This is a genomic window from Paenibacillus sp. RRE4 (assembly GCF_031844205.1).
Lineage (GTDB): Bacteria > Bacillota > Bacilli > Paenibacillales > Paenibacillaceae > Paenibacillus > Paenibacillus xylanexedens_B.
This window is the reverse complement of sequence record NZ_JAUZUT010000001.1, coordinates 461,373-519,043: the sequence shown is the minus strand read 5'-3', so window position 1 is coordinate 519,043 and position 57,671 is coordinate 461,373. Positions and strand designations below refer to the sequence as shown.

At 46.3% G+C, this 57,671-nt stretch carries 50 protein-coding genes and 2 tRNA genes (1 of these 52 only partly in view); 17 read left to right on the top strand and 35 right to left on the bottom strand.

Features of this window, described 5'->3' with window-relative positions:
• The first annotated feature begins 279 nt into the window (after positions 1 to 279).
• Together Q9R46_RS02270 and Q9R46_RS02265 are read left to right on the top strand one after the other, a co-directional pair.
• Entirely contained in the window at positions 280 to 1,056 is a 777-nt protein-coding gene (locus Q9R46_RS02270; protein WP_145333412.1) for a DeoR/GlpR family DNA-binding transcription regulator, read from the top strand.
• Between the two features lie 4 nt (positions 1,057 to 1,060).
• Positions 1,061 to 1,954: a Cof-type HAD-IIB family hydrolase gene (locus Q9R46_RS02265; RefSeq protein ID WP_145412026.1), complete on the top strand. Its 894-nt coding sequence runs from the start codon at positions 1,061 to 1,063 to the stop codon at positions 1,952 to 1,954.
• A 166-nt stretch (positions 1,955 to 2,120) separates the two neighbouring features.
• On the opposite strand, the gene Q9R46_RS02260 is transcribed toward Q9R46_RS02265, so the two are convergent.
• Positions 2,121 to 2,765, bottom strand: coding sequence for a flavin reductase family protein (locus tag Q9R46_RS02260; RefSeq protein WP_311280929.1), 645 nt, complete (start codon positions 2,763 to 2,765; stop codon positions 2,121 to 2,123).
• An 85-nt stretch (positions 2,766 to 2,850) separates the two neighbouring features.
• Between Q9R46_RS02260 and Q9R46_RS02255 the strand changes: the two genes are divergently transcribed.
• Entirely contained in the window at positions 2,851 to 3,549 is a 699-nt protein-coding gene (locus Q9R46_RS02255; protein ID WP_311278797.1) for an ArsR/SmtB family transcription factor, read from the top strand.
• 86 nt (positions 3,550 to 3,635) lie between these two features.
• Here the strand turns inward: Q9R46_RS02255 and Q9R46_RS02250 are convergent.
• From Q9R46_RS02250 to Q9R46_RS02240, 3 genes are all read right to left on the bottom strand, one after another.
• Positions 3,636 to 3,724, bottom strand: a tRNA-Ser gene (locus Q9R46_RS02250).
• 6 nt (positions 3,725 to 3,730) lie between these two features.
• Positions 3,731 to 3,806 (bottom strand) — tRNA-Asn (locus Q9R46_RS02245).
• 94 nt (positions 3,807 to 3,900) lie between these two features.
• The gene (locus tag Q9R46_RS02240; RefSeq protein ID WP_154958617.1) at positions 3,901 to 4,362 is read right to left on the bottom strand and encodes a SprT family protein; all 462 of its coding nucleotides are present in this window, start codon (positions 4,360 to 4,362) and stop codon (positions 3,901 to 3,903) included.
• 119 nt (positions 4,363 to 4,481) lie between these two features.
• On the opposite strand from Q9R46_RS02240, the gene Q9R46_RS02235 reads away from it, so the two are divergent.
• Both Q9R46_RS02235 and cmpA read left to right on the top strand, forming a co-directional pair.
• Entirely contained in the window at positions 4,482 to 4,838 is a 357-nt protein-coding gene (locus tag Q9R46_RS02235) for a hydrolase/acyltransferase (protein ID WP_090918133.1), read from the top strand.
• 276 nt (positions 4,839 to 5,114) lie between these two features.
• The gene (gene cmpA, locus Q9R46_RS02230) at positions 5,115 to 5,258 is read left to right on the top strand and encodes a cortex morphogenetic protein CmpA (protein WP_123063289.1); all 144 of its coding nucleotides are present in this window, start codon (positions 5,115 to 5,117) and stop codon (positions 5,256 to 5,258) included.
• 172 nt (positions 5,259 to 5,430) lie between these two features.
• Here cmpA and Q9R46_RS02225 read toward each other — a convergent pair whose 3' ends face one another.
• The 6 genes from Q9R46_RS02225 to Q9R46_RS02200 form a co-directional block, all read right to left on the bottom strand.
• Complete coding sequence (locus Q9R46_RS02225) at positions 5,431 to 7,644, bottom strand: Tex family protein (protein WP_145333409.1); 2,214 nt, start codon at positions 7,642 to 7,644, stop codon at positions 5,431 to 5,433.
• A 395-nt stretch (positions 7,645 to 8,039) separates the two neighbouring features.
• Positions 8,040 to 10,229, bottom strand: coding sequence for an alpha-galactosidase (locus Q9R46_RS02220; RefSeq protein ID WP_311278796.1), 2,190 nt, complete (start codon positions 10,227 to 10,229; stop codon positions 8,040 to 8,042).
• Between the two features lie 236 nt (positions 10,230 to 10,465).
• Positions 10,466 to 10,816, bottom strand: a complete 351-nt coding sequence (locus Q9R46_RS02215; protein WP_024630714.1) for a type II toxin-antitoxin system PemK/MazF family toxin — start codon at positions 10,814 to 10,816, stop codon at positions 10,466 to 10,468.
• 3 nt (positions 10,817 to 10,819) lie between these two features.
• Positions 10,820 to 11,101: a CopG family ribbon-helix-helix protein gene (locus tag Q9R46_RS02210; protein ID WP_024630715.1), complete on the bottom strand. Its 282-nt coding sequence runs from the start codon at positions 11,099 to 11,101 to the stop codon at positions 10,820 to 10,822.
• A gap of 259 nt (positions 11,102 to 11,360) precedes the next feature.
• Entirely contained in the window at positions 11,361 to 12,548 is a 1,188-nt protein-coding gene (alr, locus tag Q9R46_RS02205; RefSeq protein ID WP_311278795.1) for an alanine racemase, read from the bottom strand.
• Positions 12,549 to 12,927: 379 nt separating this feature from the next.
• On the bottom strand, positions 12,928 to 14,142 hold the full coding sequence (locus Q9R46_RS02200; RefSeq protein WP_311278794.1) for a DUF4367 domain-containing protein: 1,215 nt from the start codon (positions 14,140 to 14,142) through the stop codon (positions 12,928 to 12,930).
• Positions 14,143 to 14,451: 309 nt separating this feature from the next.
• Here Q9R46_RS02200 and Q9R46_RS02195 point away from each other — a divergent pair, with 309 nt between their 5' ends.
• Genes Q9R46_RS02195 through Q9R46_RS02185 form a run of 3 tightly spaced genes read left to right on the top strand, consistent with a single transcriptional unit; the run spans position 14,452 to position 17,714 of the window.
• Positions 14,452 to 14,679 (top strand): helix-turn-helix transcriptional regulator, encoded by a 228-nt coding sequence (locus Q9R46_RS02195; RefSeq protein WP_311278793.1) that lies wholly within the window; start codon positions 14,452 to 14,454, stop codon positions 14,677 to 14,679.
• Entirely contained in the window at positions 14,663 to 15,439 is a 777-nt protein-coding gene (locus Q9R46_RS02190; protein ID WP_311278792.1) for a DUF3169 family protein, read from the top strand. The genes Q9R46_RS02195 and Q9R46_RS02190 overlap by 17 nt, the downstream gene beginning before the upstream one ends.
• Before the next feature lie 49 nt (positions 15,440 to 15,488).
• Positions 15,489 to 17,714, top strand: coding sequence for a serine hydrolase domain-containing protein (locus Q9R46_RS02185; RefSeq protein WP_311278791.1), 2,226 nt, complete (start codon positions 15,489 to 15,491; stop codon positions 17,712 to 17,714).
• A 72-nt stretch (positions 17,715 to 17,786) separates the two neighbouring features.
• Here the strand turns inward: Q9R46_RS02185 and Q9R46_RS02180 are convergent, their stop codons facing one another.
• Together Q9R46_RS02180 and Q9R46_RS02175 are read right to left on the bottom strand one after the other, a co-directional pair.
• Positions 17,787 to 18,842 carry a hypothetical protein gene (locus tag Q9R46_RS02180; RefSeq protein WP_311278790.1) on the bottom strand — a complete coding sequence of 352 codons (1,056 nt, stop codon included), beginning with the start codon at positions 18,840 to 18,842 and terminating at the stop codon, positions 17,787 to 17,789.
• Entirely contained in the window at positions 18,842 to 20,677 is a 1,836-nt protein-coding gene (locus tag Q9R46_RS02175) for an HSP90 family protein (protein ID WP_311278789.1), read from the bottom strand. Before Q9R46_RS02175 ends, Q9R46_RS02180 begins: the two co-directional genes overlap by 1 nt.
• Positions 20,678 to 21,038: 361 nt before the next feature.
• Here Q9R46_RS02175 and Q9R46_RS02170 point away from each other — a divergent pair, with 361 nt between their 5' ends.
• The 3 genes from Q9R46_RS02170 to Q9R46_RS02160 all read left to right on the top strand — a co-directional run bounded on the left by Q9R46_RS02170 (position 21,039) and on the right by Q9R46_RS02160 (position 23,642).
• Positions 21,039 to 21,941, top strand: a complete 903-nt coding sequence (locus tag Q9R46_RS02170) for an ABC transporter ATP-binding protein (RefSeq protein WP_311278788.1) — start codon at positions 21,039 to 21,041, stop codon at positions 21,939 to 21,941.
• Positions 21,934 to 22,767, top strand: a complete 834-nt coding sequence (locus Q9R46_RS02165) for an ABC transporter permease subunit (RefSeq protein WP_311278787.1) — start codon at positions 21,934 to 21,936, stop codon at positions 22,765 to 22,767. The genes Q9R46_RS02170 and Q9R46_RS02165 overlap by 8 nt, the downstream gene beginning before the upstream one ends.
• A gap of 77 nt (positions 22,768 to 22,844) precedes the next feature.
• Positions 22,845 to 23,642 (top strand): MurR/RpiR family transcriptional regulator, encoded by a 798-nt coding sequence (locus Q9R46_RS02160; protein ID WP_311278786.1) that lies wholly within the window; start codon positions 22,845 to 22,847, stop codon positions 23,640 to 23,642.
• Between the two features lie 13 nt (positions 23,643 to 23,655).
• Here Q9R46_RS02160 and Q9R46_RS02155 read toward each other — a convergent pair whose 3' ends face one another.
• Positions 23,656 to 24,645: a Gfo/Idh/MocA family protein gene (locus Q9R46_RS02155; RefSeq protein WP_311280927.1), complete on the bottom strand. Its 990-nt coding sequence runs from the start codon at positions 24,643 to 24,645 to the stop codon at positions 23,656 to 23,658.
• Positions 24,646 to 24,952: 307 nt separating this feature from the next.
• Here Q9R46_RS02155 and Q9R46_RS02150 point away from each other — a divergent pair, with 307 nt between their 5' ends.
• On the top strand, positions 24,953 to 26,239 hold the full coding sequence (locus tag Q9R46_RS02150; RefSeq protein WP_311278785.1) for a DUF5050 domain-containing protein: 1,287 nt from the start codon (positions 24,953 to 24,955) through the stop codon (positions 26,237 to 26,239).
• Between the two features lie 237 nt (positions 26,240 to 26,476).
• Entirely contained in the window at positions 26,477 to 27,874 is a 1,398-nt protein-coding gene (locus tag Q9R46_RS02145; protein ID WP_311278784.1) for a helix-turn-helix domain-containing protein, read from the top strand.
• Between the two features lie 46 nt (positions 27,875 to 27,920).
• On the opposite strand, the gene Q9R46_RS02140 is transcribed toward Q9R46_RS02145, so the two are convergent.
• Positions 27,921 to 28,508: a GbsR/MarR family transcriptional regulator gene (locus Q9R46_RS02140; RefSeq protein ID WP_090918165.1), complete on the bottom strand. Its 588-nt coding sequence runs from the start codon at positions 28,506 to 28,508 to the stop codon at positions 27,921 to 27,923.
• Positions 28,509 to 29,001: 493 nt separating this feature from the next.
• On the opposite strand from Q9R46_RS02140, the gene Q9R46_RS02135 reads away from it, so the two are divergent.
• Both Q9R46_RS02135 and Q9R46_RS02130 read left to right on the top strand, forming a co-directional pair.
• Positions 29,002 to 30,231, top strand: a complete 1,230-nt coding sequence (locus Q9R46_RS02135; RefSeq protein ID WP_311278783.1) for a quaternary amine ABC transporter ATP-binding protein — start codon at positions 29,002 to 29,004, stop codon at positions 30,229 to 30,231.
• Positions 30,197 to 32,797: a glycine betaine ABC transporter substrate-binding protein gene (locus Q9R46_RS02130; RefSeq protein WP_311278782.1), complete on the top strand. Its 2,601-nt coding sequence runs from the start codon at positions 30,197 to 30,199 to the stop codon at positions 32,795 to 32,797. The genes Q9R46_RS02135 and Q9R46_RS02130 overlap by 35 nt, the downstream gene beginning before the upstream one ends.
• 221 nt (positions 32,798 to 33,018) lie before the next feature.
• Here the strand turns inward: Q9R46_RS02130 and Q9R46_RS02125 are convergent, their stop codons facing one another.
• The 10 genes from Q9R46_RS02125 to Q9R46_RS02080 form a co-directional block, all read right to left on the bottom strand.
• Positions 33,019 to 33,990 carry an ABC transporter substrate-binding protein gene (locus tag Q9R46_RS02125; protein WP_311278781.1) on the bottom strand — a complete coding sequence of 324 codons (972 nt, stop codon included), beginning with the start codon at positions 33,988 to 33,990 and terminating at the stop codon, positions 33,019 to 33,021.
• Between the two features lie 297 nt (positions 33,991 to 34,287).
• Positions 34,288 to 35,379 (bottom strand): copper amine oxidase N-terminal domain-containing protein, encoded by a 1,092-nt coding sequence (locus Q9R46_RS02120; protein ID WP_311278780.1) that lies wholly within the window; start codon positions 35,377 to 35,379, stop codon positions 34,288 to 34,290.
• A 464-nt stretch (positions 35,380 to 35,843) separates the two neighbouring features.
• On the bottom strand, positions 35,844 to 37,661 hold the full coding sequence (locus tag Q9R46_RS02115; RefSeq protein WP_311278779.1) for an APC family permease: 1,818 nt from the start codon (positions 37,659 to 37,661) through the stop codon (positions 35,844 to 35,846).
• Positions 37,662 to 37,999: 338 nt separating this feature from the next.
• Positions 38,000 to 38,851, bottom strand: a complete 852-nt coding sequence (gene rhaD / locus Q9R46_RS02110; RefSeq protein ID WP_311278778.1) for a rhamnulose-1-phosphate aldolase — start codon at positions 38,849 to 38,851, stop codon at positions 38,000 to 38,002.
• A gap of 343 nt (positions 38,852 to 39,194) precedes the next feature.
• Positions 39,195 to 39,737 (bottom strand): GNAT family N-acetyltransferase, encoded by a 543-nt coding sequence (locus Q9R46_RS02105; RefSeq protein ID WP_311278777.1) that lies wholly within the window; start codon positions 39,735 to 39,737, stop codon positions 39,195 to 39,197.
• 83 nt (positions 39,738 to 39,820) lie between these two features.
• Positions 39,821 to 40,510 (bottom strand): MORN repeat-containing protein, encoded by a 690-nt coding sequence (locus Q9R46_RS02100; RefSeq protein ID WP_145333387.1) that lies wholly within the window; start codon positions 40,508 to 40,510, stop codon positions 39,821 to 39,823.
• 156 nt (positions 40,511 to 40,666) lie between these two features.
• Positions 40,667 to 40,948 carry a hypothetical protein gene (locus tag Q9R46_RS02095; protein ID WP_311278776.1) on the bottom strand — a complete coding sequence of 94 codons (282 nt, stop codon included), beginning with the start codon at positions 40,946 to 40,948 and terminating at the stop codon, positions 40,667 to 40,669.
• Between the two features lie 188 nt (positions 40,949 to 41,136).
• Positions 41,137 to 41,625, bottom strand: a complete 489-nt coding sequence (locus Q9R46_RS02090; protein WP_311278775.1) for a DinB family protein — start codon at positions 41,623 to 41,625, stop codon at positions 41,137 to 41,139.
• Positions 41,626 to 41,657: 32 nt separating this feature from the next.
• The gene (locus Q9R46_RS02085; protein ID WP_311278774.1) at positions 41,658 to 42,620 is read right to left on the bottom strand and encodes a helix-turn-helix domain-containing protein; all 963 of its coding nucleotides are present in this window, start codon (positions 42,618 to 42,620) and stop codon (positions 41,658 to 41,660) included.
• Positions 42,621 to 42,982: 362 nt separating this feature from the next.
• Positions 42,983 to 43,822: an AraC family ligand binding domain-containing protein gene (locus tag Q9R46_RS02080; RefSeq protein WP_311278773.1), complete on the bottom strand. Its 840-nt coding sequence runs from the start codon at positions 43,820 to 43,822 to the stop codon at positions 42,983 to 42,985.
• 128 nt (positions 43,823 to 43,950) lie between these two features.
• Here Q9R46_RS02080 and lacZ point away from each other — a divergent pair, with 128 nt between their 5' ends.
• Entirely contained in the window at positions 43,951 to 47,091 is a 3,141-nt protein-coding gene (gene lacZ, locus Q9R46_RS02075) for a beta-galactosidase, LacZ type (protein WP_311278772.1), read from the top strand.
• A gap of 106 nt (positions 47,092 to 47,197) precedes the next feature.
• Here the strand turns inward: lacZ and Q9R46_RS02070 are convergent, their stop codons facing one another.
• The 10 genes from Q9R46_RS02070 to Q9R46_RS02025 form a co-directional block, all read right to left on the bottom strand.
• Entirely contained in the window at positions 47,198 to 47,548 is a 351-nt protein-coding gene (locus tag Q9R46_RS02070) for a hypothetical protein (protein WP_311278771.1), read from the bottom strand.
• Positions 47,549 to 47,618: 70 nt separating this feature from the next.
• Positions 47,619 to 47,855: a hypothetical protein gene (locus tag Q9R46_RS02065; protein ID WP_145333380.1), complete on the bottom strand. Its 237-nt coding sequence runs from the start codon at positions 47,853 to 47,855 to the stop codon at positions 47,619 to 47,621.
• A 159-nt stretch (positions 47,856 to 48,014) separates the two neighbouring features.
• Positions 48,015 to 49,646 carry a chaperonin GroEL gene (gene groL, locus Q9R46_RS02060; RefSeq protein WP_090918203.1) on the bottom strand — a complete coding sequence of 544 codons (1,632 nt, stop codon included), beginning with the start codon at positions 49,644 to 49,646 and terminating at the stop codon, positions 48,015 to 48,017.
• Positions 49,647 to 49,720: 74 nt separating this feature from the next.
• Positions 49,721 to 50,002, bottom strand: coding sequence for a co-chaperone GroES (gene groES / locus Q9R46_RS02055; protein ID WP_090918205.1), 282 nt, complete (start codon positions 50,000 to 50,002; stop codon positions 49,721 to 49,723).
• Between the two features lie 206 nt (positions 50,003 to 50,208).
• Entirely contained in the window at positions 50,209 to 50,439 is a 231-nt protein-coding gene (locus Q9R46_RS02050) for a hypothetical protein (protein ID WP_311278770.1), read from the bottom strand.
• A gap of 62 nt (positions 50,440 to 50,501) precedes the next feature.
• Entirely contained in the window at positions 50,502 to 51,284 is a 783-nt protein-coding gene (gene tatC, locus Q9R46_RS02045; protein WP_311278769.1) for a twin-arginine translocase subunit TatC, read from the bottom strand.
• Positions 51,285 to 51,362: 78 nt separating this feature from the next.
• Entirely contained in the window at positions 51,363 to 51,611 is a 249-nt protein-coding gene (gene tatA / locus Q9R46_RS02040) for a twin-arginine translocase TatA/TatE family subunit (RefSeq protein WP_090918211.1), read from the bottom strand.
• Positions 51,612 to 51,762: 151 nt separating this feature from the next.
• Entirely contained in the window at positions 51,763 to 52,248 is a 486-nt protein-coding gene (locus Q9R46_RS02035) for a MogA/MoaB family molybdenum cofactor biosynthesis protein (RefSeq protein ID WP_017690080.1), read from the bottom strand.
• 37 nt (positions 52,249 to 52,285) lie between these two features.
• Positions 52,286 to 52,789 (bottom strand): cyclic pyranopterin monophosphate synthase MoaC, encoded by a 504-nt coding sequence (gene moaC, locus Q9R46_RS02030; protein WP_311278768.1) that lies wholly within the window; start codon positions 52,787 to 52,789, stop codon positions 52,286 to 52,288.
• Positions 52,790 to 52,804: 15 nt separating this feature from the next.
• On the bottom strand, positions 52,805 to 53,443 hold the full coding sequence (locus Q9R46_RS02025) for a 5-formyltetrahydrofolate cyclo-ligase (RefSeq protein ID WP_311278767.1): 639 nt from the start codon (positions 53,441 to 53,443) through the stop codon (positions 52,805 to 52,807).
• A gap of 278 nt (positions 53,444 to 53,721) precedes the next feature.
• Here Q9R46_RS02025 and Q9R46_RS02020 point away from each other — a divergent pair, with 278 nt between their 5' ends.
• Positions 53,722 to 55,686 carry an ABC-F family ATP-binding cassette domain-containing protein gene (locus tag Q9R46_RS02020; protein WP_311278766.1) on the top strand — a complete coding sequence of 655 codons (1,965 nt, stop codon included), beginning with the start codon at positions 53,722 to 53,724 and terminating at the stop codon, positions 55,684 to 55,686.
• Positions 55,687 to 56,475: 789 nt separating this feature from the next.
• Here the strand turns inward: Q9R46_RS02020 and Q9R46_RS02015 are convergent.
• Positions 56,476 to 57,671, bottom strand: the 3' portion of a protein-coding gene (locus Q9R46_RS02015) for a 2-isopropylmalate synthase (RefSeq protein ID WP_145333288.1). It continues 364 nt past the right edge of the window; only the last 1,196 of its 1,560 coding nucleotides appear in the window; its start codon lies beyond the right edge, outside the window; it ends in the stop codon at positions 56,476 to 56,478.

Here is a 57,671-nt window from a genome sequence, read left to right as displayed (position 1 = left end):
GACAAGAATGAGTATATCACAGGTAAATAGAATAATGCAACACTTTTTTATATTCTTTTAAAATCCAATTTTTTACTCACATTCAAAAGCCACTTCCCTTATCTCCTTAATATCTGAAATCACATTCTTGTCATAGCTGTACTATAATTATGTAAATTAATGATTAAAAACTTATAAAAACTTATTTTTACTTACAACATTGCAGATCACATTATAATTACTTATAATTAAACTATAGTACAACGCACGGTCATCCAGAAATATAAGGAGGCTTTACGTTTGTTTCAAGAAGAACGCATGCAACTCATCATTGAGCACCTGCGCAAGCATCATCGTATCTCGGCAGAAGAGATTGTATCTTTATTCGATGTCTCACGAGATACGGCACGCCGGGATCTGATTAAACTCGAAGAGCAGGAAGCCATTATTCGCACACGCGGTGGTGCAATCCTCCCCTCTCCCCCACAAGAATTCAAGTCCTATCAAGACCGGCTGAAGTATGTTTCTGAGGAAAAACGGGCCATTGGCAAACTGGCTGCGGCTCTGGTTCGTTCAGGAGAGACGATCATCTTGGATTCCTCCACAACCGTTCAATCCTGCGCTGAGAATTTGAATGGTAAATCTTGTACGGTCATTACTAATTCGATACACTCAGCTGATCTTTTATCTAATCACACCGCAGTTCAGATTCGTCTCCTTGGCGGCCGCTTAGATAAGGAACAGCGTTATGTGTATGGAACACCCGTTATTGAGACACTCTCCCACTACTACGTGGATAAAGCCTTTATTGGCATTGGCGGTTTCACGATGGATGGATTCAGTGCTTCCGAAGAGGAAGGCAAGATCAAACATCAAATGATGAAATCCGCCAAAAAAGTAATTGTGCTAGCCGATCATTCCAAGACGGGCAAACGTTACGGTTATCGTTTTGCAGATTGGTCACTGGTAGACGTATTAATTACAGATCAATGGCCGGATCAGGAATGGCTGGATTTTTTAAACGAACAAAAGGTTGAGATTCTAATCCCCGAACCTACACAAGATAAGGAGTTGTAAAGATATGAAGTTATTTGCTACCGATTTAGATGGAACTTTGTTGAATCGAGACAGCCAGATTAGCCGCGAGAACGCCGATGCCATCCAGAAGGCGCAACAGTCTGGCATGAAAGTAACCATCGCGACCGGACGCGTATATTCAGATGTTGTGGCGATTAGCCGCCAAGGCGGAATCAAAACACCGATTATCGGTTCCAACGGCGCTACCATTCATGATGAGAATGGAGAACGCTTATTCCACCTTCCTCTGGAACGTGAAACGGCCGCTTCTGTCATGCAATGGCTGGAAGATGAGCACATTTATTATGAAGCTTCAACTCAGATGGGCATATACGCTGCAATCAGTACTCATGAGACGATGCTTGCCGAATTGGAACGTGTCCTGGGATCAAAACCCGGTGAAGATATCGAGCGCATGATCCATTCGATTAAGAAACACTACAACAAAAAAGACTATCATCGTGTGAACAGCCATCTTGAAATTCCGGCAGAAGCATGCATTTACAACATTATGGCTTTCTCGATGAATCCTGAAAAAGTGCAACTTGGACGAGAATACTTCTCTTCCAGAACCGATGTTGCCATGGTTGTCTCCTTTGAGCATAATTTTGAAATGCAACATCCGGATGTATCTAAAGGAAATGCCCTCTCCAAACTGGCGGAGCACTTGAACATTTCGATGAAAGACACAGCCGCTATCGGGGATAACTTTAATGATGTTTCCATGTTACAAATGGCTGGGTTAGGTATAGCAATGGGCAATGCCGAACCCGAAATTCGCGCCTTGGCTAAAACGATTACACTGACCAATGTGGAGCATGGCGTCGCTCATGCGATTCATAGCCTGTTAGAAGGCAAACCGATTGCGCCTGAGGAAACCATTGTCTCGGAAGGCTGATAAAGTACCATTGAAAGGTTAGTAACATTAGTAAAATCAAGAAACAAGCACGGCAGTCTCGTTAACCGAGCCAGCCTGTGCTTATTTTTTGATTTCTGCAACGTGCTAAGAAGTGTAACTCTCACTTGGTCTCTTACTTGGTCTCTTCATCGATCTCATCCTCCACTCATTTATCTGCCCGGAAATTCTCCCCTTGTCTCTCCCCAAGTCCGTAATAATGCCTGAAATTATAAATCAACGGATGCCATTGCTTCGGATCAATCTTATTGACGTCTGAAACCAAATGGGAATGTGCATGCACCTTCACTGCTTTCACTTCTACAATCGCCATATTCGGCGTATGCTCCGGGATACGAATATGTTGTACAAGCGCTTCAATCTGAAGCGGACATTCGGCTATTTTATCTGGCGCCACTTGAACTGATCTTTGAGATGTCAGGCCAACCGTCCTAAATTTATCTTGGCAAAACGTGTATCCCATCTTCTCTTTAACTTCTGGCACGGGAAAGCTTCCCGTCAACCGCCCCAGCGCTTCAACTTTTCCCCACATCGAGTCATCCGGCAGATTAATAACACATTCAGGATGATGACAGAGATTCTCATAAGCTTTGCCCTGTGTACCTATCCCCAGCACCAGACAATCCCCCAGCGCCCAAGAAGACGATAATGGTGAAAGATTCGTGGACCCATTTTCGTTTAAAGTACTAAGGATGATAACAGGGGTGCCATAGTATAAAATACTGGGATTAATCGTCTCGTGCTGATTCGTCCGAGCCGATTTGGTCGTTTGTTCTGTGCTATACTGCTGCATAACGTTACTCACCTTATACCTCTCCTGTTCAAATCATCAATTGAAACCAATTGTAATACAGCATTATTTCAACTATCATCGAAGTATGAATGCATATCCGAACATCACTGTTATTGCCTCACTTATTGCTGATACAAGCCGTTCTATCTTTCTCTCCGCTTTGCTGGATGGAAGGTCGTTACCTGCCGGTGAGCTGGCCTATATGGCCTCAGTCAGTCCACAGACCGCAAGTAATCACCTTGCTAAACTTGTAACGGGAGGACTATTGGAAGTAGAACAGCAAGGTCGTCATCGATATTATCGTCTCGCGAACGAGGAAATTGCCGATCTGATTGAGAAGATGGCCAGTATTGCCCCAGCGGTACAGGTTCGCTCATTGAAGCAATCCAATCAATTGCAACAATTAAGTTATGCTCGCACCTGTTACGGTCATCTGGCTGGAAAACTCGGGGTTTTACTCTGCGAAGCATTGCTCAAGAGAGGTTATCTGGTTGAACCTGAAGAAGCGCATGGTAAGGATTTTCTAATTACGGAGGAAGGATCGCAGTGGTTTAACTCATTTGGAATGAAGCTGCAATTGAAGCCAGGATCACGCAGGGCCATCGCTCGTAAATGCCTGGACTGGAGCGAACGCCGTCATCACCTGTCCGGCTTGCTCGGTGAAGAGCTCGTTCAGCGGTTACTTGAACTGGATTGGATTCGTCAAAAAACAGGAAGTCGCTCTGTTGAAGTGACCGAGGCTGGAAAATCAGGTTTGTACGAGCTTTTGGGTATTTCCCTGTGAACGGCTCAGATGCTAAAACCAAAAAATCCTCTTTACATGAAAAATTACTCATTCATGTAAAGAGGATTAAAAGTGTATAATCAGAACGGAGAGAGAGGGATTCGAACCCTCGCACCGCTTACGCAGTCTAACCCCTTAGCAGAGGGTCCCCTTATAGCCACTTGGGTATCTCTCCAAGAAATGGCTCCCCGAACAGGACTCGAACCTGTGACAACTCGATTAACAGTCGAGTGCTCTACCAACTGAGCTATCAGGGAAAATTAACTTGAATAACATTAATTTATCATGATTAATAATTCAAGTCAACCTGCCTTTTACTCCCTTTTTACAACAAACTATTCCTAGTGTTCGTCAGATGGTTTGAAGCGTCAGTTTGCCTGAACATCGACCGCAGCGATAACGCTTGGGATCTATTTTCCGTTTACGCAAATATTCCATCCCGCAGCTCTTGCATACCAGCTTGTACCGATACGGCAGCGGTTTTCTGCCCTTGTCTCCAGGAAGAGACTGACAGAACCGTGAACCGCCCACTTTCTGCAAAAGTGCCTTGAATTCCGGATCTCTATGCTGGTATCCCCGCCCTCGAATATGCAGATGATAGTGGCATAGTTCATGTTTGATAATTTTCTCAACCTCGTCTTTTCCGTAGACTTCAAGCTGATGTGGATTTATCTCGATCCGATGGCTTTTGAGCATATACCTTCCACCTGTTGTCGTCAGACGACGGTTAAATATCGCTTCATGAGTAAACGGAACTCCGAAATGTTCAAGAGAAATCTGCTCAATCCATTGTTGTAATTCCTTATTTTCCATCATTCTCCTCTCTCTCCACCCGTTCGAGCACACTGTTTTTCCCGTACAATACTTGAATTTTAACCGTTTCGTAGGCTACACTGTCAAGTAGAATGTATGAGGGGAGATTAATACTCGTTATGCCTACAATGCGCTATGTCATCCTGCAGCAGGAGCAACAATTGCAGTTTGTTGAAATGCCCGCGGACTATGCTTATCAACTCAGTGCGCTTAATCTGCGTCTGCACAAGGAAATCGACAAACTCACGGCAACAGATGTACCCGTTCTACCCTGGGCTATTGCCGAATGTGATCATCTCGATCTGTTAAACGAAAACTTGTCCATCATCGGCGGGCTTGATTATATCAATGCCCTTGAAGAGCGTTTTGCTGCCCTGCGTGAAAGCAATTATCCTTTGATTTCCCTGCTTACCGAGATCCGGGCACTACAAGCCCAATTGGAACAATGGTATGAAGAAGAGATGGAGTCGTTCTGATTCATTCTATAGGGAAATTACTTCTGTTTAAAACCTGATGTATGACCATCAACTTTCCGAAATATTGTATTCCATCTCGTTTGATAGACAAAATTCAATAAAATACGAAAGGCGCATTTCCCGAACCGGGGAATGTGCTTTTTTCATTCTTGTTTTTTTCGTTCTGGTTCAACAGGTTCTGATCATTTTCAATTGACATGGAGTTATCCCGCACAGTCCAGGCTATTGCCACATATGCTAACGTACAGATGAATTATGCAAAAGGAGGAGATTCCTTTGCCTCAATGGCTCTGCAACCAACTCATGCGGGCGTTCCACAAAAAGGACAGTCGTCAAATCAAGTTACTGAACGAATGCTGGTATTTCTATCGTAACAAACCTGCCAGCGGTTCACAGCGCAACATGGAGAACGAGATCTAAGCCTTTAAACCAAACCCTTCCCATCCATACCATTGCACTACAAAGGATAATACTTAACAGCAAACAGCCTTCCCCATGCGGGAAGGCTGTCCCCTTATACGTTTACACGTATATACTCTACAGACGTTTAATCTGACATCACATCATGATGCCAAAACGCGATAATTAATCTTTAATTGGCAGATGCAGGTTTTTTCATTGTCAGGCCAACACGACCTTTTTTCGTATCCACATTCATCACCCAAACCGTCACGTTGTCTCCAACGGAAACAACATCCATCGGATGTTTAACGTACCCGTTACTCAGTTGAGAGATATGGACAAGCCCATCACTTTTGATGCCGATGTCAACGAAGGCACCAAAGTCAATGACGTTTCGAACGGTACCTTGCAATTCCATCCCTTCCACCAGATCTTCAATCTTGAGTACATCGGTGCGGAAAATCGGCAACGGCATCTCTTCACGGGGGTCACGACCCGGGCGCTGTAAACTGTCCAGAATGTCACGGAGTGTAGGCACACCGACATTCAGTTTAACGGCCAACTGTTCTGTCTCCTGTTCGGACAAAAGCACAGACAGTTCTTTGCTTCCGAGTTTGTCCAGCTCGACCTGAAGCTCTTTGAAGAGCTGATCAACCACCTTATACGATTCAGGGTGAATTGGCGTGCGATCCAGTGGATTCTCTCCTTCAGATATACGCATGAAGCCCACGCATTGTTCGTATGTTTTTGCGCCCAAACGGGGCACTTTCTGCAACTGGCGACGACTTGTGAAACGGCCGTTCTCTTCACGATATTTGACAATGTTTTTGGCAATAGTTGCATTAACACCGGCAACATAAGACAACAAGGAAGGTGAAGCCGTATTAACATCTACGCCAACATGGTTAACTGCAGACTCTACGACAGCCTTCAAGCTCTCTTCCAGAACCTTCTGGGATACATCATGCTGGTATTGACCGACACCAATCGCTTTTGGATCAATTTTAACGAGTTCGGCCAGCGGGTCTTGTACCCGACGGGCAATAGAAGCCGCGCTACGCTCGGCAACATCCAGATCCGGGAATTCCTCTTGGGCAAGCTTGGATGCAGAGTACACACTTGCACCAGCCTCGTTCACAATCAGGTAAACCAGGCTGTCATCGCCATTCTCCTGAATAATTTCGGCTACGAACTGCTCTGTCTCACGCGAACCTGTCCCGTTACCAATAACGATCAATCCAATATCGTACTGCTTGATCATCCGGTGGAACACTTCAGCCGCTTCACGCTTCTTGTTATGCGGAGGTGTCGGGTAAGTTACAGCTACTTCGAGCAATTTCCCTGTATCATCGACAACTGCCAGTTTACAGCCTGTCCGGTATGCCGGATCGACACCCAGTACACGTTTGCCATGAATTGGTGGCTGTAACAGCAGGTTACGGAGATTCGCGGAGAATACCGAAATCGCCTGATTTTCCCCTTTTTCCGTCAACTCGGCACGCACTTCACGTTCAATGGACGGTGCGATCAGACGTTTATACGCATCTTCAACGACGGAACGCAAAATCTCCTGCACCACAGAAGCACCCCGGATAATCTGCCCTTCCATATGACGGTGAGCCGGTTCAGCTTGCACGTCCAGTCCAACCTTGAGAATGCCTTCACGCTCCCCGCGGTTAATCGCAAGAATACGGTGCGGCGGCATCTTTTTGGCTAATTCGCGGTAACTATAGTAGTTCTCGTATACGGACTCTTGCTCCGTATCCTTGGCTTCTGAAGTCAGCATGCCGTGATCCAGCGTATATCTGCGAATCCAGGCGCGAATAGCTGCATCATCGGCAATATTCTCAGCGAGAATATCCTTTGCTCCTTGAAGAGCCGACTCTGCATCCTCTACCCCGAGTTCCGCATTAATATAACGCGCAGCCTCCTGATGTGCATCTCCCTGTTTCGGCTGTTCCCATATCCATACGGCGAGCGGCTCCAGACCTTTTTCCTTGGCTACACTGGCACGCGTTTTCCGTTTCTGACGGTAAGGACGGTACAGATCCTCTACTTCCTGCAGCTTGACAGCTTGCGTAATGGATTTCTCAAGCTCTTTGGTCAGCTTGCCCTGTTCCTCTATAATACGGATAACTTCCAGTTTACGGTCTTCCAGATTGCGCAAATACACCAGGCGTTCTTCAATCTGCCGCAGCTGGTTCTCATCCAGTTCTCCAGTCATTTCTTTACGGTAGCGGGCGATAAATGGAATCGTATTGCCTTCGTCCAGAAGCTCCGATGTGGTGCGAATCTGCTTCAAGGACAGTGACAGTTCCTTGGCTACCTGTTTGATGATTCGTTCTTGGCGTTCGGCCTTTAATGTTTCTTCATTGGGTTCCAGAACCGTTTCCTGTTCAGACAAATAAATCCCTCTTTCCTTCCTGAATCGTTCATAATACTCATTTCAGGGCAGCTGTGCTGCATAATAACAGTATAGTCGATCATCCGAAGTTGATCTCAAGCTTTTTCAAGCTCTAAATAACACTCTTCTCTATATTATCACAAAATCACGTTGATATTTCTACCATTCCTATGGCACGTCTGTTACTTGCTTTTATTGCCTCCTAAACATCCTTCCCTGTTGAACGAAAAAAAGACCGAGAATGTCATCATGACATCCTCGGGTCTTCTTCAAACATAATTTACTCCAATTCGCCTAAATAAGTTGAGAGTTTCTTTTACACGTTAACAGAAACAGCGAATGGAAGGTTCTTCTGTCATCGGAGTGGACTGTGTAAAATCTCTAGTTCAACTTATTTAGACCCGCTCAAACCGGAACATTTCGCTCAGATAGTCTCCAGACTCACTACCCACAGCAATACCGCCATACATCAAAGCATCGCCCGTAAACGTCTCTGAGCTGCCTTTCAGGCGGTAATCCGCGTTTGGATCAAGCCCTTTCAGCTTCAGGCGTTGAAGCGGGGCATTCGGTTCAGAGAGTACACGGAAGTAGAATACAATCACTTCACCGCCATCCGGTGCAATGAACATCCATGCCGTTTCATTGCCTTCAAACGGACTGAGCAGACGACGGAACGTACCGTATTGTACCGTACTGCGAATTTCCTTGTATAGTTCGACCTGTGCTGTAACAATCGCATTCTCTTCGTCTGTAAACTTCGTCAGATCCAGCTCGTATCCGAAGTTGCCCGACATCGCAACATGACCGCGAATCTCCAGAGAAGTGATACGATTCACCTGATGGTTCGGCACAGCCGAAATATGTGAACCCATGGAACTTACAGGATATACAAGGCTTGTACCGTATTGAATCCGCAAACGGGAAATCGCATCCGTGTTATCGCTGGTCCATGCCTGAGGCATGTAATACAGCATTCCCGGGTCAAAACGTCCGCCGCCACCAGAGCAGCTTTCGAACAAAATATGCGGGAAGGAGGTAACGATACGCTCCATCACTTCGTACAGTCCGAGCATATAACGGTGCGCCGTTTCACGCTGTCTGTCCGCCGGGAGCAATGCAGAGCCAACCTCTGTCATGTTCCGGTTCATGTCCCACTTCACATAACTGATCGGTGCTGAGCCCAGAACATCGGACAACATCCGGACGATCTCGTCACGCACATCCTGACGGGAGAAGTCCAGCACAAGCTGTTGTCTTCCTTCGGTACGACGGCGATCCGGTACATGCAGACACCAGTCCGGATGCTTACGATAGAGTTCACTGTCCGGGGAGATCATCTCTGGCTCGAACCACAGCCCGAACTGCATGTCCAGACCTGTGACACGGTTAGCCAAGTCATCCAGTCCTTGCGGCAACTTGTTCTTGTCCACAATCCAGTCGCCCAAGGATGAATTATCGCTGTCCCGGTGACCAAACCAGCCGTCATCAAGCACAAACAACTCAATGCCCAGCTTCTGCCCCGCACGTGCGATCTGCTCAATCTTATCGGCATTAAAGCCGAAATACGTTGCTTCCCAGTTGTTCACCAGCACAGGACGCTCAGCATTGCGGAATTGTCCACGTGCCAGACGTTCCCGGTATAGCTCATGGTAGGATTGGGACATGCCATCAAGACCCGTAGCCGAGTAAACCATGACGGTCTCAGGTGTCTGGAACGACTCCTGCGGTTCAAGCTTCCAGCTGAACTCAAAGGGATTGATACCAACAGATACACGAGTGGTATAGAACTGATCCACTTCTGCCTGTGCAGTAAAGCTACCGCTATATACCAAACTGAATCCATACACTTCGCCTTGGTCTTCATCCGTTCCCGGTGTCATCAGGGCAATGAACGGGTTTTGCTGGTGACTGCTGGAGCCACGGCGGCTCTCGATCCCCTGCAATCCTGAAGCGAGTGGACGACGAACGATGTCACGTTCACGAGTCCAGGCACCCGAGAGCTGCAGCAATTCGTAATCTGCATGTGACAGGTCTACAGAAGAGCTGAGTGCTCGCAGCACATTCACCACGTTAGCGCTCTCATTCACGATACGCATCGAGCGTGTAATGGCATTAAAGGCAGTAAACGCGGTATACGTTAACTCAATTTTTACGCCTGACACCTGATCTTGCATTTCAATAATGAGCGTATCCGCTTCATCTTCGGATTCTACATACGTTGCCGGAAGTCCCGTTAACGCCTCTTTTCCCTTGACCAAACGATGGCCTGTATACGTAAACTCGGATACCGTTGAACCATTCTCCAGTTCCAGCTGGATCGCCGGGTTGCGGAAATCGCTCGTTCCATAGACCGGCAGTTCCACTGGCAGGGTGTCAAACGAAATCGTACGATCCTCCGGCACCGGATTCGGACTAAAGGATGCTCTTTCCGTCCGGACATGAAGCCAGCTCAGGTCGGTATCACGCAGTTTTTTGCCATAATACAAATGCACCAAATATCCCGAAGGCAATACCTGAAATACGTAGCTCGCCTCGCGGGTCTGTAAATGAAACTGAAGTTTCTCCTGATTGATGTAAATGCTCATATGTCTCCTCCATCTATCTATATAGGTCTTTCGGGTAAACGGTTTCTCAGGTTCCATTATAACGAAAAGATCATCAATGTTCTACGCTTTCACCAAGACTTAACCAAAAGAGCGCACAACACCCATAAAGGTATCGTACGCTCTTAAGGTAACATTCTGAAATTGTGTGTTCCCTCACAGGAACATCCGTTGTCAACAGACAGATGCGCAAGCACATCAAGTACTAAGCTTCACCCTTAAAAATCGATTAAGCCCAGGCTGATCTGCAAGGCTTCGTTAACCAGTTTCATGGTCTCCTCGTCCAAATGCGTAATCTTGTCAGTCAGCCTTTGCTTATCAATCGTCCGAATCTGTTCGAGCAAAATCACCGAGTCCCGGTCAAAGCCATGCGCCGCTGCATCAATTTCGACATGCGTCGGCAGCTTTGCCTTCTGAATCTGGGCGGTAATGGCCGCCACGATACAGGTTGGACTGAACCGGTTGCCGATATCGTTCTGGATAACCAGAACCGGCCTGACTCCACCTTGCTCAGAACCGACAACGGGAGAAAGATCCGCAAAAAAAACGTCACCACGTTTTACGATCACTGTCTACACCCCGCTAACTAAGCGGTCCAGAGTGCTGTCCGCATCTTCCTCCGCGTGAAAGGCTTCGGATGCCATGGTCAGGTTAATCTTCGCCATCTCCATGTACCCTCGCTGCATTGATTCACGGATGTAACGTTTCTTCCGCTCCGTCAAGTACAGCTTCATTGCTTGCCTAATCAATTCGCTGCGGTTGGAATTCTCCAGCGCTACGATGCCATCCACTTCCTGCAAAAGATAATCAGGTAAACTGATCATAATCCGCTTGGTGTTCTGCAAGTTGGCCACCTTTCTTCCACCCCCACAAACCTTTCGCCATTGTGAACCAGTATTACGCTTTTCCAGAACTTTTATACAAAGGAATATATATGCCCCGCGTATATCAAGTATGCTGTACTCCATTATAAACACGGGAATCATTATTCGTACAGACTAAACATCGCATTTCAGGATTAAATTCCTGACATCGTACATATTTCGAGATGCTGCGACAGTATTCCTTCTGTTCTGAAAAAAATGTTGCTGGTAATCGTGTCCAATTTGCGAATTACGTTGTCAAAAGGGGATTGATTCTAGCGACTACCTCTCCTCCCCGGGTATAGACCCGGGGAATGCGATGAGCCATCATGCAGATCACTTCATAGTGAATCGTACCGAGCTGGTCTGCCACCTCACTAGCGGTAATTACACCGCCGGACTGGTGGCCGATGAGAACAACCTCTTCGCCGGCTTGAATTGCTTCCGCTTCTTCCGCGAAAGATTGTAGCGACACCATGCACTGATCCATGCAGATCGTACCGACGACAGGAACGCGGCGGCCACGCACAAGCACCTGTGCTTTGCCTGTCAGCATTCTTGAAAATCCGTCTGCATAGCCGATAGGCAAGGTCGCTATTCGTTCATTTTCCTGTGTAAAATAACGGGTTCCATAACTGACTCCCCAATGGGACGGCAGTGTTTTGACCAGAACCGCTTTTGTCTTCAGTGTCATTACCGGGAGCAGCTTCACTACCTGGTGATTCACCTCTACCGAAGGATAAAGTCCATACAGACTTATGCCCACACGTACCATATCATAGGATAATTCAGGTGTATCAATGGCAGCGGCACTGTTGGCCGTATGTATAATCGGGATGACACATCCCTGATTCCGAAGCGTCTCTGTAACGCTCTGAAACCGTCGATACTGATCCAGTGTATAGGTCTTGTCTTCTTCATCTGCTTTGGCATAGTGAGTAAACATGCCTTCCAGCATTACCTGATCAAGTGAGGAAACCTCTTGTATAAAGTCAATAGCCTCATTGCCAGGTAGCAGACCCAATCTGCCCATGCCACTGTCGATCTTGATGTGAACTTTCAACTGATTTGCGAATGTGCCTGGTTTCACCTGTTTGATCGCCTCAAGCACGTCTCTGCTAAACAAAGTAATCGTCACATCATGTTGCCACGCTACAGCGACTCCTTCAGGCGGCGTATACCCCAATACCAGAATCGGGCTTGTAATACCGTGCAGACGCAGTTCGAGAGCTTCGTCAAGAAACGCTACACTTAAATAATCCACGCCCACTCGTTCCAATTCTCTGGCTGTCTCTACTGCTCCATGCCCGTAAGCGTTGGCCTTTACACAAGCGAGAAATCTCGTACCCTGAGGCAATACCTCACGAAAAGCGGTTACGTTGCCTCGCAGATGGTCCAGATTAATCTCCGCCTGGGTCGGCCTATATTGTCCTTGCACGTTAAGTCACCTTCTCTAATCTTCTTAATCCGGCTCACGTCAGACTCCATCGTAATGCTCCAGCATGTCACTGTCAAATGTACAGAAATTTCACTTCTCACATCATATGCTGTAGGAGCCTGCAGAGAACCACAATCAAGTGCAAAAGACGGCCAATAAGCACAGTTATTCCAGTCCGCTTGGGTCTCAATATACAGCTGGATATAACTTGCTTACATCAGCTTATTACCCGGTTCTCTCCGCATAGAAGCGTATTTCGTATTTTTAGAGTGAACTCGGCATGTTCTTGGGCACTGTGAAAATAAATAAAGCACCGGAGAAATGAAATCTCCGATGCTCTATAGCATTCCTTGGGATAGAACGGCTATGCGTTCTCGTTTTATTTACCTGACTCTTCCTGCATGGAGGTCGCTATACGTACCATTTCATTCTCAGGCAGGTCCGCGCTTGTAATTCGGTATTCCACGCCATCAGAAGTCCAGGTCAGCGTCTGTAAAGCATCTCCGCTAATCATACCCGCTGTAAATCCAAGATCAACCAGACGGGAAGGGGCAAGGGATACGGCACGATCCTGAGGTCTTGCTTCAAATATCGTGTAATTATAGGTTCCCTCATACCGGAGCAGAACGGAATAATCCCCGGATTCTTCCAGAATCTGATCATCCTTCAGCTTAACACCTTCCGGCGCATATGTCGGTTGAATGACACCAAAGCTGTCTGCTTCCTGCGGTTCAGCCACAGTAGGTTCTTCGGTACCCTGCCCACTTGATGCCCCCTCTGAACCTTCTGTTCCTTGTTGATTCGTACCCTCACTTACACCTGTCTGCCCATCAACAGCTCCTTCGGTTCCCTTGGAGCCTGGCGTAGCCTGAGGATTAGCGGGTTGCTGGGCTCCTGCATCATCCGTTTTCTCGGCTGGAGCCACTCCAGCATCAGTGCCTGTCTTATTCCCCTCTTCCGTTGCAGCCGTCATGTTCCGCTGCATGTCAAAGGCATCTTTTCCAAATTCGGCTCCGAATTTGAAGCTGTCAAACTTCACGTCCACCACCACATTGGCATTGGAGTCGGATACCTCCACTTGTTTCGGTGCGTAATCACTCTTGTTCAGCCAGATTTTCTGTCTTACAAGAGCATGTGTATTGTAGTTGGCAGCAACATCAAATACATAGCTTTCCTTTTCATCTGCAAACTGACGAGTCGTATCCCCTGTAATGCTTCGGATCAACGTTTCATACAAGTAAACCTGACCCTGGTTATCTGGCCAGTCACTTTGGAAGCGGAAGCTTTTATTCTGACTCGGCGTTAGTACAAACACACCTTCATCGTTACGAAGAACGATTTGCGTAACATCCTTCTTGGCATTGGTTAACGCAATGCGGTAATACGAAGGCTTCTGATGCCATACCTCGACCTTGTACTGCTGCGGCGTCTCTCCGGTATGTAGCGTCATGACGCCTGCTCCCTGGTAACTTTCCATTTCTCCAACAACTTCGTTCAGATCTTTGACCACAGCTGCCGCATCCTTCTTCCCGCAGGCGGCAAGTAAGGCCGATAAGACCAATACCATGGCAAGCATCCATGATATTCGGCGCATGACATCATCCCCTTTAGCACATGTTTTCACTTCAGGATTGTGCGTACAGCAGAACCCCTACTTGATTAGTACATGTTATGAGGGACTTGTTCGATATATGCGGACTAGTTTGACAAGCATGGCATGAAACGTTGTGCACATCAGGCAGAGAAACATATCCGTCTTGAAAAAAGAGCTTTTCGAGGCTCTTTTTTCACGTTTATTCGAATTCATTCATCATCCTAAAAAGTAAATAATAATATTCATTTTGTATATTATACTTTACATTTAGTCGATTATCATATACATTTTATTCATGGAGGTGAGTACGTGGAAGAATTACACAATCACGTTCGGGAGTTACGAGCGAGAGATCGATTGTCTCAGGCAGAACTGGCGAAGCTCATTGGCGCATCAAGGCAAACCATTGCTCTGATTGAACGCGGAGATTATTCTCCCTCGGTCGTTCTGGCGTTGAAAATAGCCCATGTTTTCGGTGAATCTGTTGAAAAAATATTTGAATTGAAAGGTGGAAATATAGATGAATTCAACCGCTAATACCTCATCTAAAAAAAGAAAAATGCGTCTTCCGCTCTACGCAGCTGGCGGTGCCACTTTCGGATTTTTAACCGCAACTTTGTTTAAGAAACTACCTTCCGATCTGAACTGGACTCCGTCCGTCTATTACGACTATGACTTGCTCTTCGCACTTGTCGCCTTAATGTTACTCGTAACGGTGATCTGGAACAGCATTAGCCTATCTCGTACACCACACGTTCCCCCTGAAGAACCAGATGATTACGCAGACGATCTCCCTGCTCTGATTACGCCTGCGGAGCGCTCGCTGGGAAGAGCCATGATGCTTAGCAGCTTTGCTGTAATTACAGCGTTTGCTTGGGTTGCATTAGCTTTATCTTTTTATGAAGCTAACAGTCACTCCTCCTCTTCACCAAGCCTTTTCATCCTTGGGAATCTTGTTGCGGCATGCATATCGATCATTATCGTGGTTGTGCTTCAAACGCTCACGATCAAACGTTACAATCGCTACTTCCCTGATCGCGCATTGGACTTGAATTCTCACAACATGAAAAAAGATCACTTCGACAAGCTGGACGAAGGCGAGAAATGGATTGTGTATCGCGCCGCCTATCGCTCCTTTCAGACGATGAACCTCTTGCTTGGCATTGGAATGGCCGCTTCGGTATTATATTCCATCTTGTATAGCTTCGCTGCCTTCCCCATTGTTATGCTGGCTGTCATATGGATGATAAACCTTGGTGTTTATTTTCGTGAAACTTATCGAGCCCAGAAGCAGTAATACACAGTGAACTGCCTACTTTGGTAAAAATGACTAAAGGAGTGATGATGTGTATTTATTCAATCGAAATACCCGGTCCAAATGGAGCGCCCTGACCAGCGCTTGTATGGCACTTGTTCTTTCTCTCAGCCTGTGGGCTCCCCAAGTTCAGGCTCAGACAGGGGCAACAGCCCCTGACTCTGACGGTTCGAAACAGCCTGTAACTTTGAATGCGGAGAATGCCACCTCTTTTTTGGATGACTTCTTCGCATCACCTGAAACTAAACCACATTACGTCGGTGCATCTGTCGTTGTTGTGAAGGATGGTCAAGTTATTGCTGAAAAAGGATACGGTCATGCCGATCTGGACAAAAAAACACCTGTCGATCCGAAAAACACCGCTTTTCGTGTCGCCTCAGTCTCCAAAACCTTCACAGCCGCTGCGGTCATGCAGCTTGTGGAGCAAGGCAAGGTTGACCTGAAGGCTGATTTTCAGACCTATGTGAAGGGTCTGCACTTCGAGAATCCATTCGATGCGGAAGTAACCGTAGAACATCTGTTGACACACACCACCGGGTTTGAAATCCGTGATCCACAACCGGAAGACATCCACACAGACCAAGGCAAGTACATAACGATGGAGGAGTACGCGGAGAAGCACATGCCTCCTGTTGTACGAAAGCCTGGTAGCGCCTACATGTACGATAACTTCTCGTTTTTGCTACTCGGGTTGATCGTCGAAAATGTCAGCGGCGAGCCATTTGAAACGTACATGCAAGAGCACATCTTCAAACCACTAGGCATGAACAACAGCAGTTTTATGCTAGATGAAAAATTCCAGAAACAGCTGGCCACTGGTTATGATGCAGCTCACAAGCCGGTTGAAATGTACTTCATTGATCCAAATCCATTGCCTCAAGGCGGCATGCTGTCTACCGCAGATGACATCGGTAAGTTTATGATTGCCTTTCTGAATGACGGCAAGAAAGATAACCAGCAGATTTTGAAGCCAGCAACCGTGAAAAGTATGGAGCAGTATCGCTCTTCCATTCACCCGTTGCTGCCGGATACCACGTACGGATTCGAAGCGCCGTTTCAACTCCCCGGGGCGGGAAGCAGTTCCAAAGTAATCACCAAAGCAGGCGACCTGTCAGGTTACAGCTCTTATCTATTTTTTATTCCTGAGCAGAACACAGGCGTCTTCCTTACCTATAATCAGAATGGAGCTCTTCGTAATCTGCTCTACCAAGCTTTTATTCAGAACTTCTTCCCGCAGTACGCTAAACCGGTACAATTTAAGGAATACACGCCACAATCTGCGGAAGAGTTGAAACGTCTCAACGGTTTTTATGCCGACCTTCGGATCAGTGCACTTATCAGCAAACTGCAAACTGGCGGTGAAACGTCAAGTCAATTAAGCATTAATGATCCGTATCTGGGTGAACGTAAGCTGATTCAAGTGGAAGACAATCTGTTCACGGATGAATTAACTGGACAGTTCACAGCCTTCAAAACCTATGAAGATGGAACAACCTACATGAGAGAGCCGTATCTCAACCCATTCGGATATGCCAAAAAAGGGCAAAAAGCGGCGGGCTTCCTGGATGTTAAGAAGAGCAATCCTTATGCTCAAGCAATCCATAGCTTGCAATCGCTTGGATATTTCGAAAATGAAGTTAACCAGTCTTTCAAGCCTAAAACAACTGTAACTCGTGCGGAGTTTACCGAGGATATTCTTAAATTAAGTGGACTCAAGCCTAGCAAAACATCACCGCCTACTGACACAGACTGGGCTGGCCATGCTGCAGCTGGCTATATCCAGCTTGCTTATGAAATGGGTATGATCACAGGTGCAGACGAGAAACAGTTTAAACCCGATCAAGCCATTGTTCGGCAAGAAGCCGCAGTTATGATATGGAGAGTATTTCAGCTACAGTATCCAACCGAACTGTTTAAGGACGTTAAACTTGCAGGCCACACAGATGCTTGGGCCGTGCCTGCAGTGCAAATGATGGTGAAGCTGGGTATCTACGGCCCTGAGGTCAAAATGCTCGAGGACAATGCTGCAGATTACCTCTCACGCAAACCTCTCATTCGTCAGGAACACGCTGCTATCATGTATGCGTTAATCACACAGCCTACCGATCGCATCGTAGCTGAATTGATGGCTGCACAGCAACCAAAGCAGGCAGGATCTGAGAAGATTACTAAAGAAGCCGCGACGCCAGAGAGCAAAGCTGAGATTGCACCTAATCAAGCGACAGAAAGCGCTCCTCCAGCAACATCCGTTCAATAATTATGCTATAAAAGTAAACAACAAAAAGGCTTGTTCGGAAAGGATTTCTCCCTCACGAACAAGCCTTTTAAGTTATGCAATTAACGAGGATACATGTGTGTTTCCGTTACGCTGATCAAACTTGACTGCGGTAGCCTTGGCATACTCCTCAAAATAATCTGCAAGTTTGAGTAGATCTCCCGGGTCTCCCTCATACGGGAAGGAAGCCGGCAGACGCAGACGATACCCTTCCGAGTCTTTTTCTTCAGTCCAGCGCCGCAATAACGTAGCGGCCTTGGCATAATACATCATTTTGGCATACGCATCTTCATGATCGGCTGCGAGCACCAGTGTTTCTTCAAGGATATCAATCCCTTTGGCAGGATTCGTAAGTGTAAGATACTCCATCTGCTCGGAAAAACTCTGCACGAAATCATTTTCACCTTTGATTAAACGATATCCTTTAACCTGATGTTTATCTGCCTCATCCTTCCGTCCAAGACGATACAGCGGCATCAGAACTTCGGACAAGGTCAGATGTGGGATCTCCGCACAGCTCATACGTCCTTTGAGAATCGGCTTGGCCACTTCCAGCACCTTCTCGTCGTCTCCTTTTAACATAAAATAACGCAGAATCTCATCCTGCTCACAGGCCTCGCAGTCACTCATGAAGTCGCGGTCTAAGGCTCTGAACTTGTCATAACTGCGCCCTGCTTCCTCCAGCTCTCCGAAATCCATAAAGATGCGGAAGCGGTAATACCAATAAGAACGCTCGCTGTACCCATAAGACTTAAACCGTGCCCCGAAGTCTTCTAACAGCTCCATAATCTTCTCGCGTGAAATTTCAGGGAAATCGGGCATTTTGCCGAGAATCCATTTATAAGACCACAATAACGTTTCTTCATCATACAGCTCTGGCTGCTGATCGAACTTGCCCAGCTGCCAAGAGAAAGCGATCAAAGCTTTCATCGGATACCCACAGAAGGTAGCTACATCCACAATCTCTGAACGTGCTTCATATGCTTCTTCAACCATGCCATTGACATCGGCTACTCTCGCTGCTTCCTCTAATAGACCAAGCTTCGCCGCACCGTTAGGCAGCTGATAGGCCTCTTCCATCAAATCTTCGAAATCCATCTCTGTCTTCATCAGGCATCTCCCTCATGATTATTATTTGCGCGTAAACCCCAATCAATAAACCGTACGATTCCCTGGTTCAACACTTCAAGCTCCTGTTTGTTCATGGCATAATGCCCCATCATCAGGGCGTTAACATACAACATTTCTATAGCAATCGGTGTCATCTGATTATCTGGCGAAGTCAACACCCGTTTAATGATCGGATTGTTCACATTCAGATACAACGTCGAGTATCCTGCCGAATTAATGCCTGCTGACAACGAACCAAGAACAGACGAGAATAAGTCTGTACTCTCTTCGCTCGCTTTTTCCAGCGCACGCAGCGTGGATGATTCCTGCGAAAGGGTGAACAACACCGGCAAGTCAGCGGGTTTGAAGCCCTTCACCTCTGCGCGGCAGCGGAAACGTTGTAATGCCGAATCTGCCAGGCGTAGCGCATCATAATACTGGTTACGTTCAGCCGGTGCAACATCCGTGAATGTCATCGATACTTCATCTGGTTCAATGCGCTCGGTCTCTACGTTATTCAGTATGACAGGCAACATCCCCATCAGTTCTTTATCGTAGATGTAACCTGCGTTAACCACCAGCATGGACTGTGCGGAAGCCACATGGTGAATCTGGCGGTATTCATCAATGGTGCTGGTATAGTACAGTGTCTCTCCTTCATCAATCAGTTCACCCAGTTCCCGGTGTCCACGCGTTGTTTCGAAAGGCAACCAGCGATGAATCATCGCGTAAAATTGCTGATCCTGGACAGCCAGCGCCTTCATCGAGAGCGCATGGAGACGAATGAGCTTCTGCAGACGTTCAGTCTGCTGTTCAGCCATCTCGGTCAGACCCAACCGCAGCGCGTCTCCGAGCTCGGAGCGCACTTCTTCCAGCTTTTCATTTTCATAAAAATGCTCCCTTGAAGCGGTCGGCTGTAGTTCGTCGGTCCAAATCAGGCATTTCACAAAGAACGCCCACTCTGGCAAAATGTTCTCGGCTTTCTCCGAAATCAGCATACGCTTCAGATAAACCCGGTGGGAACGCTTGGCATTCAGATTCACGGCGTGCGGCAACACATAGGCAATGCCTCCCGTGCGCCCCGAAGCCGTTGTCAGCGGGATGAAATCCTGGAACTTCTCCCCCAGCAGACGTTCTCCAAAAGCAAGTACTTCCGCGCGGCAGGAACGAGCAAGCTCTGGACGTGTTAGCCAGATTGGAGAATCCTGATTAACAACAGTCTGCTTCCCGTCATGAATCAACGTGACCGGATAAGGCAGGAGCGCGCCATAATAAAATAAAGCTTCTTTCACATACTCCGCTTCAAAGTAGTGTGCCGCTTCCGGCGTACAACGCAGATATACTCTCGTTCCGGGAGACAATTGCGTGTCCAGCTGCCTGATCGTATATGTACCATCCGGCTTGCCGCGCCACTCCATGGAAGGGCCGCCCTTCACCGATTGAGTCAGCATGACGATCTCATGACTGACCATGAAACAGCTCAGCAGACCAATACCGAAACGCCCGATAAACGATGTCTCGCCATCCAGCAATTCCTGTTGTCCCCGCTTCGAGGATTGTCCAATCATCGCTAGAAACTCATGGATGTCCGCTTCGGTCAAACCAACTCCGTTGTCCTCCACCATCATCGTCAATTGATCTCCGGTTCCTGTTAGCTCAATACGGGCTTCTCCCTGATATCCCGGTTCCACTTCCTTGCGTGCCGTAATTGCATCTGTTGCATTCTGCATAAGCTCACGCAGAAAAACTTTTGGACTGCTGTATAAATGATTCGATAAAATTTGGATCATTCCGCTCAGGTTCACCTGAAAGCGATATTCATTGGGTGTACTCATGAACCACTTCACCTTTCCTTTGGGTCTAACACAGCACTTAGCCGGCTTTAACATCTCCACACTGAATAAATGGATGTGTTAGACGAACTCATTATGTATATATCGGCCTATACTCTATTACTCCATTATCTATAGCAATGAAACAGCAAACAAACGGCCTTCATACCTTCTTTTCAAGGATACATTGTACAGCCTGCCAAAAAAACAAACCTTAGACCCGATTTGGTGAAATTTCCCGGGGAATTATGCACTAGGATTTCAGGACTATTGAAGCAATAATATATTTCTTTAGTCTTAGTTGAACGATCTGACAACGCTGGACGTATAATCATCAAATTTGGAAAACGGACGGTGATTATACATGATTAAGGTTCTCAATATAAACAAATATTTCGGGGAGCATCAAGCGCTGCAAGATGTCAGCTTCACGATTCAACAGGGCAGTATAACCGGGCTTATTGGCCCAAACGGCTCCGGTAAAACAACCCTCATTCGGATCATGAACGGAGTTCTGGGTGCAAACAGCGGCCAGGTGACCATTCAAGGCATAGATACTTCGCGCGAGACGGAAAAGGTGCTGGCGATGTGCGGCACACTCACCGAACAAAGCGGTTTGTATGAAAATATGAGCGGGCGGGATAATCTGCTATTTTTTGCGGATGCGTTCGGGCTAAATGGTGCGACTGAACGCATTGACGAGTTAGTGCATCTCCTTGAGATTCAGGATTACCAGCATCGTAAAGTCGGTACCTACAGCACGGGTATGAAAAAACGTTTGGGTCTGGCACGGGTGCTGTTGCACCGTCCTTCTATTCTGTTTCTCGATGAGCCAACCAACGGTCTCGATCCTGACGGAATCCAGATGGTGCTTCGCATCATTCGTCAGTTAAATACGGAGCTGAACCTGACGATTCTCATCTCCTCACACGTGCTTTCCCAGCTTTCCGCGGTGTGTGATCACTATATTTTTATGGAAAAAGGTCGTGTTGTTGAGAAAGGGACTGAACAGGAGATCATTCAGCGTTATCCATCCGCACCGCGGCTAGAGGTCGAAGCAGATATGCCAAACGGTTGGAAGATAGGAAAGTATTCGCCCGAGACGGTTACAGCGCATACAGCAACGTTTCAATTATCATCTCGTGAGCATATTCCGTTGTTGCTTCGGGAGCTGACCGAGCATGGTCAGGTTTATCAGGCACGTATGGAAGGCAATGATCTGGAAAGCATCTATTTTGCGATAAGGGAGGCGAATGCACATGAATAATCGTCAAGCGATACGTGCACTCATTCGTAAAGATATTCGTTCTGTCACATCCAGCGTGCAGCTATGGCTGCCCATGCTGATTGTACCGCTAATTATCGGAATCATTGTTCCCTCTGCTATGTTGTGGGTTGCATCCCGGGTGGATCTACACTCGATAAGTAACTTAAATGTTGTATTGGACACATTAGACAAGCTCATTCAGAGTGGACAGATGCCCTCCCTTGCTGCCATGAGCACAGACAATCAACGCATTGTTTATTTTCTTGGCTTGTATATGTTCGCCCCCTTGTTTCTCATCATTCCAGTGATGGCTTCCAGCATCCTGACTGCCAACAGTTTCGCCGGCGAGAAGGAACGCAAGACACTGGAAGGTTTGCTATTTACACCAATGAGCATGAATACGCTGTTTAGAGGTAAAGTTCTGGCTGCTTTCATTCCGTCAGTGTTGTTGTCCTGGGTGACCTTCATCATCTATGGGGTCATTGCCAACATCCTGATGTACCCGATCTTCGGCACACTGATGTTTCCGAACTGGAACTGGATCATTCTGATCCTTTGGGTGGTCCCTACGTGCAGTTTAGCCGTTATTCTCCTCAATGTGCTGATCTCGGCTAAAGTACGGGGATTCCAGGAAGCCTACCAGCTTGGCGGACTTGTTGTCTTGCCCCTGATTGCCCTGATTGCTGGTCAGGCCACCGGTATGTTAATGATTGGACCATGGATGTTGCTGGGCACCGGTGCAGTGATGCTGCTCACGAGTTTTATTTTACTCCGTCTCGTAACCATGTGGAACCGCCGTCAGCAACTTGCGGAGAGTCAGATCTGATTGAGAAATAAACAGACGCGAGTTATGATGTGGAGACATGTACTCGGGATGATTATAGAGAGGAATGGAACAACAGCATGGAATACAACCTACTCCAGAAATTAAAATATGCTTCACCATTAACAGCACAGGAGAAGCATATTGTGGACTATATCCTGAACGACCCCGAAGTTGTATTCCATTCTACAGCCCATGAACTGGCTCAGCAGACTTATACAAGCGCGTCCACCATTGTTCGCCTATGCAAAAAGCTGGGTACCAAAGGGTACCCAGACTTTCAGTTGAAGCTTGCGCTAGAATATCAGCAACAACCTTCTTCCCCATTACGGACGCCGGATCATACAATCACAGAACAAGGCAATGTACTGGCTGCGATCGACTCGGTTCCCTACCTATATCACCAGGCGCTGGATGAGACACGCCGTATGGTAAACGCTCCTGTTTTAGTACGAATCGCGAATTGGGTCAAAGAATCCGCACGTATCGATATCTACGGTAGTGACATGAATTATTATTTGGCACAGCAGGCTTGCGCCAAATGGAACGAGCTTGGCATTGGGGCGGTTGCGCACAATGGTCCCAACATGCATTATTTGAACACGATGAATTCCAGCCAATTCATCCTGTCTTTTGTCATTTCCCATACGGGAGAAAACTCATCCATGATTGAAGTCGCCAAAGTATTGAACCATAAGCAACGGAACGTCATCGCGGTGACCGGAAACAATCTCTCAACGCTGTCCAGACATTGTGATGAAACACTGCTAACCTATGGTTATAACGAACAATTGAGGTTGTCCAAAATGTCTTCCATGATCTCGGTACTCTATCTGTTTGATATGCTGTATATGGCGAGCATCAGCGACAACTACTGAGATTTATCATTAATCATTTATCCGCGTCCGCGGCAAAAACAATTCCCGCATTTTTGCGAGCTTCCGCCAGTACGTTCATTACGGAACGGCTGTGTTGAAGCAGTTCATAGCACCGGTTGTAATCCTTAGCCAGATAAATGTCTCTGAACGCTTCCCACTCATAGTACAGCCAATTGGCTTTGCTCTGTGCATTATACTCCGCAGCAGGCTCATTCCCGATCTGAATCTTAATCTCCCGGCAACCGTTCGCGCCTCCTACAACCTGAAGATAACCTTTCTCTCCCTGAATGAGCACAAAGTTCATGCCGCTCGTGTCTTTGGCCCCAACACATTCAGCAATAAATTCCGGGTATTTGAGAACCGCAACTCCTGACGTATCAATGCCGTTCGCATGCTGGTTCGCCGTGTACGACACGGTGTTCGGACTGCCAAACAAACTCATAACCAGATGCAGATTGTAAATGTTGATATCCATCAGCGCTCCACCAGAGAACTCGGGATTAAATACGTTCGGCGTCTGCCCCGCGAGAAGATCATTGTATTTACGCGAGAATTGACTGTAGTTACACTGAATCAGTTTAATCGGGCCAAGCTTCGGTAGTTGCTCCTGTATCACTTTAATGTTCGGCAAATGAATGTTGGAGATGGCCTCAAACAGCAACAGGTTCTTTTCTTTTGCAAGTGCAATCAGCGTTTCTGCTTCCTGAAGCGTGGACGTGAACGGTTTTTCACATACAACATGTTTACCATGTTGAAGGGCCTGATAAGCCTGCTCGTAGTGCATACTATTGGGCGAAGCAATGTAAACGAGATCTACATTTTGATCCGAAAATAAGGATTCCAGGTCGGTATAGATTGTACTTATCCCATATTTATCTGCAAGCTCTTGCGCAGTCTCTCTCTTGCGGGAGTACATCGCAGTTACGTTGACATCCTCCAGTTCATTGATCGCGGATAAAATGGCATCTACAATGGTACCTGTGCCAATCGTTGCTATATTCATCATCTCACTTAGCTCCTGTCGTTGATTATGTAGTCGCCTTTCTTCGCAGCTTGATCGCTCACTCCTCTCTGGTTGGCTGTAATGTTATCACGACCAAGTAAGATGGAGAATGCTTTGTAATGAGAATGGCAGCATCATGCGCAATTTGATTTCAGGTTGAACTATGTATGAAATTCAATTTCATTCTCTAGCTTTTTCTCCTTCTATCCCCGTTCTCATCCCCATTCTAGATCTAACATAAATTCCATAGTTTACCGATATAACATAAGAAATTGACCACATATATATCCAAGGGGAGGAATAAAGAATGAAGACAGGGTATACATACGTACAACGCACCCTCTGTGCATTGCTGTTATTTACACTCATTACAGCAGTTACATTAACAGGCGGAACCGCTGCCCAAGCAGCTTCGCTAAGCCAGTCAACCGTCTATTATGAATCGGATGGCGTACTTTACAAAGTATCCGGAGATGGTAGCAATCCAGCGGAAGTATTAATTGATTTTGAAGGCGTAGATTTGACTGCAGCGGGATCATATCTCTACTACACTCAGTCCTCTACTTCCACAACATTGCTTCGCGTTCCAAATGACGGTTCCAGCGATGCACCCGAGACATTCGCTTCCGATATCATCAATTATTATGCGGATAACGGATTTATCTACTACATAGACTCCAAGGGAAGCATATATCGTGCCAATGGCGACGAAGGTATATCATCTGCAATCAAAATTGCGGACAACGTTAATACAGACCATCCACTTCTAATCGTGACCAAAGGGCGTGTGTACTATAATGCCTTGGTTGGCGGGAATACGTGGGTGGCTTCCAAAGCATCCAACGGTACTGGAAACGTACAGAAGCTGGCCCAAGGTGCTGTAGAGAGTCGTTATTTTGTGAACTTTGCCAAAAATGAATTACAACTCATGGTCAACACCAATCCTGACGAGCAATATTACTCTACAAAAGCAATTGTGATGTACAAGGCCAACTACAACACAGGTAAAGGCACGGCCGTGAACGCAAAAGCCAAGCTTGATGTAAACGCCGTTTATTCCGGTGGCTGGAGCAACAATCTATATGTGTACAATAGCGGTATCAAGCTGGACAGCAACAAGGATTATAACTATGCCCTGGGCAAAGCTTATGCATTAACAACATCCGGTAAAACATTTCAGCTTCACTCCAAAAGCGTGCGAGAAGTCAGTACAGTTGGAACAGACAAAGTGGTAATCATTGATGCGGATCAAAAAGCGTACGCCAAAACGGTTACTCCGAGCAAGGTGAGTAAAACGTCTAATCTCAACTTGAGCAACGTAACGTACGTTACGAATCAATGGATGAATGATAAACCGGAGGTTGTCTACATTTCTGGAAAAAATGGTCTATACGCGGTCAATCCGTCTCTAAAAGTAAGCAAAATAGCTGCTGACGAATGGGAAACGTTCCACTTGAGAGATGATGTTCCTGGAATCTTCTACATCCATGCGAAAGATGAATTCCGTTTATATCATGCAGCGGCCAATGGAACAGGACAACAAGCATTAAGTGATATTTTCCTGGACAACATTCTTTTGATTACACTGAATTAAGTCCGTTCCAGATTCGTTCATTTCAGGTCAGAACAAGGATGACTCTACAGCTTTGGTGCTGAGTGTCATCTTTTTTTTGTGATGCTCACATTTTGACGTATATGTTACATTCGACGTATACAATTTGCATTTTTCTTTCCACGTTTTCTATTTTGTCGAAATTATTTTTCCAAAACGCCTTCCATTTGAGAATGATAATTGTTATCATTAAGAAAATAAGACAAAAGGATGGTCCGTATGAATGAATCGTTTCCCGTATTAACCGAAACCTCTTCTTTACCGCTACTCTCTTCCATGTGCCGAGTACGTCGCGGGAAAAATTTCCGTATACAAGGCATCACGGTAAGCCGGCCCATACTTTGTCTTATTTTAAAAGGCAACGGCCTTCTGGTTCTGGACGACATCGTTTACGAAGCACAGGCTGGTGAACTGTTTCTGATCCAACCCGGCTTGACCATTGATGCAGTGGCTCATTCAGGAATCACTGAATTCCTTATGTTAAGTATGGAACAAGTCAATATGCTGCGAGTACGAGGCGAGTGGAAAATGACCGCTTCTTCCTCTCTTCCGTTTGAATGGCAGACGGGCAAAATACGTATCCGGCATGAACAGCAGGCAGCAGAACGAATGGCCAAGTTGTATGATTCCTATCGAGGGGAACTTGCAGATCATTTTGTCAGCATACATAGTCAGTTACATGAACTTCTACAATTCCTGTCAGAGCATCGACTGGAAGAAAACCTTGAAAAGGTAGATCCCGCACTGGAGCGTAGCATTTCATATATGCGTCGTTTCATGAGTGAAGGCATTAGCATGGATCATCTGGCCAAAATCGCCGGACTGACCCCAAGCTCATATTCCCGCAGCTTCAAAAAAGCAAAAGGCATGTCACCTACCGATTATCTCAATCGGCTACGGATTGAAGAAGCCAAAAAACAACTGATAGAGGAAAACTGTGTTCTCAAAGAGGTTGCAGAATCCGTTGGATATTGCAATGAATATTATTTTAGTCGTAAATTCAAGCAGATGACTGGCATTTCGCCAAGTATATATATGAAGAAACATCGGTTACGTGTAGCCACAATATCCAGCGCTGGCTTTGATGAGCACCTGCGCTCCTTGGGACTACAGCCAGTCGAATCACTGAGTTGGGGCTATAATCAGAATAAGAAAACCGCTGAGCAAGAACGTAACCTGACGAACCCATTTGAACAACTTCGCAAGGCTAAACCCGATCTGATTATTGGTGACGGTTCCTGCCAACCTTATTATGATCAACTGAAAGGTATTGCTCCTGTGGTTATTGTTGAAGTGACCGATGATTGGAAAGAAACTCATATTCGGTTGGCAGAGCTTACCGGGCGTGAGAAGCAAGCAAAGCAATACTTCAAGGAACTTGCACTTTATCGGTTAGAAGTCGCTCCATCCTCTGCATTCACATCGAATCGCGACCGGAAGCATGTCGTTTGGACAGACCGAAAGAATTCTCCGCTTAGTCATTCACAAGCCAAAGGCTCCACATTGCGGATTCCCTCAGAACATATACAACGGAAAAAGAAAAACCTGTTGAAGCCCGTCGTCATGCATCCTTCTACGGCATTGGCACACGAAAACTTGAGTGTCATCGGGCGATAAAAAGCAAAGGGACCCTTCCTGACGGAATGGGTCCTTTGTTTCGGGCTTATAACTGTTCTTTCATTTCTTCTTTAATCTCTTCTTTTGGAACAAGCTTATAGATTTCTTCATCTTCCATCGTATCAATAAGCCTGTCGAGCCATCGGTAGTATGCTTCCGCTTGCAATACTTTACGCTTGTCCTCATGCAGTACTTGCAGAAGCTCAGCGTCAGTCTGCTCATCAAGCTGATCCATCAACCGATTCATCTCGTCAACGGATTTGCGAAGAATCTGAAGGTTGCTCTCCACCGCTTTTCTCCATTTAATGGCGAAATAATCCGTAAACGTCTGATGCCAGTCATACTCCACTTCATATAGATCTTTTCTGGAGCCTTTGCTCCACACCTTATTTACCATTTTTAGATCCAGCAGAGTTCGTACTCCGGTGCTCATGCTTGTTTTGCTCATTTCCATTTCCCGGCCCATATCATCAAGGGTCATCGGTTTTTCTGCGAAAAATAGCAATCCATATAAATGTCCCGTGGACAACGTTACGCCGTATAGATCCATATTTCGTCCAATGGCTTCGATAACGCGTTTACGGATCTTCAGCACCGCTGTCTGCTGATCCTCTTGCAAATGGTCCAAGCTCATGCTTGCAACCTCCATTCTGACATTCCAGTCTTGGCAAAAAATCAGCATGTTCAAGCTCTGCTTACATGGGAAAGCATGTAACTGGATATTCTATAAGCTAGAAAACACCTCACACCCAATGGATTATCTTGGGAACTTTACCATGCTTCAATTTGCCTACGATGATCATTTAACCAAAAAAATAAGCTTTAATTCAGCTCATTTTCTATTGTAGGAAAAGCAATAATAAATGTAAAGATGTCTGATTAGCCATAATAAGGAGATAAACAGAGCATTTCGAAGGAAAACTTTGTACAGTTTTTACTGTATAAACATTATGTACTGTTTATTCGGTTGCTATACTGGTTAACTATTGTTAGAATACAAACCGTTACCCAGAAAGACGGGAAGCGAAGCAAAAATTACCGGATTTCGTGGCTGGGCGCACAAGTGTATGGGCTTGTGGTTGCTAAAGGCCGTTCGAAGTGCACAACACATCAGAAGGGGTGAAAACATGACCATACTTGAAGTAAAAAACGTAAGTAAACTGTTTGGCCCCCAAACCGAGCAAGGTCTTGAATTACTGGAGCAAGGTTGGGGCAAAGAAAAGTTGGCCAAAGAAAAACAAATAACGGTTGGTGTCAATCGGGTCAACATGGAAATTAAAGAAGGTGAAATCTTCGTTATTATGGGGCTGTCCGGTAGTGGTAAGTCCACACTGGTTCGGATGTTCAATCGCCTGATTGAACCAACATCCGGAGAAATTCTGGTTCATGGCAAAGATTTGCGAAAAATGAACAAAGAACAATTGCGAGAAGTACGCCGGAAAACGATCAGTATGGTGTTCCAGAAGTTTGCGTTGTTTCCGCACCGCACTGTTCTTGATAATGTGGAATACGGTTTGGAAATTCAAAAGGTAGATAAGGAAGTTCGCCGTGAGAAAGCCAAGACCTCACTCGAACTGGTTGGCCTTAAAGGCTGGGAAGACAAAATGCCGGATGAACTGAGCGGCGGGATGCAGCAACGTGTCGGCCTCGCTCGGGCACTTGCGAATGATCCGGAAGTACTGCTGATGGATGAAGCTTTCAGCGCACTTGATCCATTAATTCGTCGTGATATGCAGGATGAGTTGATTGAGCTTCAGGATAAGATGAAAAAGACGATTATTTTCATTACCCATGACTTGGACGAAGCGCTGCGCATCGGCGATCGGATTGCTCTTATGAAGGACGGCGCCGTTGTGCAGATCGGTACACCGGAGGAAATTATGATTCAACCGGCCAACTCATACGTGGCCCGCTTCGTCGAAGACGTGGACTTGTCCAAGGTCCTCACAGCATCACACGTTATGCGTCGTCCTGAAACAATTACAACCGATCGTGGTCCTCGTGTTGCTCTCGAGTTAATGCGTGAGCGAGGCATCTCGAACCTGTTTGTCATTGATCGCTCCAAAAAACTGCTGGGTGTCATTACAGCAGAAGACGCAACCCGTGCAATGCGCGAAAATAAAGTTTTAAACGACATTCTGATTACAGATGGGCCGACCGTGTCGCCTGATACCCTAATTCATGAATTGTTTGAGATCGTAAGTTCAGCCCATGTGCCTCTCGCCGTTGTAAGCGAAACTGGCCGTCTGCAAGGTGTTATCGTTCGCGGTGCCCTGCTCGGTGCACTAAGCGGTGAAGTTGCAGAAAAGGAGGAAGCTCTGAATGATACCCAAAATACCACTAGCATCGTGGATTGAATCCATCGTTGACTGGATGAGCTCCTCGCTCTCCGGATTGTTTAAAGTAATCTCTGTCGTTATTCAGGAAGTGGTTGGATTTTTCTCGGGGCTGTTTATGTTGCCTCATCCGCTTCTGTTCATTGCCATACTAGGTGTACTGGCCTTTCTGCTAGGAAGGCTGCCATTAACCTTGTTTACGGTTATTGGATTCCTGCTTGTCGATAACCTGGGCTACTGGTCCCAATCGATGGACACGCTCGGTCTTGTTATTACGTCAGGATTGATCTCTATACTGCTCGGTGTGCCCGTCGGTATCTGGCTGGCTTACAGCAAAACAGCTGCGCGAATTATCACACCGCTGCTGGACTTCATGCAGACGATGCCAGCATTCGTGTATTTGCTGCCAGCCGTTACATTCTTCAGTCTAGGTGTGGTTCCGGGTGTTATTGCATCGGTAATCTTCGCCATTCCACCTACCATTCGTCTGACTCACCTGGGGATCAAACAGGTTTCGAGCGAACTGGTGGAGGCAGCGGATGCTTTCGGCTCCACTTCGGCTCAGAAATTGTTCAAGGTACAGCTTCCACTCGCCTTGCCTACGGTGATGTCCGGTATTAACCAGACGATCATGTTGTCCCTGTCCATGGTTGTTATTGCATCTATGATCGGTGCACAGGGTATCGGTGCAGAAGTGTACCGTGCTGTAACGCAGCTTCAGATTGGTAAAGGTTTTGAAGCCGGTCTTGCTGTCGTGGTACTTGCCATCGTGCTTGACCGCTTTACCCAAAATCTGTTTATGCCTGGCCGTAAAAAAACTTCCCGTGTCTCTACGAAACAAAAGGCATGGATTACTGCAGCGGCAACACTACTTGTACTTGTTGCTGGCTTCTCTCAATACTTCACGGGCAGCACAACTTCCGCTGGTGGCAACAATGGGGCAGCCAATGCTGTAGGTAAGGAAGTGAACTATCAGATTATTGGTATCGATCCAGGTGCAGGCATTATGAAATCAACCGCCAAAGCCATCAAGGATTATAAATTGTCGGACTGGAACCTGATTGAAGGTTCGGGTGCCGCGATGACCGCTACACTCGACAAAGCCATCAAAAACGAACAACCAATTATCATTACTGGCTGGACTCCTCACTGGATGTTCAACAAGTATGATCTGAAATATTTGGAAGACCCCAAAAAATCGTTTGGTGATGCTGAAGAAATCCATACCATCGCTCGTAAAGGTCTGAAAGAAGATCATCCGGTTGCTTATGAATTCCTGAAGCGCTTTAAATGGACGTCGGATGAGATGGGTGAGATGATGATTGCCATTCAGGACGGTACATCCCCTGAACAGGCTGCCAAAGATTATGCAGAGAAACATGCGGATCAGATTGACGAATGGACAAAAGGTCTGACACCGGTGAACGGTGATGCGTTCAAACTGAGTTATGTTGCATGGGATTCCGAGATTGCAAGTACTAACTTGCTGAAATATGTCATGGAGAACAAACTCGGATACAAAGTCAACGCACTTCAAGTTGAAGCTGGACCTATGTGGACGGGTGTTGCCTCAGGTGACGTAGATGCTTCTCCAGCAGCCTGGTTGCCACTTACACATGCAGACTACTGGGCACGTTACAAAGATCAGGTTGAGGATCTTGGAGCCAATATGACAGGTGTACGCACAGGTCTGGTTGTTCCTAAATATATGACGGACGTTAACTCGATTGAAGATCTGGAAACGGGCGCATCCTCTTCCGCTTCCTCGTCTACACCTGCGGCAAATGCCAACGTTGGAGATGAAGTCAACCACCGGATTATCGGTATTGACCCAGGTGCCGGTATTATGAAATCCACCGCCAGTGCCATTGAAAAATATGGCCTGACTAACTGGAATTTGGTAGAAGGGTCCGGCGCAGCCATGACGGCTACGCTGGACAAAGCTTACAAGAATAAAGAACCAATTATTATTACAGGTTGGACTCCGCATTGGATGTTCAATCAATATGACCTGAAATATTTGGAAGATCCCGATAAAGTCTATGGAGATGCCGAAGAAATTCATACGATCGCTCGTAAAGGTCTGAAAGAAGATCATCCGGTAGCTTATGAATTCCTGTCTCGCTTCAAATGGACTTCGGATGAGATGGGCGAGATGATGATTGCCATTCAGGACGGTACGTCACCTGAACAGGCTGCCAAAGACTATGCTGAGAAACACAAAGATCAGATTGATGAATGGACGAAAGGTCTGACACCCGTGAACGGTGATACGTTCCGTCTCGGTTATGTTGCCTGGGACTCCGAGATTGCAAGTACGAACCTACTGAAATATGTAATGGAAAACAATCTCGGTTATAAAGTCAATGCATTACAAGTTGAAGCTGGACCAATGTGGACGGGTGTTGCGTCAGGCGACGTGGATGCTTCTCCGGCGGCATGGCTTCCCCTGACACATGCTGATTATTGGGCTAAGTACAAGGATCAATTGGATGACCTTGGTGCCAATATGACAGGTGTAAAAACGGGGCTTGTTGTTCCAGCCTATATGGATGTCAAATCCATCGCAGACTTAAAGGATAAATAAATCTTTTCTCTTGTTCAGACATTCTTTGCTGCAGTAAGTTGATTTTGTTCTTATAGCATTGTTTCTTTTAACGGAAACGGCCTATCTCGAATGTACGAGATAGGCCGTTTTCGTTTAACTAACAAAGAGACGAAAAGGGCCTTTGTGCCCTCTCGTCTCTTCTCTTATAGCATTTATTATGAAAGGTTTACTCGGAATCCATTCAGGTATTAATCGCTTGATTATTTCCCTGTACCAAGAAATCCTTCTTTGAAAATATTCAATACGTAGTCGAGCGTAATCGGGTCACTGTACGTCACCGCTTTAGTATCTAACTCAATAACCTGTTTGTTCTGAACGGCCGGGATTTTACTCCAGATTCCCGACTTCATAATCTCGTTATCCCGAGTCATGTCTCTACTGAGCACGATGAAATCACCCATGTACTCCGGAAGAACTTCAAGTGACAAGGAGTGATACCCGTCTTTTAACGTGTCATTCTTTACTTTTTCAGGCATATTCAACTTCATCGCTTGGTACAGCGCTTCCGTTCCACGTGCCCAGTGATCCCCCATGGCAAAAACTTCTTTATCAGCGATTTCGATGGTGGACACCGTTACTTTATCTCCATACTTCGCTTTAATCTCATCACCGATCTCTCCGGCTCTTTTGGTGAAATCATCAATCCATGCTTGTGCTTCAGACTCTTTGTTCAGCACTTTGCCAATCTCCAGCTGCTGTTGCAGATAGTCGAGTTTACCCCATGTGTATACGATCGTTGGAGCAATTTTGGAAAGTTGTTCAAGATTTTTCATATGCGAACCTGCAATGATCAAGTCAGGACTCAAAGCGGAGACACTCTCCGGATCTTCATCACTTACGATAGCAACGTCTTTTAATTTATCATTGAACAGCGGATTTTCTGCTGTCCATTTATCTACGCCCACTGGCGTTACATCCATAGAAAGGATATTGGGACCGTTCGTCAAAGCAACGATCCGTTGAGGTTTAGCCGGAATTTCCACGGGCCCTGTTTCGGATTGATACGTTATCGTATCCGAAGTATTCCCTCCTTCACTGCTTGTCCCTTCCGTTGCAGTTGCCTCTTGTTTTCCATTGTCTGAAGCACCGCTTGAAGCCCCGTTACCACATGCGCTGACAATCATCGTAAACAACATCAGCACGATGAACGGTAGAATCCATTGCTTTTTCATCTGTGTAGTCCCCCCTAATCGTTAATGATAATCATTATCAATTTAATGAACGTGTTGATTATATGATATGAGTCGATAGCATGTCAATCATCTTGAAACGAATTGCCGGATTCTCCTCTAGTTTATCGCCTGCATATACTTGTTTCGAAAAAGAAACGATTCGTTCACAAAAAACAGCTTACGGGCTTTTGCCTGTAAGCTGTTTCTATATTGAAGAAAACAACAAGTCATGAATTAAATTTTACTCACTTGTCTTCGTTGAAAAATATTTTATTTTCCGAAAACGTTAACATACCCCTATTTTTGTAAATACTGGTCAACATATTGTTCTGCGTTAATAGAGCCTATGGCAATCCAGTTAGCGTAGGTCTCTCCGAACATTTTATACAGTAATTCACTTGAATATAGCCCACTTGTTTTTCCGAAAAAGAGATATAGCTCCTTTACGGTATTCGTATGCTTTTTACCGTTCAGGTCTGTCCATGTTACCTTTTTGTTCAGGTCCACCTTACTGATGTCCTTCGTATGGATTTGTACAATCGATCCGTCGACTTTGAAGTATACAATAACACTCTTCTCATATGGATGACCTTTGAGAATACTCCAGCCTTTCATATCCCCTGTTGCCGGTACAGCATATAGTTTTCCTTTTTTAGTCGGCTTAGTCACTGTTGTACTGCTTTGTTTCTTTGGCTTTTCAATTTGGATATTCATTTTCCCTTGACCAATAGATACTTGCATCGTTTCGCCATTATTTTTTAATCCTGCTCCGAAAGCATCAGATAGCACTGAAGCAGGCATTAAAGTCACGCCATTCTCTACAAGAAGAGGAGACTTTAAAGTGAGAGAGTTTCCATTTAAACTGGCCTTTGTACCTGATTTAGGCAAATTCACTTGCGTAGAACCCACTTTAATTTCAAAGAGACCCTGCTGAGCCAAATAATTGACACTGCCTCCCAAAGCTTGGACTACCTCTTTCATAGGAACAAGTGTCACACCATTTTTTAGATATCCCCCATCGATTGGGTTGTCTAAGCTTCCTGAAATGATAACTGACTTTTCTATATTTTCAACCTTAACTGTAATTTTGGAAGAACCAACTCCTATAATTTTGACCATGCCATTGCTTAATACTTGAAGCAGGTGGGGATCACTAATCGTATAATCTGTTTTTGTAAGACCGACAGCTCTCTTATAATACGGATCATTGGCATCATGTAATGTGAATTCGTCATCATAAATAACATAGATATTCAAATTAAACTTATCTCCTACAGAAGCGGTAATGGCAGGATCGAGTTCAATATCTTTCACTTTTAAATCCTCTGCAAACACATTGGAACTAAATAAAAGCATAAAAAACATCACAAGCACACTCAGTTTCTTCATTCTTTCTTCTCCTTCACGTATGTAGTCTCTTTACTTCTTCAAATACTCTTTGTCTATTGATAACTTTGCCTCCCCTCCTTACTATACATCTTTTTTTCGCTTGTTTTAAAAGAATTCTTCCTTTTAGTTAATAATTACAAAAAGTCTGAGAAAAAAAACATAACTGTGCCAGATGTTGCTGTCGAATCGGCTGAAGCGTGCAATTAGTCGACTGCTGCCTTGAAACTGCGGATACTTCGTCATATTATCCTTTAATACTTGCTGATTGTAGGCTGCTGTCGTAATTAGGAAATAATTGCTTCTACCCATTCCATTGTTAACATAATCATGATTCTGGTCTGAAGAAAAAAAGCAAGGGCACTCCAACTCGGAGTTTCCCTTGCGATAAGATGATGTGTACAACCTATACTAAATATTATGGTACATCGATGAACCTTTTTATATCGTTGCGCCCCATCCTCACACTAACGATTCAGATGATACGGCACCGTCGTCACAATCACATCTTTATAATTAATCAGATAAGCCCGAATCATGAAGCTGGTCTGGTTATGCAGTACATTTTGCCACCAGTGCTTCGTAATAAATTGCGGAATCAGGATGGTGATATGATCGGTTTCGGCTGTTTTCCATTCCACGGTATCAATGAATTTCTTCAGCGGGCCCATAATGCTACGATATCTCGATTTGATCACGACCAGACGGACGCCTGGATTCCATTCTTCCCACTTCTGTTCCATCTTCCGTATAGCCTCATCGTCAAAGCCGATGTACAGGGCCACCACATGTTCCGACATCGTCTGGGCGTAGCTGATGGTATTCATCACCACCCGAGTAATGCCCGCCACCGGAATAACGATTGTATTGCCTTTCTTGGCCGGTTTATCCACCTGAATATCGATACGTAATTCGTCTGCGATGTTGCAGTAATGGCTGCGAATGCGCATGAACACATAAACGACCAGTGGCAAGAAGATAAAAATAACCCATGTCTGCGTGAACTTGGTGAAAATAAAAATCAGCGTAATGGACAACGTAGTCAGCATACCGATTGTATTCACGAGCAGCTTTGTTTTCCAGCCAGACGGCTTGATTTTGATCCAGCGTATCATCATGCCGAGCTGGGACAATGTGAACGGAATGAACACCCCGACCGCATAGAGCGGAATTAGGTTTCCGGTATCCCCTTTAAATCCAACGACAAGAAGTGCCGACATGACGCTGAGAAAAATAATCCCGTTGGAGAAGCCTAGACGGTCTCCTCGCACCATGAACATATGTGGCATATATTTATCCTTTGCCATCATGAAGGACAATAGCGGGAAGGCCGAGTATGCCGTATTCGCCGCGAGGAACAGGATCAGAGCCGTAACGCCCTGGATAATAAAATACATCCATCCCCTGCCAAACGTAGCTTCGGCAATCTGGGAAATGACCGTTGCTTTCGGATCAGGCTTGATCCCGTATCCAAAGGCCAACAGCGTGATGCCAATGAACATGGCGCCAAGGATGCATCCCATCAGCAACAGCGTTCCGGCCGCATTCTTCTCCGCAGGCTGCTTGAAGTTCGGAATAGCGTTACTAACCGCCTCTACCCCGGTCAAAGCCGAGCATCCAGAGCTGAACGCTTTAAGCAGCAAAAAGATGCTGACATGCGACAGACTTGTTCCGAATTCCGGAGCCGCGGCATGCATGCCGCCAGCCATAAACTTGATACCACCCGAAATAATGAGAATGGCAATCGAAAAGATAAACAGGTAAATAGGGATCGCCAGCACCGAAGCTGACTCCGTAACCCCCCGCAGATTCATAACGGTCAGAAACACAATCATAATAAGCGCAATAATGACACTATAGTCATGCAGTACAGGAAAGGCAGATGTGATCGCATCCGTACCTGCGGACGAACTTACAGCCACAGTCAGGATATAATCGACTAGCAATGAACCTCCGGCAATCAAGCTCGGTGTGGTGCCCAGGTTATCCTTGGCTACGATATACGCGCCGCCCCCTGTAGGATAAGCAAATATGGTCTGGCGATACGAAAAAATTAAAATGACGAGCAATCCCAGCACGGCGATGGAAATCGGAACCGAGTACCACAAGGCGGCGAATCCCGCCGCAACCAGCACTAGCAAAATCTGTTCCGTACCGTAGGCAACGGATGATAAAGCATCGGAGGACAGGATGGCAAGCGCCTTCCATTTCCCCAATTTTTCTGCATCCAATTCAGCCGACTTCATTGGCTTGCCGATTAAGATTCTCTTCATTTTGCCAAGCATGATCATAACTTCCTTCCATCTCTTGTCTATAAGCTTCTTTGCTTCTCATCTGGATCACAATGTCTGTTCTTATCTATGAAGCATAGTTATTATGCAAAATCGCAGAGCCATTGACAATACGTCATTTCACCCGAAAATCGCCAGCGCGTGATAATGCATTCTACGATTCAATATTTGATAACAAAGCCTTTCTTGCTGAGCAAATTGAACGTTTTTGACCTAAAACGGCGATTGTTTGCCCGAAAAAAGAAAAAGGCCTTCGGTTCAAAGAACCAAAGGCCACGATCACGATTTCATATGGTCAGCTTCATATAAAACAATTGTCATATCGAGCTTGTTTACAATTCACTTTGAATGATACCGGGGCGAGGAGTTACACCAAATTGTTCTGTAAGGGCAAGTAGTTGCTCATCCGTAATCCGCTGTCTAATATCGTGACCTGCAACAAGCATGTATACCTGAGCCGCCTTTTCAATAGTCTCAATCAGACCAAATGCTTCGTCAATCGTTGTACCTGTTCCGAAAATGCCGTGTTGAGGCCAGATCACCGCGTGATACTCCTGCATTTTCTCCGCAGTTGCGCGGCCGATTTCATTCGAACCTGGCATCATCCAAGGTATAATCCCCACGCCATCTGGAAATACCACCACACATTCGGTGCACATCTGCCAGAGTGTCTTGGTAAACTTGGCCTCATCCAGCTCATGGATGAAGGTCATGGCTAGTACATGTGTCGCGTGGTTGTGCATGACAACCCGGTGGTTCGGGTCTCTTTGTAAACGTTCAATATGGCTCATAAAATGGGTCGGCAGTTCACTTGTCGGGTTCGCACCACCGTTCAGTCCCCATAATACCTCCAGCTTCTGCCCATCCGCAGATACACGCAATACACCCAGATTGCCTTCCGGGTCTGCCAGCACGTTTTTGAAATATTTGCCCGATGCCGTAACGATAAAATACTGTCCCGCCAGTTCTTGCACGGAAAAGGCAGGTGTGATGGTGCGGATCACATGATGAATATCGATGTACGGTGCAACCTCTTCCTCCTTCAGTAGATAGCTGACATTACCGCCATTACGCTCATCCCATCCATTCTTCCACATATGTTGCGTAATCTCTGCCATTTCGCGCACAAATGGAATATCGAATCCGGCAGGCTCTAGTCTTGCGGTCCGAAGGGTCACGTTCATGTTAATCCTCTCCTATGTTCAAGTATAAAATGGGGCTGTCACGATCAAATTAAGTTCCTTTTTTCACATTCATTATACCTTTGTTTCTGTTTGTTAGTCAACAATTATCACAGAATAAACTTTTAAATACTTTTATTTATTTTTGTTTATCTTTATTTTATTATAAAAAGTCGAAAATAAGCAAAAAAATACCCCGCCGTCGTCCGGCAGGGTCAGTCACACATCTATTTAACACGAGAAGGGGTTTACAAGAGTTATCTTATCCTCCCCACCTTAATAGAAGCTGAACGCGAAATAAAAAATGCATGAAAACGACTCGCGATAAGATACCTTGGAACGTTACTCAGCGGGCAGTATTATTTTTCCGTAATCTATAGAAAGGCTTCATCACACCTGTTGCTTCATCCCGCCGCTCATGCATTCGTTCAAATCCGAGTTGGCTCAAAATGTGTTGCGCCGCCTTATTATCCGGATGATGCCCTGCAACCAGAGTCGTTACCTCCAACTTGTCAAAAGCATAACGAACAACAGCCTGCGCCGCTTCCTGTGCATATCCTTGTCCCCAGTGATCACGAGTCAGCAAGAAACCAAGCTCATAGATGTTCTCTTCCGGATCATAAGGGCAGAGACCACAGCAACCGATGAAGACGTCTGAATCTTTCTGAAAAAGGGGCCAGTATTGCACACCCTCCTGCTTCTCACGCTCGATCTCCTGAGTTAACCTCGCCTCTACTTCCTCTTCGCTCAGAACCTCGTTGCCCCTAACCCACCGGGTCACCTCATGGTCACCCCAGAGTGCAAACGCGAGGGCACGATCACCTTCGTCCCATGTCGCAAATACAAGTCGCTCCGTTTCCAAAACAATTGTCCGTCTGCTATTCATCATCTACTAACCTCCCGAATCCCAGGCATGATCTCAACATGCAGTCTATATTATGTAATTAATCGTACCGCGTTCGGGATAAACAATTATAGTTTCTTCGCAAGCTTCTCGAATTGCTGGATATAGGGTTTAATCTCTTTTTCTATACTTACGATAAAGGAACGAAACGCTTTTGGATCATACTCATCCCCGACACCAACATTTTTATGTACTTTTCCTTTTTGATACTTAAAAGAGAAGAAATAACCTTCTTTGAGCCCTTTCAAAATTTCTCCTGCCTCACCCAAAATTTGAAGTTTTATTTTTGCATCCTGATAAGCAAAATAATACGGAGGGTCATACTCCCCCTTGCGTACATCATACCCGGCAATCCACTGATCTTTAGCAAAGGTCCCTGTTTGCACTCGTGACTCCAGCATAGCTCCAGTTAGACTAATCTCGGTGATACGCAGTACTCCCTTGCCTTCTTTTTGATCGCTTTTCCAGGTTCCTTCATACTGTGTTTCTGAGATTCGGTCTGTTTCCTGCGTTGTCATTTTATAAACTCCCTGTCCTGAACGTTTGCCTTCAACCCAACTTCCATTGTAAGTTTTGGATTTCCCCCATGTCATTCTGCCTTCCCCGTGAGGTTTTCCGTTTTTGGTCTCTCCGTAATATACTGCTCCATTACTGTAATTTAATGATTGTCTTTCTGCTTGAACTAACATGGGCGCTGATAACAGCACGGTTAAACCTAGACTTGCCCCTAGGATATAACAGAATAATTTTTTAATCATCTTATCTTCCCTTCTCTTCATTGCAGATTACACTGCTTAATATAGTAACTCAACGCACCTTAGTATAATATCACTTTAAATCCAGATCACACCAGCTAAAAAAAGACCCCTGCCGAACATGTCGGACAGAGGCCTATAAGTTTCTACCGCACCAGATTACGCCAAAGCAACTTCAATCGTACCGGAAGCATCACCTCCCTGGTTCGCCAGCAAAGCGAAGACCAGCACCTGACTTGCGGTAATGCTCAAACTGCTGTTCACCGGAACAACATAAGTGACAACTGGAGCATTTACACGAGTGATGACGAGAGATACCGGAAACGGTCCATTGTTGTTCACCGTAACACTTGCATTGGTGCCGCCAGACAGGTTTTCATAGTAGGATTTACCCACACCCGCTGGCAGATTGTAGAACTGTAATGGTAAAAGGATGGCCATCAAAATCACCTCCTTTTTACTTTGATACGGTATTCTATGTCTGAAATCTAGTAAAGCCACGGTGAATTGACCGTGGTAGAACGTACATTTATAGCTGACATGCAAGTTTAATAGAGATACCGCATATTCTCGAAAAACAAAATAAGCCCCGCCGGATGATCCGACGAAGCCGCTTGTCCAAAAACAAACTAAGCATACAGCATAAAAAAGTTCAATTCATGGCCTTGCTGTTTGAGGTAATTATAGAGCTGTGAGCGATGGTGGAACACGTGTGTGAGCGTTTCGATCTGCCACTGCACCTGCAGGTGTCCATGCTCTGCGTAGAAAGCTTTGGTAGAGCGGTTCAAAAAGTCATCTTCGCTGAGACTTGTAATATATGCTTTGTACGCCTCGAAATTGCTCCATAATGTCTTTTCCAGCTGCTCGATATTCTGGTTTCCAGATAAACTGTTCTCCACTCGACCTACTTCAGCCTCACCTTTCTCTTGCATGATGACAAGATCCGAAGCCGTGATCTGGATAAAATGATGCACCAGTTCCACAAGGGAACGCATATTGTCCTGCGGACGATACGCCCAGTCCTCTGGACGAATTAGACGAATTAACGAAGCCCCTGTACGTACGCCTGTTTCCAGTTCCGTTAACAGATGCTCCCGAATTTGCAATGTTCCATTCATGATTCATTACTCCTTTGTGATAAGTCTATGATTCATAGTATAACGGAAGATACTGCCGCATCATTGTACTTTTCGGACAACATCTGTTGATGCTCCTGAACAGCAACTAGCGGTGTATCACCGTAAAACTTGCGGAATTGCCTGATCAGATGCGCCTGATCATAAAATCCATACATCTGTGCCAGTTCAGCTCCGTCAGCAGCTCGACCTTTACGGATACCATGCAACACCTCATGAAAACGAACGATTTCACTAAAGCGCTTGGGACTGATACCCACTTGTTCGGTCATTTTGCGATGCAACTGACGTTCACTGACAGCTTCTCCCTGGGCAAGTTCTTGTATACTCAAGCGACCACTTTCCTTGAAGATCCGGTAGAGCACATTACGAAGCAAATCCTGATCAGCCTGATGATGAATCGGGCTGTTGCGCAGGGTCACTCGGCGGAGGTAAGACTCCATCACCTGCACACGCTGGGCAAAATTCACCGTTTCCTCCATCTTCAACTGTAGCTCGTCCCATCGGTCTGGCCAACAGTCTTCCAGGGGTACACGACGGTCTGTAAACAAATCCAGTGACTGGGCGTGTAGAAAAGGAGCTCCCCCCGGAAAAAAGCGAACCCCAAACGTATAAGCTCCCGCCGGAGGCGCTGGAGGCGATAACGGAAAAGCAAAAGGCTGCGTATAATTGCCGCAATAGCTATACGTATGCCTTGCTTGCTCTGGATTATAATCGATCAGGATGTCAGTACAGCCATCTGGTAGTACCCGTGCAGAGGCCGGAAATTTCAGCATTAGGTCATTGACCTTAATGTCCATGTCCATTCCCTCTATGCCATACTTGCCATCTTCCATATGTCCCCGAGTTCCTGACTCCCAATAACAGGCTACATAAGGTATAAGCACAGGGGAAGGACTATTCTCTATATAGTATGTACGGGGGTCCATTCCATTCATCTGTACCGGACGATACAATGCGTGCAGACTGGCGTCCATGCACTTCCCTGCCTTTCCCTTTTTATGAAAATAGAACTTCGTCTAATCGCTATCTCTCTATATCGCTCAATATCTCTTGGTTCACATTATATTATTATGGTCATTCTTCTCTCTCATCATATCATGAGTATGATCGCTCAGCTAAACATAAAAAAAGTGCCCTGCTCGGAGGACAATCCGAACAGGGCCAGTCACACATCTATTTAACACGAGAAGGGGTTTACAAGAATGATATTAATCCCTCAACCTTAAGAGAAACTGAAATCCAGATGAAGAACAGATCAAAAAATGAACGAGAAACAGATGAGACGAACAACAAACGAAGAACAGATAAACATATATGTTAGGCATCTTGCTTGTTTTCAGCCTAAACCATGCAGTTTCCGAAATTTTTCGGGACTCATGCCCGTATGTCGTTTAAATATCGTACAGAAATAACTCGCATTTTCATACCCTACCCGGTCGGCCACTTCATAAATTCGGAGCTCCCGTTCACTGAACATAAGCTGTTTGCTGCGATTGATCCGTTCCTGGTTAACGTAGAATACAGGTCTGACACGGAGTGCTTTCTGAAACAACCGGCATAAATATTGAGGGGATACGACAGCCACATCGGCCAGTTCCTTCAGCGACAAGGGCTGATCCAGATGCTCTGTAATATAACGTAGCACCGGTTTCAACCGTTCCATCTCGTCGTTATCGTTGTCCGACACAATGAGCAAAGGCTTCAGATCCAGAAGCAAGGCGTACAGGTGTTTGGAACTGTCCCGATCATCGGTAGCATTCATCGTATCTCCTGCATCTTCCTCTCGCCTTGAAAGCATTTGTTCCAGAGCATTCAGCAGTCCGGGTTTTCTAAGCTTATATACTCCTGAACTAGTTATTCCCGCATAGGCCAGTAGCTGACTTGCCTCCCGACCCTGAAAGGATACCCACGCCAGTTCCCAGTGATCCGTAATAGGCCTATACTCATGCGGAATATTCGGGTAGGTGATAAATACCTCTCCTGGGCCAACGATATATTCTCCTTCATCCTCTATAATCAGCCTGCCTTGTCCCTTAATGACCTGATGAATCTGGTAATCGGGAAAACCTTCCGGGCGCTCCGTTTCAAATTGATGTTCCCAATAGCCAACGGTCGTCATATAGACTGGCAGACGTGCGGCTTCGTCTGTTTTACCAAAAAAGATTCGTGTATTCATGCGGTACACCACGCTCTCCAGTTCTAGTTTCATATTGTGATATATATGGGCAATATTCTTTATTTTCTAAGTACCTGATCAATTCTATACTGTGAATATATTATAACATGATCAAAGGAGCTGCTGATATGCGAAAGAAACTTGTGCACACCCCTCCGGCTAACGGATATCCGGAATGGAACAATAATCCCGAGACGTTTCAGGTGAATCGTCTGCCAGCCCACGCCAATATGGTAGCGTTCCCAACAATCGAAGAGGCATTGTCTAACGAATTCACCTCGTCCCCTTGGTACCAGACGCTAAATGGTTCATGGAAGTTCAGCTTTGCCGAAACGCCAGAACAGCGCATTACTTCGTTTTACGAAACCAGCTATGACGCCAGCAACTGGGATGACATCGCTGTCCCGTCCAACTGGCAGTTGCAGGGCTATGATTACCCTCACTACACGAACATGACGTATCCTTGGGTGGAGCGCGAGCCTGAATTAAAACCACCCTTTGCACCAGCAACCTATAACCCTGTCGGTTCCTATATTCGCACGTTCACAGTCCCAGCGGACTGGAAAGACCGTCCGGTCTTGTTGCACTTTGAAGGTGTTGAATCTGCCTTCTATGTATGGGTGAATGGAGAACTTGTTGGTTACAGTGAGGATACCTTCACTCCTGCAGAGTTTGATATCACGGCCTATTTGACGGAAGGTGAGAACAAGCTGGCCGTCGAGGTTTATCGCTGGTGTGATGCAAGCTGGCTGGAAAATCAGGATTTCTGGCGTCTTAGCGGTATTTTCCGCGGTGTATATCTGCACTCGCCTTCACCGGTTCAGATCGCTGATTTCTTCGTTCGGACGGAACTCGATGATGCTTTTCAGAATGCAGAACTGCAATTGGATGTGAAACTGTACAATCATAATGCTGGACAGCAAGTGGAGGGCTTGACGGTTCAAGCGCAGCTCTATGATGCGGAGCAGAAGCTTGTGCTGGATCAGCCGCTGGCGGCAGAGGTTTCTTTTATCAATGAAGAAGAAGTGACGTTACACCTCTCTACTCCAGTTGTGAACCCGCTCTTGTGGAGTGCCGAAACACCTAACCTGTACACACTGGTGCTGTCCATCCAGAATAAGTCAGGCGAAACGGTCGAGGCTGTTCGTACCCGCGTCGGCTTCCGCAGATTTGAGATCAAGGATGGCTTGATGAAGATTAACGGCAAACGCATCGTGTTCAAGGGTGTCAATCGCCATGAATTCTCGCCAGATTCAGGACGTGCTATAGGCCGTGAGGATATGATTCGTGATATCGAGCTGATGAAGGCCTATAACGTTAATGCCGTACGTACATCGCACTATCCAAACCAGACGCTCTGGTATGAGCTGTGTGACGAATACGGACTGTATGTGATTGACGAGACGAATCTGGAGACACATGGTACTTGGTACTATGGGCAAAAAGAAATGAACGACAATAACATCCCGGCAAGCAAGCCGGAGTGGCGCGACAACGTCATCGATCGCTGTAACTCCATGTTCCAGCGGGACAAAAACCATGCGTCCATCATCATCTGGTCGCTTGGTAATGAATCGTTTGGCGGCGATAACTTTATCGCCATGTACGACTATCTGAAACAAGCTGACCCAACAAGGCTCGTTCATTATGAAGGAACTTATCACTACCGCCCTACCGATTCGGCAAGTGATATTGAATCCACGATGTATATCAGCCCGAACGATATCGAACAGTATGCACGGATGAAAGGGGACAAAAAACCTTATATCATCTGTGAATACAGCCATGCGATGGGCAACTCCTGTGGCGGTCTGCACCTGTACTGGGAAATGTTTGATAAATATGAGATTTTACAAGGGGCATTTATCTGGGATTGGGTGGATCAATCCATTCGTACCAAGACAGCAGACGGTGTAGAATATCTCGCTTACGGCGGAGATTTCGGCGAGTCTCCGCATGACGGCAACTTCTGCGGTAACGGACTGATTTTGGCAGATAAAACGGTTACGCCGAAGCTGGAAGAAGTGAAAAAATGTTATCAGAACGTTCGCATGCAGGCACTCAATCTGCAAACCGGACTGGTTCGCATCACGAATCATTTCCTGTTCACAGACCTGAACGAATATGCACTCGCCTGGACGTTGTCTCATAACGGAGTATCTGTGGAAAAAGGGCATCTGGACATTGCTGCGCAGCCTGGCGAATCCATTGAAGTCCATATCCCTTACACACCATCTTCCGACCTCTACACGGAGGCTGTTCTTACTGTCTCTCTGGAAACCAAGAAAGCTACAAAGTGGGCAGAAGCAGGACATGAGATTGGTTGGGAGCAATTCGTCGTATCTCCTCGTCTGCGTGCAATTCAGCAACCTGTTGCGGGAGCAAGTGACGCGCTTCAAGTGGAGGAACTGCAAGATGGCGGATTGAAAGTGAATGCGGGTGAAGTCTCCGTAAGCTTCAGTTCGGTTACTGGCGCACTTACTTCCTATCAGATTAACTCTCAGGAGCAATTACTGGCACCCGCTCGTGCGAACTTCTGGCGTGCGATGACCGATAACGATCTGGGTAACAAACTGAATGAACGTGCCGCTTTCTGGCGTGATGCTCATGCGACGAACAAGCTGATTCGTTTTGAACATCATACGGATGCGCAGGGCTGTCATGTGACAACCGATTATACGTGGGATGTTAGCCCGGGAAGTACGCTGTCCATCACCTATCACATCAAACCGAATAGCGAGCTTGAAATCAGTCAAACCCTCGTCTCCGGTACAGGTCTGCCTGAACTTCCTGAGTTCGGTATGCTGTTTGAATTAAAAAACAGTCTGGATACGATCTCATGGTATGGTAGAGGGCCGCATGACAACTATATCGATCGTCTGACCAGTGCACGCCTCGGCTATTACACCGGAGCCGTTCGTGATCAGTTCGTGCCTTACCTGAAACCACAGGAATGTGGTAACAAAACGGATGTACGTTATGCTGAGATTACATCGACTGTAGGCGGAGATAACGGAAAGAGTAGCATCGGATTGCATTTTGAAGCTAACGCACCGTTTGAAATCAATGCACTGCCATGGTCGCCTGAAGAACTGGAAGCAAACGACCACGTCTATAAGCTGCCAGTAAGTTCACATACCATCGCTCGCATCAATTACGTGCAGATGGGTGTTGGCGGTGACGACAGCTGGAGTGCACGTACACATCCAGAGTACACGCTGCAAGCGAACCGTCCGTATCACTTCACGTTTACGGTAAAGCCTGTATAGAGCTTCCCCTCCATTCAGTTTAATTTCTTAGGTTCCATCCTCGTAACAAACATAAAATCCCTGTTGGCATGATGCTGACAGGGATTTTTATGATGGAGATTGTTGACTAATCAAACGTTATACTCTCGCTTTTGTCATTCCAGCTAATGTTAAACGTAATTGGCTCTTTGTTATCCACCGGATTTAATACACCGGACTCAGTAACCGGTGTCGGTTGTTTGGCGAGTGATCGTCCCCACCGCTCAAAATTTGGTCCTATGACATTGTAGACGAAATCTTTGACCGTACTCTCATCTCCTATGTAAACAATCCCGTATGAACCTGTTGAACGTTGCAAGGATACATCCCAATGCGCACTTTTCTCATGTTTGATATCATCCGCACCACAGGCGGTCAGCATAGAGAACATCAATACGATACCTAACACCAGCGGTAATTTCATTCGTTTCACTGTCATTCTATCCCCTCCTAATTGGTATTTAACCCATATTGGAAACGGTGATAGAACTATTGAAACACTCTGCAGATTATCTCGTGTAACGATCTATATCCTCTTCCGCTGACTCGTGCACTCTTTTGTGATATTCTTCGTGCTGATGAACGTCATTTTTCAGCTTTGCCAAGAACCCCCAACCAGTAAAGAACATGAGCAGCACAGCAATCAACGCATAAGCAAAACTAAATTGATTCATATAGAAGTTGACAAAGATCCCTGCCAATATGAAACCCAGAATCCACAGCACCCATTTTGTACTTTTTCTCATCGCTATCCCTCCTTACCCGGTTGTAATTATTTTTACTCTATCATACTCTATGTATTCTCATACATACGCTTAAAACGATTTACGGTTGCGTTAAAAAGAAAAAGGCTCCCTTTCGGGAGCCTTTCCTCTATCGGCATAACAAAGGTTTTTACACCTTTATTACATCATGCCGCCCATACCACCCATGCCGCCCATGTCAGGAGCGCCAGCAGCGCCTGCAGGTTCTGGCTTGTCAGCGATAACCGCTTCAGTTGTCAGGAACATGGCAGCTACGGAAGCCGCGTTTTGCAGTGCATAACGTGTTACTTTCGCAGGGTCAACGATACCCGCTTCAATCATGTTAACCCACTCGCCAGTTGCAGCGTTGAAACCTACACCAACTTGCTCTTTTTTCAGACGTTCCACGATTACGGAACCTTCTTCACCAGCGTTAGCCGCGATTGTGCGGATTGGCGCTTCCAGAGCTTTCAGTACGATGTTCACACCTGTTTGCTCGTCGCCGGATAATGCTACACCAGCAACAGCATGATATACGTTCAGAAGCGCAGTACCACCACCGGATACGATACCTTCTTCAACCGCAGCGCGAGTTGCGTTCAGGGCATCTTCGATACGCAGTTTGCGTTCTTTCAATTCCGTTTCAGTTGCCGCACCGACTTTGATTACTGCTACACCGCCGGACAGTTTAGCCAGACGCTCTTGCAGTTTCTCTTTGTCGAACTCGGAAGTGGTTTCTTCCAATTGTGTACGGATTTGGCTAACACGAGCATCGATATCGGATTTGTTACCAGCACCGTCAACGATGATTGTGTTTTCTTTCGTAACACGGATTTGACGAGCTGTACCCAATTGTTCCACAACTGCGGATTTCAGGTCCAGACCCAGTTCTTCCGTAATTACTTGGCCACCAGTCAGCGCAGCGATATCTTGCAACATTGCTTTACGACGGTCACCGAATCCTGGAGCTTTAACCGCTACAGCATTGAATGTACCACGCAGTTTGTTCACAACCAGCATCGCCAGTGCTTCGCCTTCGATATCTTCAGCGATCAATACGAGCGGTTTGCCTTGTTGAACGATTTTCTCAAGCAATGGCAGGATGTCTTGCGTGCTGGAGATTTTTTTGTCTGTGATCAAGATGTACGGGTTATCCAGAACAGCTTCCATTTTGTCCGTATCCGTGATCATGTATGGAGAGATGTATCCGCGGTCGAATTGCATACCTTCAACCACTTCAAGCTCAGTTGCGAATCCGCGGGATTCCTCAACAGTGATTACGCCGTCTTTACCCACTTTTTCCATAGCTTCAGCGATCAGTTCGCCTACTTCTTCGTCAGCTGCAGAGATAGCCGCTACTTGTGCGATGGATTGTTTAGTCTCAACCGGTTTAGAGATGGATTGCAGTTCAGCAACCGCAGCTTTAACCGCTTTGTCGATCCCTTTACGGATACCGATTGGGCTAGCGCCTGCAGTTACGTTTTTCAAACCTTCTGTAATCAGGGCTTGAGCAAGTACTGTTGCAGTAGTTGTACCGTCACCGGCAACATCGTTTGTTTTCGTTGCAACTTCTTTAACCAGTTGAGCACCCATGTTCTCGAATGCATCTTCCAGTTCAATTTCTTTAGCGATCGTTACACCGTCATTCGTGATGAGCGGGCTTCCGAATTTTTTCTCCAGAACCACGTTACGGCCTTTTGGTCCGAGCGTTACTTTCACTGCGTTAGCCAATGCATCCACACCACGAAGCATGGAGCGACGAGCGTCTTCACTGAATTTAATGTCTTTAGCCATTTAAGAAAACCTCCCTAGTATATTGTGTAAAATGATACTGCTATATGGTTCGGTTAACCGATTAAAATTTGAAATTAGTCGAGAATCGCGTGAATGTCGCTCTCTTTCATAATCAAATATTCTTTACCTTCGAATTTGATTTCTGTACCGGCATATTTGGAGAAAATAACGCGGTCTCCTTCTTTCACTTCCAGAGCTACACGTACGCCGTCTTTCAATGCACCCGCACCAACTGCAATGATTTTACCCTCTTGCGGTTTTTCTTTGGCGGAGTCCGGAAGTACGATCCCGAAAGAAGTCGTTTGTTCTTGCTCCAGTGGTTCTACCAATACGCGTTCACCTAAAGGTCTGATCATGAAAAATAGCCTCCTTTTAAAATTATATAGCCTTGCATTTGTAGGTTGCAGCCATATGTATTAGCACTCGACAGTGTTCAGTGCTAACAACCAACTTTATGATACTCAACTTGAAGCATGATTTCAAGTCTTTTTGATGAATTCTTGCGAGAATTTACGTTGAATTTACATCCACACAGCTTGACCGCTTATATCCAAAAGCCAGATCACGCCTGATACAGCTGGATGGATGTTACATTCATGCCTTCTATTTTACGAGATTCGTTGCCCTGGATGCAAACTTCACCCCGTATCCCCTTTTCCATTGTATCCATCGCCCCGCATAATATGCCTGCATGTCCAGACATCTTCTCATCTTCCAATAGAAACAGAAGACCCGGAACAGGACAAATCGTCTTCTCCGGGTCTTCTAGCGAGTAGATTCGTCCTCCACTCACACTTCATTTTTTTGATGCAGGTTGTTACATGCTCACTCTAAATACATAAAATTTTCACTACTCTATCCTGCATGCTGATTGTCCTCGGATCGCACATAACGCGCTTCAATCTCCTGATCGGCTGCAAGTTGCTTGCGATACACAATGGCGGATAGAAACACACTGATCTCATACAAGAGCAACAACGGAATCATGACAAGCAGATCAGATATGAAGTCTGGCGGCGTAATGACCACTGCAATAAAAATCAGCACGAAATAAGAAATTTTGCGCATTTTACGCAGACGAATCGGATTCAGAATACGTAGCCCTGTCAGGAACATAATCAGCAGTGGCAACTCAAACAGCAGTGACACTGGCAATACAATGCCAAACAGGAAACTGAAGTATTGTTTCATACCGTACGTCTCGACAAGCCCCATTTTCTCCGTAATCGTTGTTGTGAACGCAAGTGCCATTGGAAAAACAACATAATACGAAAAAGCGACACCCACCAGAAACAGTAGAAATACATAAGGGACATACTTCAGAGATGCCTTACGTTCTTGTGGCCGCAGACCAGGACTAACAAACTTCCAAATCTGATATACCGTAAAAGGCAACGTGATAATAATGGAAAAGAGCCCGGCAATCTTCATATAAATCCCGATACCGTCCCAGAACGAGAACGCATGCAGTACGAAGCCCTTGGCCGTCTCTGCCTTCGTCAAATACTGATAGACCGGGTCTGCCACGAAAAAACCTGCAATCAGCCCCAAAATAAAAATGCTCAATACATAGATCAGCCGCTTGCGCAGCTCACTCAGATGTTCGGTAAGCGTCATTTCTTCATTTTGCCGCGTCATGCCTGCCTCCCCTGGAATTTCAGCTTTAAAATACAAAACCCTTCCGGCAGGAAGGGGTCTCTCTCTTAGCCATGAAACTTATTCCGGCAGGCGTTTATCCACAGGTTTCTCAGCGGCCGTTGTATCAGCTGCTACCGGTTTCGCTTTTTCCTGCTCTTTCCGGCTGGAAGCATCATCGTCCGAAATAATATCACGTGCGCCTTCCTTGAACTCGCGGAACGTACGCCCGACAGCCCGTCCCAATTCCGGCAACTTGTTAGGCCCAAACAACAGCAATGCAATCACGGCCAGCAAAATAAATCCTGTTGGTCCAATTTGACTTAACATAGATCTTCCTCCTTGTTTCAAGCGTTCAACATGCGCATATCCGAAGCCCGATTCATCAGATGTCTGAACTGCATTTGGATTTATGCCCATCATACCACAGATGTAACCACTTACATAACCCGCAAAATGTTATAACTGTGCTTTATTTTCCTTATTGCTTGAATTGGCCTGTTACCATAAGGAGCGCTTCCGGAAGCTGGTCCATAATAGCTGCCAGATGTTCATGCACACCCTTCGGCGTACCCGGCAGATTCACAATCAGCGTGCGTCCGCGAATCCCGCATACCCCGCGGAACAACATCGCAGAGCGATTTTTGCTCATCACACTATATCTCATCGCTTCAGCCATGCCGGGAACTTCACGTTCAATCACTCGTCTGGTCGCTTCAGGCGTAATATCCCGAATGGCCAGCTCCGTTCCACCCGTTGTTAGTACGAGATCGGCGTGAAAATAATCGGTCATCTCGATTAATGCCGCAATAATCTCATCAGGCTCATCCGGAACAATCCGATACTCCACGATCTGTCCACCCAGTTCTTCCTCTACAAGTTCCCGTATCACTTGCGCACTTGTATCCTCACGTTCTCCACGGGCCCCTTTGTCACTGGCTGTCAGGATTGCTGTTCTCCACACCATAAAGATCACCCTTCTCCTCTATGAAAATAAATATCCCTTATCGGTTGAAATCACCGTTTTTACCGCCGCTCTTGGACTGCAACATAGTCGGGCCGATGATCATGTCTTTTTGCATCGCCTTGCACATGTCATAGACCGTAAGTGCCGCAGCCGAGGCCGCCGTCAGTGCCTCCATCTCAACGCCTGTTTTGCCTTCTGTCTTGACGGTTGCTTCGATATGGAGTTCGTCCACGCCGTTATCATGAAAACGAATATCCACACCATTCAGTGCAAGCGGATGACACATCGGAATCCAATCCGACGTTTTTTTCGCCCCTTGGATACCGGCAATCTGAGCAACCGCGAGCACATCGCCTTTTCCAATACGGCCTTGGCGAATGGCTTCCAGTGTCTCCGGGTTCATCGTGACTTTCGTTACAGCAACAGCGGTACGAACCGTTACATCCTTACCCGAAATATCCACCATCCGGGCTCGTCCCTGTTCATTAAAATGAGTCAGCTTCCCACTGGAAGCTTGACCTTGGTTTACTTCTGAGTTCAATCACATCACAACCCTTTATTCGATATGTAATATACCTTCGGGTGTTATCAACAGATCCAGCCGCAGATCTAGCGGGTCCATCGGAATGTCCGGCTCCAACTGGCCAGGTAATACCAAAGCAGCCATGAGAGGTCTTTTACCTTGCTTAGCACACTGGTTCTCAAGACTCGCTGCAAACCGGTCGTAATAACCACCACCGTATCCGATACGTCCTCCTTGCAGGTCGTAACCCAGTCCGGGTACCAGCACCAGATCCAAAGCCGGCCAATCTTCGGGTTGCAACACTTCACAAGACGCCTTAGGTTCAGGTATGCCCCAAACGCCTGGTTCAATATCCTCCTGGCTCGTCACTCGCCGCAGTTCCATTCGTGGCGGATCAGCGAGCACTTTGGGCGCTAGCAACACATCCCCTTGCTTCCACCCCTCTTCAAAAAGAAAATCGGTGGAAGCCTCGCTGCCATAAGACAGGTAGCTGAAAATAACCAGCGCCTCACGCTTTTGCCTGTTCTTGCTTAGCCGCAGGCGATCCAGTTCACGCTTCAGTCCGTCATTCATTCGCATGCTGGCTTGCTGACGCATCTGCTCGTCCAAACGATCGCGTAGCTGTCTAAGCCGGGAGCGAAGCTGCTTCTTCTGTTCCGCATGATCCTGCATAATGCTGACGAACCTCCTGTTGATGTGGAAGGTAAAAAATAAATTCAAGCCATTGCACTTCTATGTTAAGACAAGATGTCATCTGGATGATCAGGTTCAAATGATTCATTTTCTGCAAAATCGTCATGGTATAACATGCCTTCTTTCAGTTTATCACTGATTGACCAAAAAGACTACAAGCCGGAGCCGTTCCCAATCGGTGCATTTGCTCTGTTTTTCATGTAAACTGAGAAGTAAGTGTCTAATTCAGAACTCGACCTATGGAGGAACTTAATTCTATGTTGTTGCAAGTATCCGGAATTATTAAACGTTTTGGTGTCGATCCAATCCTGGACGGCGTGAACTTACAAATATTAGAACGTGAGCGCATCGGCCTGGTTGGCGTTAACGGTGCAGGAAAATCCACTTTACTCAAAATCATCGCTGGAGAAATGTCCTATGACGGGGGACAAATTTTCAAATCCAAAGAAACAACGCTTGGTTACCTTGCGCAGAACAGCGGTCTGCAGTCCAATCGAAGCATCTGGGAAGAAATGATGCATGTCTTCGCTCATCTGACCCAGACTGAAGCAGAACTGAGACAGATGGAGCATGATATCGCCGACCCTGCATTCATGGAGGATGAAAAGCAATATGCCGATCTGCTGGAACGTTATGCAAGACGCTCGGACTGGTTTAAGGATCATGGCGGTTACGAGATGGAAACACGTATTCGCAGCGTACTGCATGGTATGGGTTTTGGCGAGTTCTCCCCAGATACCCCAATCGGCACACTCAGCGGCGGTCAGAAGACCAGACTCGCACTAGCTCGCATTCTGTTGCAAGCTCCCGATCTGCTTATGCTGGACGAGCCTACCAACTATCTGGACATCGCAACCCTGACATGGCTGGAAGATTATTTGAGAGGATACTCCGGGGCACTGTTAGTTGTATCCCATGACCGGTACTTCCTAGACAGACTCGTAACGACCATCGTTGAAATCGAACGTCATCGCTCCAAGAAATATACGGGCAATTACAGCCGCTATATGGAGCTGAAGGCAGCCGAGTATGAGATTCACATGAAACAATACGAGAAACAACAGGATGAAATCTCCAAGATGGAGGACTTTGTGCAAAAGAACATCGTACGCGCTTCAACGACGAAGCGTGCACAGAGTCGTCGCAAAGCACTGGAGAAGATGGATCGTCTGGACAAACCACTTGGCGATCTCAAAAAAGCCCATTTTTCATTCGAGACCGCTGTGATGTCTGGCAAGGAAGTCCTGCGTGTTGATCAGTTATCCGTAGCATACGATGAGGGGTCACCTCTGTTCCGCAATGTGTCCTTCGACTTACGACGTGGTGAAACCGTGGCCCTGATCGGGCCTAATGGGATCGGAAAATCAACGATGCTGAAATGTCTGACCGGAAGTCTTCGTCCTGCGCAGGGTGATATTCAGTGGGGCACCAAAGTACAGATCGGTTATTATGACCAGGAGCAGACTGGGTTGAATCCGTCTAACACGGTGCTCGAAGAACTGTGGAGTGCTTATCCGGGCATGGAAGAAGCGCGCATTCGGACCGTACTGGGTAACTTTTTGTTCAGCGGTGATGATGTGCTCAAAAAAATATCCTCGCTCAGCGGTGGGGAGAAGGCTCGCGTGTCCCTGTCCAAGCTCATGCTGAAGGAAGCCAATGTGCTTATTCTCGATGAGCCGACGAACCATCTCGACCTCTTTGCCAAAGAAGTGCTGGAAGCCGCCTTAATGGATTACGAAGGAACGCTACTCTTTATCTCCCATGACCGGTACTTCCTGAACAAAATGGCAGAACGGATCGTTGAGCTTCATCCGGGCGGCACCGAGCAATACCTCGGCAACTATGACGATTACGTGGAGAAAAAGCAGGAATTGGAGGACATTGCACGTGAGGCCGCCGAGGCTCAACAAACCTCTTCCAAATCCGCTTCTTCCGCAGCAGCAAGTGCCAATTCAGCAACAACTGAAAAATCCGGTGCCGCTTCCTTTGAGGCAGATAAACAAGCCAAACGCGAAGAACGAAACAGACAGCGCAGACAGGAAGCTCTGGAGCAACAGATTGCCGAATTGGAGTCCGAAATCACTTCGCTCGAAGAACAGATGGCTTTGCCAGAAGTGTATCAGGATTATATGAAATTACAGGAACTACAGCAGTCATCGGAGGAGCACAAAAGTCAGCTTGCAAAAGCTTATGAAGAGTGGGAAAACCTAGCGATGGGCTAAGCTGTGATTCCGCGTGATGATTCTGTCTATGATTCCAGTAATGACACTGGCGTCTGTGATTCTACATCTCAATTTTAATAAAATGATTTATAGCCCACGATAAGGCATGAGGTCGAATGTGTCCGTGTAGTGATGTGTACGACAAACAGCTGAAAATGTACAAGAGGCTCCGTGTTACGAAGGTAACGCGGAGCCTCTTGCGGTTTAAAGGAAGCCAGCTATATAGGAGACGTGGGAGTAGCTGATACAACATAATTTCAATTCTCCCAGCTAAGTAGAGATCAAAAATCATATTTTCACATTTGTCAAATGCCTATGGATTACGTAAAATAAATTTTGGAAGGCACCCCTTTTTCTTATCCACAACAATGAGCAACATTTCACAACCCTTTTCATGTAATCAAACGTTGGTAGAATAAGCTTTTGATGTAAAAACCATTTTTATCCACCGTTTTATCCACATTATCCACAATATTGTTGGTAACTCAGATGCATTCTATCCCCTGCGAACCGCATGTTTCGAAAACACTCGTTGCAGGACTTCACCTTAGTTACCCACAAATTATACTGGATATGTGGATAACTATAGTCACACCTTGACAAATCCGGTTATCACTAAATGGCCCTTCATCTATGCATTCCTCCATATTTCAATCGGCAAGCGAGCGTGTTCCTACTCTGCTCATATCATTAAAAACAGAAAAAGGGTTCCGTTCCGCCCAAACCATGGCGGGAAGGAATCCTCTTTAGCTCTATTTTGCTAAATCATATTCATATCTCTAAGGCACCTTAATGTACAGACACCTCTTCACTATCCGCAACAGTTTCCGCTTTAAGTCCAGCTGCATTACATGCTGCAACGTAAGCCAAACCTGCAGCCATGACAATATCATGATGTGTTGCGGTCCCCCTGAACTCTCGTCCGGCACGTTCTACCGTGATCACGGCTTCCGCGCTGGCTCCTTCTCCCCCACTCAAGGCATGCATCTCCATATCAACAAACGTAATGTCATCTGAGATACACTGTCCGATAGCCTGGATCGTCGCATCTACAGGACCTTTGCCTACGGCAGAGTAGGACTGTTCCCCTGCACTCGTACGAATACGGACCGCAGCCATGCGATCTGTCATGCTACCTGCCGTCACTTGCAGCTCAACCAATTCATAGTCCTGTGCCGGAATATTCATCGTTTGGCTTACCATTTGCAACAACTGGTCATCACTTACCACTTTTTGCTGATCTGCGGTAACTTTGAACACTTCGTACAGTTGTTCCATTTGTTGCTCATCCGGTTCAAATCCGTATTTGCGCACCCGATCCTTCAGAGCGTGACGACCGGAATGTTTTCCCAAAATAATCATACTGCGTGGAATGCCCAGTGCTTCCGGGTCCATAATCTCATACGTATTGCGGTTTTTCAGCAAACCGTCCTGATGGATGCCCGACTCATGCTGGAATGCGTTACGCCCAACAACCGGTTTGTTGTAAGCAATCGGGAAATGCATGGCCCGGCTAATCTGGCGAGATGTCTCATACAGCTGATTCAGCTTGATGTTGGTTGTGGCTCCGATCACGTCTCCGCGTGTTTCCAGCGCCATAATCAGTTCCTCTAACGCACAATTCCCTGTCCGTTCCCCAATCCCGTTAATCGTCACTTCAATCTGGGAAGCACCATTCGCAATGGCAGCCAGACTGTTTGCCACGGCAAGTCCCAGATCGTTATGGCAGTGGGCACTATAGCGAACTTTATCGCCGCCCCTTGCCCCTTCACGTACGCGTCGGAACATCTCCCCATACTCATGCGGCAACGCATAACCAACGGTATCCGGCAGATTAATGATACTTGCCCCTGCCTCAATCGCCACTTCAATCATTTCAATCAGATCATCCATCTTGGTACGCGCAGCGTCCATCGCTGTGAACTCCACGGTATCCGTAAACTGGCGCGCATAGGAGACCATCTCCCGAGCCGTTGCCACCACTT

What these genes read in the sequence shown, in the direction of transcription:
- Q9R46_RS02265 (WP_145412026.1), top strand. Translation starts at nt 1,061, where the DNA reads ATGAAGTTATTTGCTACCGATTTAGATGGAACTTTGTTGAATCGAGAC.
- Q9R46_RS02260 (WP_311280929.1), bottom strand. Translation starts at nt 2,765, where the DNA reads ATGCAGCAGTATAGCACAGAACAAACGACCAAATCGGCTCGGACGAAT.
- Q9R46_RS02255 (WP_311278797.1), top strand. Translation starts at nt 2,851, where the DNA reads ATGAATGCATATCCGAACATCACTGTTATTGCCTCACTTATTGCTGAT.
- Q9R46_RS02240 (WP_154958617.1), bottom strand. Translation starts at nt 4,362, where the DNA reads ATGGAAAATAAGGAATTACAACAATGGATTGAGCAGATTTCTCTTGAA.
- Q9R46_RS02235 (WP_090918133.1), top strand. Translation starts at nt 4,482, where the DNA reads ATGCCTACAATGCGCTATGTCATCCTGCAGCAGGAGCAACAATTGCAG.
- Q9R46_RS02220 (WP_311278796.1), bottom strand. Translation starts at nt 10,229, where the DNA reads ATGAGCATTTACATCAATCAGGAGAAACTTCAGTTTCATTTACAGACC.
- Q9R46_RS02200 (WP_311278794.1), bottom strand. Translation starts at nt 14,142, where the DNA reads ATGCGCCGAATATCATGGATGCTTGCCATGGTATTGGTCTTATCGGCC.
- Q9R46_RS02190 (WP_311278792.1), top strand. Translation starts at nt 14,663, where the DNA reads ATGAATTCAACCGCTAATACCTCATCTAAAAAAAGAAAAATGCGTCTT.
- Q9R46_RS02180 (WP_311278790.1), bottom strand. Translation starts at nt 18,842, where the DNA reads ATGAAGACAGAGATGGATTTCGAAGATTTGATGGAAGAGGCCTATCAG.
- Q9R46_RS02175 (WP_311278789.1), bottom strand. Translation starts at nt 20,677, where the DNA reads ATGAGTACACCCAATGAATATCGCTTTCAGGTGAACCTGAGCGGAATG.
- Q9R46_RS02170 (WP_311278788.1), top strand. Translation starts at nt 21,039, where the DNA reads ATGATTAAGGTTCTCAATATAAACAAATATTTCGGGGAGCATCAAGCG.
- Q9R46_RS02165 (WP_311278787.1), top strand. Translation starts at nt 21,934, where the DNA reads ATGAATAATCGTCAAGCGATACGTGCACTCATTCGTAAAGATATTCGT.
- Q9R46_RS02160 (WP_311278786.1), top strand. Translation starts at nt 22,845, where the DNA reads ATGGAATACAACCTACTCCAGAAATTAAAATATGCTTCACCATTAACA.
- Q9R46_RS02155 (WP_311280927.1), bottom strand. Translation starts at nt 24,645, where the DNA reads ATGAATATAGCAACGATTGGCACAGGTACCATTGTAGATGCCATTTTA.
- Q9R46_RS02150 (WP_311278785.1), top strand. Translation starts at nt 24,953, where the DNA reads ATGAAGACAGGGTATACATACGTACAACGCACCCTCTGTGCATTGCTG.
- Q9R46_RS02145 (WP_311278784.1), top strand. Translation starts at nt 26,477, where the DNA reads ATGAATGAATCGTTTCCCGTATTAACCGAAACCTCTTCTTTACCGCTA.
- Q9R46_RS02140 (WP_090918165.1), bottom strand. Translation starts at nt 28,508, where the DNA reads ATGAGCTTGGACCATTTGCAAGAGGATCAGCAGACAGCGGTGCTGAAG.
- Q9R46_RS02135 (WP_311278783.1), top strand. Translation starts at nt 29,002, where the DNA reads ATGACCATACTTGAAGTAAAAAACGTAAGTAAACTGTTTGGCCCCCAA.
- Q9R46_RS02130 (WP_311278782.1), top strand. Translation starts at nt 30,197, where the DNA reads ATGATACCCAAAATACCACTAGCATCGTGGATTGAATCCATCGTTGAC.
- Q9R46_RS02125 (WP_311278781.1), bottom strand. Translation starts at nt 33,990, where the DNA reads ATGAAAAAGCAATGGATTCTACCGTTCATCGTGCTGATGTTGTTTACG.
- Q9R46_RS02120 (WP_311278780.1), bottom strand. Translation starts at nt 35,379, where the DNA reads ATGAAGAAACTGAGTGTGCTTGTGATGTTTTTTATGCTTTTATTTAGT.
- Q9R46_RS02115 (WP_311278779.1), bottom strand. Translation starts at nt 37,661, where the DNA reads ATGCTTGGCAAAATGAAGAGAATCTTAATCGGCAAGCCAATGAAGTCG.
- rhaD (WP_311278778.1), bottom strand. Translation starts at nt 38,851, where the DNA reads ATGAACGTGACCCTTCGGACCGCAAGACTAGAGCCTGCCGGATTCGAT.
- Q9R46_RS02105 (WP_311278777.1), bottom strand. Translation starts at nt 39,737, where the DNA reads ATGATGAATAGCAGACGGACAATTGTTTTGGAAACGGAGCGACTTGTA.
- Q9R46_RS02100 (WP_145333387.1), bottom strand. Translation starts at nt 40,510, where the DNA reads ATGATTAAAAAATTATTCTGTTATATCCTAGGGGCAAGTCTAGGTTTA.
- Q9R46_RS02095 (WP_311278776.1), bottom strand. Translation starts at nt 40,948, where the DNA reads ATGGCCATCCTTTTACCATTACAGTTCTACAATCTGCCAGCGGGTGTG.
- Q9R46_RS02090 (WP_311278775.1), bottom strand. Translation starts at nt 41,625, where the DNA reads ATGAATGGAACATTGCAAATTCGGGAGCATCTGTTAACGGAACTGGAA.
- Q9R46_RS02085 (WP_311278774.1), bottom strand. Translation starts at nt 42,620, where the DNA reads ATGGACGCCAGTCTGCACGCATTGTATCGTCCGGTACAGATGAATGGA.
- Q9R46_RS02080 (WP_311278773.1), bottom strand. Translation starts at nt 43,822, where the DNA reads ATGAATACACGAATCTTTTTTGGTAAAACAGACGAAGCCGCACGTCTG.
- lacZ (WP_311278772.1), top strand. Translation starts at nt 43,951, where the DNA reads ATGCGAAAGAAACTTGTGCACACCCCTCCGGCTAACGGATATCCGGAA.
- Q9R46_RS02070 (WP_311278771.1), bottom strand. Translation starts at nt 47,548, where the DNA reads ATGACAGTGAAACGAATGAAATTACCGCTGGTGTTAGGTATCGTATTG.
- Q9R46_RS02065 (WP_145333380.1), bottom strand. Translation starts at nt 47,855, where the DNA reads ATGAGAAAAAGTACAAAATGGGTGCTGTGGATTCTGGGTTTCATATTG.
- groL (WP_090918203.1), bottom strand. Translation starts at nt 49,646, where the DNA reads ATGGCTAAAGACATTAAATTCAGTGAAGACGCTCGTCGCTCCATGCTT.
- groES (WP_090918205.1), bottom strand. Translation starts at nt 50,002, where the DNA reads ATGATCAGACCTTTAGGTGAACGCGTATTGGTAGAACCACTGGAGCAA.
- tatC (WP_311278769.1), bottom strand. Translation starts at nt 51,284, where the DNA reads ATGACGCGGCAAAATGAAGAAATGACGCTTACCGAACATCTGAGTGAG.
- tatA (WP_090918211.1), bottom strand. Translation starts at nt 51,611, where the DNA reads ATGTTAAGTCAAATTGGACCAACAGGATTTATTTTGCTGGCCGTGATT.
- Q9R46_RS02035 (WP_017690080.1), bottom strand. Translation starts at nt 52,248, where the DNA reads ATGGTGTGGAGAACAGCAATCCTGACAGCCAGTGACAAAGGGGCCCGT.
- Q9R46_RS02025 (WP_311278767.1), bottom strand. Translation starts at nt 53,443, where the DNA reads ATGCAGGATCATGCGGAACAGAAGAAGCAGCTTCGCTCCCGGCTTAGA.
- Q9R46_RS02020 (WP_311278766.1), top strand. Translation starts at nt 53,722, where the DNA reads ATGTTGTTGCAAGTATCCGGAATTATTAAACGTTTTGGTGTCGATCCA.